The sequence below is a fragment of the Rhizobium sp. BK212 genome, from assembly GCF_014197475.1.
Classification (GTDB): domain Bacteria; phylum Pseudomonadota; class Alphaproteobacteria; order Rhizobiales; family Rhizobiaceae; genus Rhizobium; species Rhizobium anhuiense.
Genome location: NZ_JACIFS010000010.1, coordinates 57,444 through 113,250, shown reverse-complemented (window position 1 = coordinate 113,250; position 55,807 = coordinate 57,444). Strand labels below are relative to the sequence as shown.

General features: G+C 61.2%; 56 protein-coding genes (2 of these 56 only partly in view). 37 read left to right on the top strand and 19 right to left on the bottom strand.

Annotated elements, in window-relative coordinates:
* Both FHT79_RS26420 and FHT79_RS26415 read right to left on the bottom strand, forming a co-directional pair.
* Nucleotides 1–210: the beginning of a LysE family translocator gene (locus FHT79_RS26420; RefSeq protein WP_028756603.1), read on the bottom strand. The gene continues 432 nt to the left of window position 1, outside the view; only the first 210 of its 642 coding nucleotides appear in the window; the start codon lies at nt 208–210; its stop codon lies beyond the left edge, outside the window.
* Between the two features lie 85 nt (nt 211–295).
* Nucleotides 296–1,147: an SDR family NAD(P)-dependent oxidoreductase gene (locus tag FHT79_RS26415; protein WP_028758055.1), complete on the bottom strand. Its 852-nt coding sequence runs from the start codon at nt 1,145–1,147 to the stop codon at nt 296–298.
* 177 nt (nt 1,148–1,324) lie between these two features.
* On the opposite strand from FHT79_RS26415, the gene FHT79_RS26410 reads away from it, so the two are divergent.
* From FHT79_RS26410 to FHT79_RS26400, 3 genes are all read left to right on the top strand, one after another.
* Nucleotides 1,325–2,548, top strand: a complete 1,224-nt coding sequence (locus FHT79_RS26410) for an argininosuccinate synthase (protein ID WP_028758056.1) — start codon at nt 1,325–1,327, stop codon at nt 2,546–2,548.
* A 502-nt stretch (nt 2,549–3,050) separates the two neighbouring features.
* Nucleotides 3,051–5,519, top strand: coding sequence for a toll/interleukin-1 receptor domain-containing protein (locus tag FHT79_RS26405; RefSeq protein ID WP_183904482.1), 2,469 nt, complete (start codon nt 3,051–3,053; stop codon nt 5,517–5,519).
* 325 nt (nt 5,520–5,844) lie between these two features.
* Nucleotides 5,845–6,486, top strand: a complete 642-nt coding sequence (locus FHT79_RS26400) for a LysE family translocator (protein ID WP_028757797.1) — start codon at nt 5,845–5,847, stop codon at nt 6,484–6,486.
* A 126-nt stretch (nt 6,487–6,612) separates the two neighbouring features.
* On the opposite strand, the gene FHT79_RS26395 is transcribed toward FHT79_RS26400, so the two are convergent.
* The gene (locus tag FHT79_RS26395; protein WP_028757796.1) at nt 6,613–7,044 is read right to left on the bottom strand and encodes a hypothetical protein; all 432 of its coding nucleotides are present in this window, start codon (nt 7,042–7,044) and stop codon (nt 6,613–6,615) included.
* A gap of 229 nt (nt 7,045–7,273) precedes the next feature.
* Between FHT79_RS26395 and FHT79_RS26390 the strand changes: the two genes are divergently transcribed.
* The 4 genes from FHT79_RS26390 (at nt 7,274) to ppa (ending at nt 12,790) form a co-directional block, all read left to right on the top strand.
* Nucleotides 7,274–9,361 (top strand): M3 family metallopeptidase, encoded by a 2,088-nt coding sequence (locus tag FHT79_RS26390; RefSeq protein ID WP_028757795.1) that lies wholly within the window; start codon nt 7,274–7,276, stop codon nt 9,359–9,361.
* Between the two features lie 157 nt (nt 9,362–9,518).
* A complete protein-coding gene (gene typA, locus FHT79_RS26385) occupies nt 9,519–11,339 on the top strand; it encodes a translational GTPase TypA (RefSeq protein WP_018243938.1) in 1,821 nt (606 codons plus the stop codon).
* 205 nt (nt 11,340–11,544) lie between these two features.
* A complete protein-coding gene (locus FHT79_RS26380) occupies nt 11,545–12,051 on the top strand; it encodes a GNAT family N-acetyltransferase (protein ID WP_028757794.1) in 507 nt (168 codons plus the stop codon).
* 202 nt (nt 12,052–12,253) lie between these two features.
* Nucleotides 12,254–12,790 (top strand): inorganic diphosphatase, encoded by a 537-nt coding sequence (ppa, locus tag FHT79_RS26375; RefSeq protein WP_028757793.1) that lies wholly within the window; start codon nt 12,254–12,256, stop codon nt 12,788–12,790.
* A gap of 4 nt (nt 12,791–12,794) precedes the next feature.
* Here ppa and FHT79_RS26370 read toward each other — a convergent pair whose 3' ends face one another.
* Nucleotides 12,795–13,106 (bottom strand): DUF167 domain-containing protein, encoded by a 312-nt coding sequence (locus tag FHT79_RS26370; RefSeq protein WP_028757792.1) that lies wholly within the window; start codon nt 13,104–13,106, stop codon nt 12,795–12,797.
* Nucleotides 13,103–13,393: a YggT family protein gene (locus FHT79_RS26365; RefSeq protein ID WP_028757791.1), complete on the bottom strand. Its 291-nt coding sequence runs from the start codon at nt 13,391–13,393 to the stop codon at nt 13,103–13,105. The genes FHT79_RS26370 and FHT79_RS26365 overlap by 4 nt, the downstream gene beginning before the upstream one ends.
* Before the next feature lie 140 nt (nt 13,394–13,533).
* On the opposite strand from FHT79_RS26365, the gene FHT79_RS26360 reads away from it, so the two are divergent.
* Nucleotides 13,534–14,769: an MFS transporter gene (locus FHT79_RS26360; protein ID WP_132574325.1), complete on the top strand. Its 1,236-nt coding sequence runs from the start codon at nt 13,534–13,536 to the stop codon at nt 14,767–14,769.
* Nucleotides 14,770–14,791: 22 nt separating this feature from the next.
* Here the strand turns inward: FHT79_RS26360 and FHT79_RS26355 are convergent, their stop codons facing one another.
* The 6 genes from FHT79_RS26355 to hemC all read right to left on the bottom strand — a co-directional run bounded on the left by FHT79_RS26355 (nt 14,792) and on the right by hemC (nt 20,642).
* A complete protein-coding gene (locus FHT79_RS26355; RefSeq protein ID WP_049816496.1) occupies nt 14,792–15,565 on the bottom strand; it encodes a glutamine amidotransferase in 774 nt (257 codons plus the stop codon).
* The gene (locus tag FHT79_RS26350; RefSeq protein WP_028757788.1) at nt 15,534–16,019 is read right to left on the bottom strand and encodes a TerB family tellurite resistance protein; all 486 of its coding nucleotides are present in this window, start codon (nt 16,017–16,019) and stop codon (nt 15,534–15,536) included. Before FHT79_RS26350 ends, FHT79_RS26355 begins: the two co-directional genes overlap by 32 nt.
* Before the next feature lie 17 nt (nt 16,020–16,036).
* Nucleotides 16,037–17,653 carry a heme biosynthesis protein HemY gene (locus tag FHT79_RS26345; RefSeq protein WP_028757787.1) on the bottom strand — a complete coding sequence of 539 codons (1,617 nt, stop codon included), beginning with the start codon at nt 17,651–17,653 and terminating at the stop codon, nt 16,037–16,039.
* A gap of 4 nt (nt 17,654–17,657) precedes the next feature.
* Nucleotides 17,658–18,929 (bottom strand): membrane protein, encoded by a 1,272-nt coding sequence (locus FHT79_RS26340; RefSeq protein ID WP_028757786.1) that lies wholly within the window; start codon nt 18,927–18,929, stop codon nt 17,658–17,660.
* A gap of 67 nt (nt 18,930–18,996) precedes the next feature.
* Nucleotides 18,997–19,704 (bottom strand): uroporphyrinogen-III synthase, encoded by a 708-nt coding sequence (locus FHT79_RS26335; protein WP_183904481.1) that lies wholly within the window; start codon nt 19,702–19,704, stop codon nt 18,997–18,999.
* 8 nt (nt 19,705–19,712) lie between these two features.
* On the bottom strand, nt 19,713–20,642 hold the full coding sequence (hemC, locus tag FHT79_RS26330; RefSeq protein ID WP_047615613.1) for a hydroxymethylbilane synthase: 930 nt from the start codon (nt 20,640–20,642) through the stop codon (nt 19,713–19,715).
* A gap of 72 nt (nt 20,643–20,714) precedes the next feature.
* Here hemC and tsaD point away from each other — a divergent pair, with 72 nt between their 5' ends.
* Genes tsaD through FHT79_RS26305 form a run of 5 tightly spaced genes read left to right on the top strand, consistent with a single transcriptional unit; the run spans nt 20,715 to nt 24,209 of the window.
* Nucleotides 20,715–21,848 carry a tRNA (adenosine(37)-N6)-threonylcarbamoyltransferase complex transferase subunit TsaD gene (tsaD, locus tag FHT79_RS26325; protein WP_183904480.1) on the top strand — a complete coding sequence of 378 codons (1,134 nt, stop codon included), beginning with the start codon at nt 20,715–20,717 and terminating at the stop codon, nt 21,846–21,848.
* Complete coding sequence (locus tag FHT79_RS26320) at nt 21,845–22,828, top strand: NAD(P)H-dependent glycerol-3-phosphate dehydrogenase (RefSeq protein WP_183904479.1); 984 nt, start codon at nt 21,845–21,847, stop codon at nt 22,826–22,828. Before tsaD ends, FHT79_RS26320 begins: the two co-directional genes overlap by 4 nt.
* A 9-nt stretch (nt 22,829–22,837) precedes the next feature.
* Nucleotides 22,838–23,131 (top strand): YciI-like protein, encoded by a 294-nt coding sequence (locus FHT79_RS26315; protein WP_132574315.1) that lies wholly within the window; start codon nt 22,838–22,840, stop codon nt 23,129–23,131.
* Between the two features lie 2 nt (nt 23,132–23,133).
* Nucleotides 23,134–23,565 carry an EVE domain-containing protein gene (locus tag FHT79_RS26310; protein ID WP_047615609.1) on the top strand — a complete coding sequence of 144 codons (432 nt, stop codon included), beginning with the start codon at nt 23,134–23,136 and terminating at the stop codon, nt 23,563–23,565.
* Entirely contained in the window at nt 23,562–24,209 is a 648-nt protein-coding gene (locus tag FHT79_RS26305; protein ID WP_183904478.1) for a methyltransferase, read from the top strand. The genes FHT79_RS26310 and FHT79_RS26305 overlap by 4 nt, the downstream gene beginning before the upstream one ends.
* 84 nt (nt 24,210–24,293) lie before the next feature.
* Here the strand turns inward: FHT79_RS26305 and FHT79_RS26300 are convergent, their stop codons facing one another.
* The 6 genes from FHT79_RS26300 to speB form a co-directional block, all read right to left on the bottom strand.
* Nucleotides 24,294–26,096 carry an adenine deaminase C-terminal domain-containing protein gene (locus FHT79_RS26300; RefSeq protein WP_183904477.1) on the bottom strand — a complete coding sequence of 601 codons (1,803 nt, stop codon included), beginning with the start codon at nt 26,094–26,096 and terminating at the stop codon, nt 24,294–24,296.
* Between the two features lie 163 nt (nt 26,097–26,259).
* Nucleotides 26,260–27,231, bottom strand: coding sequence for an ornithine cyclodeaminase family protein (locus tag FHT79_RS26295; protein WP_183904476.1), 972 nt, complete (start codon nt 27,229–27,231; stop codon nt 26,260–26,262).
* A gap of 158 nt (nt 27,232–27,389) precedes the next feature.
* Entirely contained in the window at nt 27,390–28,037 is a 648-nt protein-coding gene (locus FHT79_RS26290; protein ID WP_047615604.1) for an amino acid ABC transporter permease, read from the bottom strand.
* Nucleotides 28,034–28,702, bottom strand: coding sequence for an amino acid ABC transporter permease (locus FHT79_RS26285; protein WP_047615602.1), 669 nt, complete (start codon nt 28,700–28,702; stop codon nt 28,034–28,036). The genes FHT79_RS26290 and FHT79_RS26285 overlap by 4 nt, the downstream gene beginning before the upstream one ends.
* A gap of 143 nt (nt 28,703–28,845) precedes the next feature.
* Complete coding sequence (locus tag FHT79_RS26280) at nt 28,846–29,643, bottom strand: transporter substrate-binding domain-containing protein (protein WP_047615601.1); 798 nt, start codon at nt 29,641–29,643, stop codon at nt 28,846–28,848.
* Nucleotides 29,644–29,728: 85 nt separating this feature from the next.
* Nucleotides 29,729–30,790, bottom strand: a complete 1,062-nt coding sequence (gene speB, locus FHT79_RS26275) for an agmatinase (RefSeq protein WP_183904475.1) — start codon at nt 30,788–30,790, stop codon at nt 29,729–29,731.
* 260 nt (nt 30,791–31,050) lie between these two features.
* Here speB and FHT79_RS26270 point away from each other — a divergent pair, with 260 nt between their 5' ends.
* The 6 genes from FHT79_RS26270 (at nt 31,051) to FHT79_RS26245 (ending at nt 36,547) form a co-directional block, all read left to right on the top strand.
* Nucleotides 31,051–32,127, top strand: coding sequence for an extracellular solute-binding protein (locus tag FHT79_RS26270; RefSeq protein WP_027682553.1), 1,077 nt, complete (start codon nt 31,051–31,053; stop codon nt 32,125–32,127).
* A 93-nt stretch (nt 32,128–32,220) separates the two neighbouring features.
* On the top strand, nt 32,221–33,105 hold the full coding sequence (locus FHT79_RS26265) for an ABC transporter permease (protein ID WP_063473784.1): 885 nt from the start codon (nt 32,221–32,223) through the stop codon (nt 33,103–33,105).
* Nucleotides 33,102–33,941, top strand: coding sequence for an ABC transporter permease (locus FHT79_RS26260; protein WP_047615593.1), 840 nt, complete (start codon nt 33,102–33,104; stop codon nt 33,939–33,941). The genes FHT79_RS26265 and FHT79_RS26260 overlap by 4 nt, the downstream gene beginning before the upstream one ends.
* A gap of 10 nt (nt 33,942–33,951) precedes the next feature.
* Complete coding sequence (locus tag FHT79_RS26255) at nt 33,952–35,016, top strand: ABC transporter ATP-binding protein (RefSeq protein WP_183904474.1); 1,065 nt, start codon at nt 33,952–33,954, stop codon at nt 35,014–35,016.
* Between the two features lie 132 nt (nt 35,017–35,148).
* Entirely contained in the window at nt 35,149–36,018 is an 870-nt protein-coding gene (locus FHT79_RS26250) for a LysR family transcriptional regulator (protein ID WP_174824500.1), read from the top strand.
* A gap of 175 nt (nt 36,019–36,193) precedes the next feature.
* The gene (locus tag FHT79_RS26245) at nt 36,194–36,547 is read left to right on the top strand and encodes a RidA family protein (RefSeq protein ID WP_047616157.1); all 354 of its coding nucleotides are present in this window, start codon (nt 36,194–36,196) and stop codon (nt 36,545–36,547) included.
* 166 nt (nt 36,548–36,713) lie between these two features.
* On the opposite strand, the gene FHT79_RS26240 is transcribed toward FHT79_RS26245, so the two are convergent.
* Nucleotides 36,714–37,208, bottom strand: coding sequence for a hypothetical protein (locus FHT79_RS26240; protein ID WP_183904473.1), 495 nt, complete (start codon nt 37,206–37,208; stop codon nt 36,714–36,716).
* 315 nt (nt 37,209–37,523) lie between these two features.
* On the opposite strand from FHT79_RS26240, the gene sdhC reads away from it, so the two are divergent.
* The 18 genes from sdhC (at nt 37,524) to FHT79_RS26150 (ending at nt 55,785) form a co-directional block, all read left to right on the top strand.
* Nucleotides 37,524–37,919, top strand: a complete 396-nt coding sequence (gene sdhC / locus FHT79_RS26235) for a succinate dehydrogenase, cytochrome b556 subunit (protein WP_047616030.1) — start codon at nt 37,524–37,526, stop codon at nt 37,917–37,919.
* Between the two features lie 10 nt (nt 37,920–37,929).
* Nucleotides 37,930–38,310 carry a succinate dehydrogenase, hydrophobic membrane anchor protein gene (sdhD, locus tag FHT79_RS26230; protein ID WP_047615588.1) on the top strand — a complete coding sequence of 127 codons (381 nt, stop codon included), beginning with the start codon at nt 37,930–37,932 and terminating at the stop codon, nt 38,308–38,310.
* A 7-nt stretch (nt 38,311–38,317) separates the two neighbouring features.
* Nucleotides 38,318–40,159, top strand: a complete 1,842-nt coding sequence (sdhA, locus tag FHT79_RS26225) for a succinate dehydrogenase flavoprotein subunit (protein WP_183904472.1) — start codon at nt 38,318–38,320, stop codon at nt 40,157–40,159.
* 18 nt (nt 40,160–40,177) lie between these two features.
* Nucleotides 40,178–40,957 (top strand): succinate dehydrogenase iron-sulfur subunit, encoded by a 780-nt coding sequence (locus tag FHT79_RS26220; RefSeq protein ID WP_003567268.1) that lies wholly within the window; start codon nt 40,178–40,180, stop codon nt 40,955–40,957.
* A gap of 382 nt (nt 40,958–41,339) precedes the next feature.
* A complete protein-coding gene (locus FHT79_RS26215; protein WP_132574297.1) occupies nt 41,340–41,861 on the top strand; it encodes a protease inhibitor Inh/omp19 family protein in 522 nt (173 codons plus the stop codon).
* 47 nt (nt 41,862–41,908) lie between these two features.
* The gene (gene zapE / locus FHT79_RS26210) at nt 41,909–43,072 is read left to right on the top strand and encodes a cell division protein ZapE (RefSeq protein ID WP_183904471.1); all 1,164 of its coding nucleotides are present in this window, start codon (nt 41,909–41,911) and stop codon (nt 43,070–43,072) included.
* Nucleotides 43,073–43,249: 177 nt separating this feature from the next.
* On the top strand, nt 43,250–44,212 hold the full coding sequence (gene mdh, locus FHT79_RS26205; RefSeq protein WP_007822364.1) for a malate dehydrogenase: 963 nt from the start codon (nt 43,250–43,252) through the stop codon (nt 44,210–44,212).
* 34 nt (nt 44,213–44,246) lie between these two features.
* Nucleotides 44,247–45,440 (top strand): ADP-forming succinate--CoA ligase subunit beta, encoded by a 1,194-nt coding sequence (gene sucC, locus FHT79_RS26200; protein ID WP_132574293.1) that lies wholly within the window; start codon nt 44,247–44,249, stop codon nt 45,438–45,440.
* An 8-nt stretch (nt 45,441–45,448) separates the two neighbouring features.
* Entirely contained in the window at nt 45,449–45,940 is a 492-nt protein-coding gene (locus FHT79_RS26195; protein WP_183904470.1) for a DUF1579 family protein, read from the top strand.
* A gap of 13 nt (nt 45,941–45,953) precedes the next feature.
* Nucleotides 45,954–46,856, top strand: coding sequence for a succinate--CoA ligase subunit alpha (sucD, locus tag FHT79_RS26190; protein ID WP_063473779.1), 903 nt, complete (start codon nt 45,954–45,956; stop codon nt 46,854–46,856).
* 172 nt (nt 46,857–47,028) lie between these two features.
* The gene (locus FHT79_RS26185; RefSeq protein ID WP_063473907.1) at nt 47,029–50,013 is read left to right on the top strand and encodes a 2-oxoglutarate dehydrogenase E1 component; all 2,985 of its coding nucleotides are present in this window, start codon (nt 47,029–47,031) and stop codon (nt 50,011–50,013) included.
* Nucleotides 50,014–50,028: 15 nt separating this feature from the next.
* Entirely contained in the window at nt 50,029–50,337 is a 309-nt protein-coding gene (locus tag FHT79_RS26180; RefSeq protein WP_047615578.1) for a YciI family protein, read from the top strand.
* A 39-nt stretch (nt 50,338–50,376) separates the two neighbouring features.
* Nucleotides 50,377–51,639: a 2-oxoglutarate dehydrogenase complex dihydrolipoyllysine-residue succinyltransferase gene (odhB, locus tag FHT79_RS26175; protein WP_047615577.1), complete on the top strand. Its 1,263-nt coding sequence runs from the start codon at nt 50,377–50,379 to the stop codon at nt 51,637–51,639.
* 13 nt (nt 51,640–51,652) lie between these two features.
* On the top strand, nt 51,653–52,402 hold the full coding sequence (locus FHT79_RS26170; protein ID WP_047615575.1) for a DUF4241 domain-containing protein: 750 nt from the start codon (nt 51,653–51,655) through the stop codon (nt 52,400–52,402).
* Complete coding sequence (locus tag FHT79_RS26165; RefSeq protein ID WP_047615574.1) at nt 52,399–52,926, top strand: hypothetical protein; 528 nt, start codon at nt 52,399–52,401, stop codon at nt 52,924–52,926. Before FHT79_RS26170 ends, FHT79_RS26165 begins: the two co-directional genes overlap by 4 nt.
* Nucleotides 52,923–53,675 carry an SDR family oxidoreductase gene (locus tag FHT79_RS26160; protein WP_047615573.1) on the top strand — a complete coding sequence of 251 codons (753 nt, stop codon included), beginning with the start codon at nt 52,923–52,925 and terminating at the stop codon, nt 53,673–53,675. Before FHT79_RS26165 ends, FHT79_RS26160 begins: the two co-directional genes overlap by 4 nt.
* A 97-nt stretch (nt 53,676–53,772) precedes the next feature.
* Nucleotides 53,773–55,179, top strand: a complete 1,407-nt coding sequence (gene lpdA / locus FHT79_RS26155) for a dihydrolipoyl dehydrogenase (protein ID WP_047615572.1) — start codon at nt 53,773–53,775, stop codon at nt 55,177–55,179.
* Between the two features lie 105 nt (nt 55,180–55,284).
* Nucleotides 55,285–55,785 carry a cytochrome b/b6 domain-containing protein gene (locus FHT79_RS26150; RefSeq protein ID WP_047615571.1) on the top strand — a complete coding sequence of 167 codons (501 nt, stop codon included), beginning with the start codon at nt 55,285–55,287 and terminating at the stop codon, nt 55,783–55,785.
* A gap of 12 nt (nt 55,786–55,797) precedes the next feature.
* On the opposite strand, the gene FHT79_RS26145 is transcribed toward FHT79_RS26150, so the two are convergent.
* Nucleotides 55,798–55,807 carry the end of a TraB/GumN family protein gene (locus tag FHT79_RS26145; protein WP_183904469.1) on the bottom strand. Its footprint extends 1,067 nt past the window's final position, so only the last 10 of its 1,077 coding nucleotides appear in the window; the start codon falls outside the window, past its right edge; the stop codon is at nt 55,798–55,800.

The following is a 55,807-nucleotide window of genomic DNA, read 5'->3' as shown; positions in this document are numbered from 1 at the left end:
GGTGATCAGCGCCGAAATGCCGAAAGCGACCAGCATGGTGTGGACGACGATGCCGAGGCTGGTGCCGACGACGACGAAGAGGGCTGCCTTCTTGCCCTGGGCGAGCGCACGGCTGATCGACAGCGTCATGTCGGGGCCCGGGGTCGCCGCGAGCAGCAGCGTCGCGGCGGCAAAGGCGAGAAGGGTCGGTAGGCTGGGCAGGAAATCCATGGCACTCTCTGAAAGCCGGGAAAGACCTGACGATCTCTTACCCGGCTTTCGGAAAATTACCAATCAAACCTGATGATGGCGCCGATCACTTCTGTTCGAGGAAGGCTTTGAATTTGTCGGCGTAGTCCTTGTGCCAGCGCGACAGCGGCGGACGGTTCTCGATGATGTCGCCGGCGGCCCAGGCCATCCGGCGTTCGTCGACCGGACGCGCCACGTCATTGTCGGGGCAGAGAATATAGAAATCACCGCGTTCGAGGCTTTCGACCATGAAATCGACCGTCTGCTCCGGTGTCCAGGCGGCGGCCGGTTTTTCCGCGCGGTCGCCCTTGGTGAGGCCGGTGAAGACGAAGCCGGGGATCAGAAGATGGGCGGAGATCTTTCCGCCTTCGGTATTGCGAAGCTCATGCTGCAAGGCTTCGGTGAAGACCTTCACACCCGCCTTGGAGATATTGTAGGCGGGGTTGCCGGGCGGCGTGGTGATGCCCTGCTTGGAGCCGGTGTTGATGATCAGGCCGGGCTCGCCATGCGACAGCATCTTCGGGCCGAAGGTGCGCGTACCGTTGATCACGCCCATCAGGTTGACGGCGAAGATATGGTCCCAGTTCGCCTGCGGGCTGAAGATCGAGGTTTCCGGGCCGATGCCGGCATTGTTCATCAGCACGTGCACACGGCCGAAACGCTGGAGCACGGCGCGTTCGAGCGCTTCCAGGGATTCCTTGACGGCGACGTCGGTCTCGACCGCCATCACATTTTCCTCGCCGGCAATGGCCTTGAGTTCGTCGGCGGCCGCGGCCAGCCGGTCGCCGCCGAGATCGGCGATGGCGACGCTCATGCGGCGTGCGGCGAAATATTTCGCCGCGGCAAGGCCGATGCCGGAAGCGCCGCCGGTGATGACGGCAACATTGGACTTCTTGAAAATGTCTTGAATATTCGTCACGGGGCAGCCTCTCCTCGAGCATTTGCGGACGCTGGCGAATATGGGCTCCACTTTCGCGCTGTCAAACGGTATCGGCACGGTCGCTGTCGCACTTGGCCTTGCGTCACGCGCCAATCTCGCTAAAAGTGCCGCGATACCGGGTTTTCGCCGGCCTATTATGCAACGGACCTCATCATCATGGCATCATACAAAGACGTGAAGAAAGTCGTGCTCGCCTATTCCGGCGGCCTCGACACCTCGATCATCCTGAAGTGGCTGCAGACGGAGCTCGGCGCCGAAGTCGTCACCTTCACCGCCGATCTCGGCCAGGGCGAAGAGCTGGAGCCGGCGCGCAAGAAGGCCGAGATGCTCGGCATCAAGGAGATCTACATCGAGGACGTGCGCGAGGAATTCGTGCGCGATTTCGTCTTCCCGATGTTCCGCGCCAATGCCGTCTACGAGGGCGTCTATCTGCTCGGCACCTCGATCGCCCGTCCTTTGATTTCCAAGCATCTGATCGACATCGCCCGCAAGACGGGCGCGGACGCGATTGCCCACGGCGCCACCGGCAAGGGCAACGACCAGGTTCGTTTCGAACTGTCCGCCTATGCCCTGAACCCCGATATCAAGATCATCGCGCCATGGCGCGACTGGGCCTTCAAGAGCCGCACCGACCTGCTCGCCTTCGCCGAACAGCATCAGATCCCGGTTGCCAAGGACAAGAAGGGCGAAGCGCCGTTCTCCGTCGACGCCAACCTTCTGCATTCCTCTTCCGAGGGCAAGGTTCTCGAGGACCCCGCCCAGGAGGCGCCGGAATATGTGCATATGCGCACGATCTCGCCTGAGGCTGCGCCCGACAAGGCGACCACCATCAAGGTCGGATTCCGCAAGGGCGATGCGGTCTCGATCAACGGTGTCGAGATGTCGCCGGCAACGCTGCTCGCGACGCTCAACAATTACGGCCGCGACAACGGCATCGGCCGTCTCGACCTCGTCGAGAACCGCTTCGTCGGCATGAAGTCGCGCGGCGTCTACGAAACGCCAGGTGGCACGATCCTGCTCGCGGCGCATCGCGCCGTCGAATCGATCACGCTCGACCGGGGTGCCGCCCATCTCAAGGACGAGATCATGCCGCGCTACGCCGAGCTGATCTATTACGGCTTCTGGTTCTCGCCGGAGCGCGAGATGCTGCAGGCGCTGATCGACAAGAGCCAGGAGCATGTCGAAGGCGAAGTGACGCTGAAGCTCTACAAGGGCAACGTCATGGTCACCGGCCGCGAGAGCGAAAAGTCGCTCTATTCCGACAAGCTTGTCACTTTCGAGGACGATCAGGGCGCCTACGACCAGAAGGATGCGGCCGGTTTCATCAAGCTCAACGCGCTGCGCCTGCGCACGCTCGCCAAGCGCAACCTCGTGAAGTAATCACGGTTCTGTTTTGAATTGGATAAGAGCCCGCCGGCCTTGCCGCGCGGGCTTTTTCGTGGAGTGAGGTGGCAAACGCCACCAAACTCTTAGAACGTTCTGGATGGCCGGATTGCACCAGCAACGGATATCGGCTCGGCTTGGATAGAAGACCGCTTCGGGGCCGGGAGGAGACCGATAGGTTTAGGTGACAGCGAGATCTCAACGGACATTCCTCAAGTGAAGCATACTGAAATGCCCCCCCGATCTCCATTGCCATATTGCTCAAGATGTCGCGCCAGGAGCTTTCTACCCTGCCCACCCGCGTGACATAAAGGATTCCGCTTCTGCCTAATTGTCTGGTGCCAGGATTGCCCCGCAATATGGCAGTCGTGGGACCACCCTTATACACATCTGAAACCCGCTTTATCGACAAGGCATAATGAGTTGCCCTGTTGAAGTATCTCGCTAGCAGGTGATACATCTTACGGTAGCCATTTTACAGGTTGGAGGGGCGTCGGTAATGCATTGTTTTCTTTCCCACAGCAGTGCTGACAAGGGGGGGTATGTATCGGTCCTCGCTGAGAAATTCGGAGACCGCGCGATCTATGACGCTTATACGTTCGAGACGGGAATGAAGACCGTTGATGAGATAATGAAAAATCTCAATCGGACCGATCTCTTCGTCCTCTTGATTTCCGATTCAGCGTTGAATTCCGATTGGGTTAAGACGGAGATCGTCAACAGCAAGCGTCTCCTCGACTCGGGAAAGCTGAAACAAATCCTGCCGCTGATAATAGATCGCAAGATTACATATCGAGACGACCGAATCCCAGATTGGATTCGCGAGAACTACAACTTGCGCGTGGTCCCACGTCCAAATGCCGCTTTTCGCATCATCAACGCGGCTTTTAGCAAGTTGTCAATCGACAGTAACCCAAAGTCCCTCAGGGCAAGACGTCTCTTTGTTGGGCGAAATGACCAGCTCAAAGCTTTCGAAGCGAGAATGGACGATTATGAAAAGCCCCTTCCTTGCGCTGTGGTGGCATCGGGCTTGCGGGAAATCGGCAGGAAGAAATTTCTTATCGAAGCACTCAGGAAAGCAAACAAGATCGACGACTACCATCAACCCATAGTTATTTCGATTCGTTACGAGGACGGTATAGACGGATTCTTGAGCAAAGTCCTAGATCTCGGATTTTCGGGAGAGTTTGATGCAAGCCTTGACCTTTCGGCACTGAACTTGGAGGAGAAGATTAACATTTTGGCCAAGTTGGCAACGGAACTTGGGCAGCAAAACGAAGTATTACTTATCGATGATTGGCGTTGCATTGTGCAATTCGGCGGAATTTACGCGGACTGGTTCGTAGCTTTGTGCGACAATCTCCCTCAAAATCGGACTTACTTCTGTATTGCGTCTGGGACAAGCCCTCAGGCAGCAACCTACAGAAAGAACGATCGACTCTATCATCTCAAGGTCCCCGAACTGAGTGATACGGAACGTTTGGGACTACTCGTTCGATACCTGAGAGACGTGGAAGGCGTCTCCGATGTAAATACATCTGAATTGCATTTCTTTCGGAACATCTTGAACGGATACCCTGAGCAAGCGATCTACGCTGGGGAGATTATCCGAGATGAGGGAATACATGGCGCAACGACCCGATCGAGCGAGATCGTCGATTTTGCACGATTGAAGGCCAGCTTATACGTAGAGGGATATCGCGACGACGACGCCAAATTCGAGCTATTGACGTTCCTGAGCTGGTTCGAATTCGTTTCATTGGACTTCATTTCAAAGTTGAGCGAGGAGATGTCGCTCGATCTACTTCCAGCTATAAACGAGTTTATCGAACACGGGATTTGCCAGGGCATCGGGACGCTCGGAGAGTACGTCCGGTTGAACGACGTCATACGCGATTACGTTGCGCGAGGAAGCGTAAGCATTCCGGAGAGCTATTCGAAGGCAATTGCGTCAGTGTCCAAAGCGCTGTTCAACTCTAGGGAGACTGCCGATAACTTCGACTACTCCGAGAAGGCAGTCGCCATTCGGATGGCCCTCCTCGAAGGACGGCCAGTGCCGGAACGACTGCTCATTCCTGCGCACTTTTTGAACGCAATTTCTCAGAACTACAAGAATAAAAAGTACAGCGACGTAATAGATCTAGCTGAAAGAGTTTTGAGTAAAAGCAACTATGAGGATTACATCAGGGGTCAAATTACCCACTATTACTGTATGGCTCTTGCCAGAAGGAGGGACGCAAGGTTTCTTTCGGAGGTGCAGAAAATACGGGGCAAAGAACATGATTATGTTCTTGGTTTTTATTATAGAAGGATGGGACGTTACGACGATGCTATTCCGCGGTTTGAGTCTGCCATGGGGGAGCAAAGGTGGGAAGAAAACTCCAAGCGTGAGCTTGTACTGATATATAATATTACCGAAAATTATGACCAGGCCTTTAATTTGGCGAAGGGTAGTTATCATGATTTTCCGTCCAACCCAATAAGTGTCCAAGCATACTTCGAGGTGTTGCTGAACAAGTATAAGATATCTTTGGGCGGTGAAGCCTTATTAATCTCCGAAATGAAGGATACACTACAATCTATTGCTCGAATTTCGAGCGAGAAGGGCCATGAGGTTGAGGCATGCATGAAGGCTAGATATGAGTACTACGTAAAGGGCGATGACGCTGCGGCTATGAGCATCATCAATGATGCCATCGAACTTTTCAAAGGTTCACCCTATCCCCTCTTGGCTAAGATGGAGCTTGGTGCATCGATGAGGTCGGCGGATATGATCAAAGAAGCTATTATTCTGTTCGATTCCCGGAAATTCGATGAACAAGCAAATGAACGAAAGAAGGCGGAGCTGTTCCAACTGGCCTTAGGTGGTCAGGTCGATAAAGCTGTCGGAATGGTCGAGAGGGAATTACGTTCTATTCACCCGGCGGCACGGGAGCGCTTCAGGCAACGCCTGGAATCACTCCGGTGACACGTTGCTTGTTGAATTAGAGCAACCGACGATTCCGCGACGCTATGGCGGCAGGCCGCACCGGACTTCCGACAAGACCAGGCTGTCCAGCATTGACAATCAAGCGCACCGAACGTCCGCTTAGTGCAACCCAAGTCAAACGTTCCGAACGACCGAAATGAAGACGCAAAGCAGCCGCATCCTTCAACGACCAGATGTCCGCCTCGGGCTGAAAGCCGCCTCCGATAGCGTTTGCTACCTGATCCCACTTGTCATGGCAGTGCACCACCCTTGACGGATGCCCGCGATCGCCTAGTCTGCTGTGATCATTCTCCGGAGCATTTCCATGACGCAGTCCTTGCTCTTCGGCGCCTTTCTGGCGGCGCTCTTTTATGTGCTCATTCCGGGACCGGCTTTCCTCCAACTGCTCGGCATCGGCGCCGGGCAGGGCCGCAAGGCCGGCGCCTTCTTCATGATGGGGCATCTGGTCGGGGATATCATCTGGTCGTCGCTGGCGCTGATCGCGATCGTCGGGGCCAAGACGATCGGAACCTTCGTCTTCGATCTGCTCGGCCTTGCCTGCGGTTTCTATCTCGCCTGGATCGGCTGGAGTGCCGTCAATGCCAAGCCGAAAGCCGAAGGGCAGGCGCTTGTTGTGGTCGAGCGGCCGTTTCGCCGCGGTCTGATCTTCGGCGTCACCAATCCGAAGGGTTATCCGGTGGCGCTCGCGACCTTCACGGCGCTGGTCGCAGGCTCGGCCGGCGCGCTTGATTTCGAGGCGTTGCCGGTGCTTCTCGGCGTATCGTTCGTCGGTTTCGTGACTGCCGATATCATCCTGATCGGCGTCATCGGCGCAGGCGCGGTCCGCCGCTTCTACCGCGCCCATGAGCGGCTGATCGTGCGCTGCTCCGGTGTACTCTTCATGGGATTTGCAGCCCAGGCGCTCTGGCATGCCACACCCGGCCTGCTCGGCTGGCGCAAGGCCTGACCTAGCGCGGTTCAGCTTTTAACGGAAACGCAGAACCGCTCTATCCTTTTGTTTTTACGCAATTCCGGACGGAAAACCGCTTCGCACTTTTCCTGGAATTGCTCTAGAACAGGCATCATGCTCTGATCAGCCGTCCAGGAAATTGACGATCGATTTCAGCGTCTGAACCTCGTTGGGATCACCGATCGACATGGCGACCTGGAGCTGGTTCTTGTAATAATCGAGGAAATTGAAGCTGGTGCCGTCGGTGACGCTGGAGAGATCGATGACGTTGCCGAGCGGATCGATCGCATGCATCGGCAGCGGCTCGGAGATCGCGGCATAGGTGTTCTGATCGATCAGGCCGCTGTCGAAACTCTGGCGCGCGTAGTTGCGCAACTCTCCAGGGCTGACCGCGGTAAAATCAGGCCCTTCGTCAACATTGTCTTCGATCTGGAACGAGGCCGGGGCCGGAGCTTTGGTCTCGATTTGAATATCAGAGGTCTTCGAACTTTTTGCGTTATTAGGATTGTTTTTAAATAGCAAACTCTGAGAAGACCGCACAGAAAAAATTTCCATGGCGCATGTCCCCTTACAAGAAGAACACCTGAAAACTAGCGCTTGCGCGTGATTCGCGTCAATCGTTAACGATTGGTTAATTGTCACGCGTCAACTTTTGTCCACCAGATTTGGCAGGCGTTCGCCAGATTTGGTGGACGAGGCAAAAGGTCCTCCCGGGCAACATACCAATTCCATGGTTGCTCTCCTATATTGACGATCCACCTGCATGCCAAAAAGGAATTTTCCAATGCCTTCTCCACATGATTTCAATCCGGCGCTGGTAAGCTGGGATGGTCTTCACGGCCTGCCGCGGTTCGATGCCGTTGATGACGGCGACTTTGCCGCCGCCTTTGAAGCGGCCCTTGCTGCGCATGAAAAGGAGATCGACGAGATCGCCGGAAACGGCGATGCGCCGACTTTCGACAATACGGTCGTGGCACTGGAGATCGCCGGCGACGCACTGTCGCGCGTTTCGGCGTTGTTCTGGAACAAGGCGGGCGCCCATACCAATGATGTGATCCAGGCGCTGGAGCGGGAGATCTCGCCGAAAATGTCGCGCCACTATTCGAAGATCGGGATGAATGCCGCGCTCTTTGCCCGCATCGATACGCTCTGGGAGAGACGCGAGAGCCTTGGCCTGACGCTCGAACAGACGCGCGTGCTGGAACGCCACTGGAAAGGCTTCGTCAAGTCGGGCGCCAAGCTTGACAAGGCCGAGCAGGAGAAGCTCGCCGCGATCAATGAAAAGCTTGCCGGTCTCGGGACGCAATTCGGCCAGAACGTGCTGGCCGACGAGAAGGCCTGGGCACTGCTGCTTTCCGACGGCGCCGAGCTCGCCGGGCTGCCGGAATTCCTTCGCGATGCGATGGCGGCGGCAGCGCGCGAACGCGGCGAAGAGGGCAAATATGCGGTGACGCTGTCACGCTCGATCATCGAGCCGTTCCTCACCTTTTCGGAGCGCCGCGATCTGCGCGAGCAGGCTTTCAAGGCGTGGGTGGCGCGCGGCGAAAATGACGGGGAGACGGACAACCGCGCCGTCATCAAGGAAACGCTGGCGCTGCGCCATCAGGTGGCGACGCTGCTCGGCTACGGCAATTTCGCCGAGCTGAAGCTCGACAACACGATGGCGAAGACAGCGGAGGCGGTGAACGGCCTGCTCAAAGCCGTCTGGGCGCGGGCGGTGAAACGCGCCGGCGAGGAGGAGGCCGATATTGCGGCGCTGATATCAGAAGAGGGCCGGAACCATGAGGTGATGCCGTGGGACTGGCGCCACTATGCCGAAAAGATCCGGACACAAAAGTTCGATTTCTCCGAGGCCGAACTCAAGCCCTATCTGCAGCTCGAGAAGATCATCGAGGCCTGCTTCGATGTGGCCGGGCGGCTGTTCGGCATCCGCGCCGTCGAGAAGAAGGGTGTGGCCGCCTATCATCCTGACGTCAGGGTGTTCGAAATCAGGGACCGCGAGGACCGGCTGGTCGCCCTGTTCCTCGGCGATTATTTCGCCCGCAGCTCGAAACGTTCCGGCGCCTGGATGAGCTCATTGCAATCGCAGCACCGGCTTGAGCTGAAGAACGGCCGCCACGGCGAATTGCCAATCATCTATAATGTCTGCAACTTCGCCAAGCCGGCGGAAGGCAAGCCGGCGCTGTTGTCGCTCGACGACGCGCGCACGCTGTTCCACGAATTCGGCCACGCGCTGCACGGCATGCTGTCGAATGTTACCTACCCTTCCGTTTCCGGCACCAGTGTTTCGCGCGATTTCGTCGAGCTGCCGTCGCAGCTTTATGAGCACTGGCTGACGGTGCCCGCTATCCTGAAGCGCTACGCCGTGCATTTCGAGACCGCCGAGCCGATGCCGCAGGCCTTGCTCGACAAGGTGCTGGCCGCGCGAACCTTCAATGCCGGTTTCAATACCGTGGAATTCACCTCGTCGGCGTTGGTCGATATGGCGTTTCACACGAGAACGACCGTCGAGGACCCGATGGCGGTGCAGGCGGAGGTGCTGGCCGAGATCGGCATGCCGAAGTCTATCGTCATGCGCCACGCGACGCCGCACTTCCAGCACATCTTCTCCGGCGGGTATTCGGCCGGCTATTACTCCTACATGTGGTCGGAGGTGCTCGACGCCGACGCCTTCGCCGCCTTCGAGGAGACGGGCGACGCCTTCAATGGCGAGATGGCGCGCAAGCTCAAGGAGAATATCTATTCCGTCGGCGGCTCGATCGATCCGGAGGGCGCCTATAAGGCCTTCCGCGGCAAGCTGCCGAGCCCGGATGCGATGCTCGTCAAAAAAGGACTTTCGACCTTCGAGGAATTGACAGGCAGCGACGCCTAAGACAATTTGATGACACGCTGTGATGCGGCGGGGCGAAAGCCTTGCCGCAGCTTTTGCGCGTTCCCCCCTTTCGCAAACGCAAAAAAAACTGTATGGACGCCCCAAACTAATAGGCGCGTCCTCTAGAGCGTGCGCCCCAGCCTCAGAGATTTCACATATGGCACTTCGCAATATCGCGATCATCGCGCACGTTGACCATGGCAAAACGACCCTGGTGGATGAGCTTCTCAAGCAGTCCGGCTCGTTCCGCGAAAATCAGCGTGTCGCTGAACGCGTGATGGACTCGAACGATCTCGAAAAAGAACGCGGCATCACCATTCTCGCCAAGGCGACCTCGGTGGAATGGAAGGGTGTCCGCATCAACATCGTCGACACCCCCGGCCACGCCGACTTCGGCGGTGAAGTCGAGCGCATTCTCTCGATGGTGGATGGCGCGATCGTTCTCGTTGATGCCTCGGAAGGCCCGATGCCGCAGACGAAATTCGTCGTCGGCAAGGCGCTGAAGGTTGGCCTTCGCCCGATCGTCGCGATCAACAAGATCGACCGTCCGGACGGTCGCCACGAAGAAGTCATCAACGAAGTCTTCGACCTCTTTGCAAACCTCGACGCGACCGACGAGCAGCTCGACTTTCCGATCCTCTACGGTTCGGGCCGCGACGGCTGGATGAACGTCAATCCAGAAGGTCCGAAGGATCAGGGTCTTACCCCGCTTCTCGACCTGGTGCTCAAGCATGTTCCGGAGCCGACCGTCCACGAAGGTCCGTTTACGATGATCGGCACGATCCTCGAAGCCAACCCCTTCCTCGGTCGCATCATCACCGGCCGCATCAATTCCGGTTCCATCAAGCCGAACCAGGCGGTGAAGGTTCTCCACGCCGACGGCAAGACGATTGAAACCGGCCGCATTTCCAAGATCCTCGCCTTCCGCGGCATCGAACGCCAGCCGATCGAAGAAGCGCATCAAGGTGACATCATTGCGATCGCCGGCCTTTCCAAGGGCACGGTCGCCGACACCTTCTGCGATCCTTCGATCACAGCACCGCTGCCGGCGCAGCCGATCGATCCGCCGACCGTCACCATGTCCTTCATCGTCAACGATAGCCCGCTGGCGGGCACCGAAGGCGACAAGGTCACGAGCCGCGTCATCCGCGACCGCCTCTTCAAGGAAGCAGAGGGCAACGTCGCCCTGAAGATCGAAGAAGCCGAAGGCAAGGATTCGTTCTACGTGTCCGGCCGCGGCGAACTTCAGCTCGCCGTCCTCATCGAAACCATGCGTCGCGAAGGCTTCGAGCTTGCCGTGTCGCGTCCGCGTGTCGTGATGCACAAGGATGAAAGCGGCCAGCTTCTGGAGCCGGTCGAAGAGGTCGTCATCGACGTCGACGAAGAACATTCCGGCGTCGTCGTGCAGAAGATGTCCGAGCGCAAGGCCGAAATGGTCGAGTTGCGTCCGTCGGGCGGCAACCGTCTCCGCCTGCGTTTCTACGCACCGACCCGCGGCCTGATCGGCTACCAGTCGGAGCTGCTGACGGATACGCGCGGCACGGCGATCATGAACCGCCTGTTCCACGACTACCAGCCCTACAAGGGTGTGATCGGTGGCCGCGTCAACGGCGTGCTGCTCGCCAACGCTCCCGGCGAAGCCGTCGCCTATGCCATGTTCAACCTGGAAGATCGCGGCCCGATGATCATCGAGCCGGGCGAAAAGGTCTATGCCGGCATGATCATCGGCATCCATTCGCGCGACAACGACCTTGAAGTCAACGTCCTGAAGGGCAAGCAGCTCACCAACATCCGCGCCGCCGGCAAGGACGAAGCGGTGAAGCTGACGCCGCCGATCCGCATGACGCTTGATCGCGCACTCTCCTGGATCCAGGACGACGAGCTGATGGAAGTGACGCCGAAGAATATTCGTCTGCGCAAGATGTATCTCGACGCAAACGATCGCAAGCGTTTCGAAAAGTCGAAGGCGGCCCTCTGAGAGCCTGGCGCAGTTTAGAGAAGTCCTTAAAACCCCGGCCCTCGCGCCGGGGTTTTTGTTGTGCGCCGCGTCGATTCCATCTTGTGACAATCGTTAAAAAAGCGTTAACTTTTGACCATCGTCCACATGTTAAGTCTGTGGGCAATGGACCGGAATGCGGTATCGCATATGGTTAATTGCCTCTGGCGGGACCAGAGTAAACGTTATGAAGACGTTGTCGATCGATGTCCGGCGGGCCGAGCCGCATGATGCCCGCGCCATATCGGAAACACACAGGCTCGCCTGGCAGCACACTTATGCGGGCATCATTCCGCATCGTGCGCTGACGCAGATGATCGAGCGGCGCGGCGAAAACTGGTGGCGCAAGGCGACGCGCGGACCGGCAACGCTGCTGGTTCTCGATGTTGCCGGCACCGTCGCCGGCTATGCGACGCTTGGCCTGAACCGCGCCCGCGCTCTGCCGCAGGAGGGTGAAATCTACGAGCTTTACCTTCGGCCCGAATATCAGGGCATCGGCCTCGGCAGGATGCTGTTCGGCGAGGCGCGCCGGCTGTTGAAGTCGCTGGGCTGCAACGGGCTGGTCGTCTGGTGCCTCGAGGAAAACGAGACCGCCGGCCGCTTCTACCGCCATCACGGCGGTGTCGATTTCTGCGAAGGCATGGAAAGTTTCGACCACAGGCAATTGAAGAAGATCGGCTTCATCTGGAGCTGAACGGTAATTCCATGCGCTGCGGCGTCCTTTGCGCGCCTAGAAAGACGCGAGGCGCTGTAGTCGGCCTTCGCCTGCCTCCTACCGGAAGTTTTTGATGTGAATGTGCGCCGCTGCAGTCAAGCATTGGCGCTGTGCGATGTTGCGTTGCCACATGAAACTGATTATCTGGCTGCGAACAAATTCAACCTCGCGGGAGTTTCCTATGCGCATCGACGCTATTTCCATCGGTAATAATCCACCTGAGGACGTCAACGTTATCGTCGAGGTTCCGGTCGGCGGTCATCCCATCAAGTATGAGATGGACAAGGAAGCCGGCACGCTGGTGGTCGATCGTTTCCTCTATACGCCGATGACCTATCCCGGCAATTATGGTTTCGTGCCGCACACGCTGTCGGAAGACGGCGACCCGATCGATGTGCTGATCGCCAGCACCCGCCCGCTGGTTCCCGGCTGCGTCATCAATGTCCGCCCGATCGGTGTCCTGAAGATGGAAGACAATTCCGGCAAGGACGAGAAGATCATCGCCGTGCCGTCGCCGAAGCTGACGCTGCGCTACGAGAAGGTGAAGGACTACACCGATCTTCCCGAGATCACGCTGAAGCAGATCGAGCACTTCTTCGAGCACTATAAGGATCTGGAGCCCGGCAAGTGGGTGAAAATCTTCGGCTGGGGCGACTCCAAGGAAGCCGGTGAACTGATCCTCGAAGCCGTCGAGCGCGCCAAGACGACGAAGGGCTGATCGTTCAGCGAAGAAACGCTTCGAGCTTTCTTGCCAAATCCTCCGGGTCGCCGTCGATCCGGAGGATTTTTTTGCGTGCGGTCTCGCCGGAGACAAAGCTGACGCTGGATTTGGGAATGCGCAGCGATTGCGCGATCAGCAGGATGAGGGCCTTGTTTGCCTTGCCCTTTTCCGGGACCGATGTGACGCGCGCCTTCAGGAGGGCCTCACCCTCGCCGTCGGCCTCGATGCCATCGATTGCGTCACGCCCGCCATTCGGCGTCAGCCGGACGGCGAGGCGCAGATGGTCATCGAAAAGGCGCCAGGGACGGCTCAAGCGACCAGCGGGTACAGCGTGGTCCAGAGCAAGGTGCGCAGGAAGAAGATGATCAGCAGCAGGATGATCGGCGAAATGTCGATGCCGCCAAGGTTCGGCAGAAAGCGGCGGATCGGCTTCAGCGCCGGTTCGGTGACGTTATAGAGAAAAGTGCCGACCGAATTGACGAACTGATTGCTGGAGTTGATGACGTTAAAGGCATAGAGCCAAGAAAAAATGGCACTGCCAATCAGGATCCAGGTGTAAATATTCAAAGCCAAATCAATGGTTTGAAACAGCGCAAACATCGTCATCTCCAAATTCGTTGTTGACAGACATGTAGACATTGGCGACTAAACGAGCAAGTGCCGTGTGGAGACGCGCGGTGAATCATGTTTAACGGGCGGCTCTGCAGCCATTGCGGCGCCCGTCTCCTCGGAAAACATCCATGTCGTTTGCGCCCACCGGAGACCGTTTTGCCGCGTTTCGGCATTCGTCCTACACGCGGTTCTTCTTCGCGCGCTTCCTGCTTTCCTTCTCGCAGCAGATCGTCAGCGTTGCCGTCGGCTGGCAGATGTACGACCAGACGGGCAAGGCGATTTATCTCGGCCTGATCGGTCTCGTGCAGTTCCTGCCGTCGCTGCTGCTCATGCTCGTCACCGGCTCGGTGGCCGACCGGTATAATCGCCGGGCGATCGCCGCGCTCTGCTCGCTGGTGAGCGCGCTCTGCACACTGGCGCTGCTGGTCATGACTATCATGGGCACCTTTACACCTCTGCCTGTTTTCGCCGTCCTTTTGATCTTCGGCATCGAACGTGCCTTCATGTCGCCGGCGGTGCAGTCGCTGGCGCCCAATCTCGTGCCGGAGCGGGCTCTTTCCAATGCGATCGCCTGGAATTCGTCGTCCTGGCAGCTTGCGGCGATCACCGGGCCGGTGCTCGGCGGCCTGCTCTACGGCGTCAGCGCGACGACCGCCTATAGTGTGGCGGTGATCTTTTCCGTGCTGGGTGCGGCCCTTCTCTACATGATCCCGAAGCCGGAGCAGAAGACGACGGGCGAAACCAAGAACTGGGCAATGATCCTCGGTGGCTTCAGCTTCATCCGCGCCGAAAGGGTGGTGCTCGGGGCGATCTCACTCGATCTCTTCGCCGTATTGCTCGGCGGCGCGACGGCGCTGATGCCGATTTTTGCGCGTGATATTCTGACACTCGGTCCCTGGGGGCTCGGGCTGTTGCGTGCCGCACCCGGCCTTGGCGCCATCGTCATGGCGATCTTCCTGGCCGCCTACCCGCTCAAACACCGCGCCGGCATCTACATGTTCATCGGCGTCGCCCTGTTCGGCCTTGGAACGATCATTTTCGGCGTGTCGACCAACACCGAGGTCTCGATCGCGGCGCTGGCGCTGATGGGGGCGGCCGACATGGTGTCGGTCTATGTGCGCGAGAGCCTGATTGCGCTCTGGACGCCGGATCATCTGCGCGGCCGGGTCAACGCCGTCAACATGGTCTTCGTCGGTGCTTCAAACGAACTCGGGGAATTCAGGGCAGGCACGATGGCATCGATCTTCGGTGCTGTGCCGGCGGTTGTTATCGGCGGGATCGGAACGCTTGCTGTGGCGGCGATCTGGGCTTCGAGTTTCCCGAAATTGCGGCAGATCGATACGCTCGACGCGCCCACCGCATAGTCGGGATCGATTTCGAAACCGATTATGCGCGAAGAGCGATAGAAGACGTCGCCTTCGCCGCCTTTCCCTCGAAGACGATGTCGAGGAATTCGGTCAGCCAGGCTCTCAGCGGCGCGTCGAACAGCATGCGGCCTTCGAGATGTTCGCGGCCCTGCTGGGCGTTCGGCAGGATGAAGCGATGGGCGCCATGCACGACCCAGCGATGCATCATCACCCGAGTGAGCTCGGCATGGAACTGCAGGCCCCAGGCGTTGCCGTCGTAGCGGAAGGCCTGGTTCGGATAGGCATCGCCTTCGGCCAGCAGGTCGGCGCCGCGCGGCAGTTCGAAACCCTCGCGATGGAAATGATAGACCATCCTCGGCCAGTGCATCAGCAGCCGGCCCTTCTCGGTCGGGTGCAGCGGATACCAGCCGATCTCCGTCGAGCCGTCGGCATTCGGCTGCACCTTGCCGCCGAGATGATGCACCAGCATCTGCGCGCCGAGGCAGATGCCGAGATAGGGGCGTTTTTCCCGCAGCGGAATATCGATCCAGTCGATCTCCTTCTTGATGAAGTCATCGGGATCATTGGCGCTCATCGGCCCGCCGAAGACCACGGCGCCGGCATGGTCTTCGAGCGTCGTCGGAAGCGGCTCGCCGAGAACCGGGCGACGAATATCGAGGCGGTAGCCCTTTTCGACGAGCAATTGGCCGACACGGCCGGGGCTCGATCGCTCCTGATGCAGGACGATAAGGATCGGGCGCCCGTCGCGGTTCGGGTTCTGCTCAGTCGGCATCATCTTGCGCAACCTGGACATCCGTCACCCTGGCGGCGGCCTCCTGCCGCTTCTGGATGCGCTCGCGCGAGGAGACGCCAAGCAGATCGGCGATACGCCAGATCACATGGTCTTCCATCTCGCTGCGTTCGCCATCGGCATAGACGATGTCCCAGAGGATGCCGATCAGCTCCAGCCGTTGCTCGGTATTGAGATGGCGTTTCAGGTCGGCGGTGAAGCGATAATAATCGACGGCGGTGCTTTCGGCCTCCAGACCGGCGGCCATCAGAGCATCGAGCTGTTTGCCGTCGAGGGCATACTGCTCCTTCAGGAGCTTGCGCAGCCGCTTCTTCTCGCTGGCTTTGATCTGACCGTCGGCCTCCATGACCTGCATGCAGAGCGCTGCCACTGCGATGCGCGGATCATCAGGGGCAAATCCTTTCTTCGGGTGGTCGGCGGTGAGCTTTTGGAAGAATGCCTGAAAGCGTTCGAACATGCGGTTTTCGTTCCATTTCAGAAAAGGCGGAGCCGTGTCTTGGGTTCCGGTTCCACCCTGGGATCGCGAACGCCGGGATCATCCGGCAACCCGCCAAAGAAAGGTTTTGCCTCATTCGGCGCCGGCGCTTTATCGCTCACGGCCGGTTCGACGGGTTTCGATTTTGCCGGCGCTGGTGCCGGCGTGGGGCGCACAGCCTCGGCAATCGTCGCAGCGCGTTCCAGCTCGATGATGCGATGGTCGTTGACGGGGCTTTCCGGCCTGACGTCACGCAGCGGCGGCAGCGTCTTCAGAGCCGTTTCGATCGAGGCCGGCGTCGAACCGTCTTCGAGCGGACCTTCGATCTGGCCGAAAGGCGCCTTCCATTCGAAGGCGTCGAGACGGCCGGTCACCGGCGATATCGGCAGCCATTTGTCGGAGACGAAACCATCCGCCACCCAGGCCGGATCGCGCGGCGCCTTGAGCGCCTGGGCCAGCCAGTGGCGCACGCGGCCCTGGTCGCCGGTCTCGGCCTCTTCGATGTCGGCCAAGAGCAGGAAGGCGGCTTCACGGGGCTGCATGCGCGCCGCCGCTTCCGCCTTGGCGCGCGCCTTGGCGAATTCCTGCGCGTCGAGTGCCGCCTGAGCGACGACGAGAAGGGATTCGACACTGTTCGGGCGCAGCCCTTCCAGCCGCTCGGCACGCTTCAGTCGGTCGAGCGTGGAATCGCCGCTGCGGGCCCTGACATAGGCCTGGCCGATCTCCGAATGCGGTGCCGATTTCCAGGCCTGTTCGAGGAGCGAGGCGGCTTTGCGCACGCCGCCTTCGCGGAACAGCGCCTTTGCAGCGACGAGAGCTGCCGGAATGAAATCGGGGGCGAGCTTCAGCGCCTGCTGGGCGTCGTCGCGAGCACCGGCCGGGTTGCTTTCCAGCTTCTCGCCGGCGCGCGCCGTCAGCAAGACGGCATGCAGACGGTTGGCTTCGGCCTTTTCGACGACGCGGGCAGCCTTCTGCTGTTCGAGCAGACGGATCGCATCGTCCCAGCGGCCGGCCTGGCTGCGATATTCGAGTGTCGCCTGGGCGGCCCAAGGCAGATAGGGCGCGTTGTCGGCCGCCTTTTCGGCATATTGGCGGGCCGCCTCGTTGGCCCCGAGACGGCGGGCTTCGAGATAAAGGCCGCGCAGGCCGAGTTCGCGCGTCTCGGGATCGTTGGCCATGGCCTCGAACTTGGCGCGCGCCTCGTCATGGCGGCCTTCGATCAGGGCCGCCTGAGCTTCGAGCAGGTTGATCAGAGGCTCCTGATCGGCGCGGATGAGGCCGCGCGAGCGGGCGGCCATCTTGCGGGCAAGCAGGGCATTGCCGGCGCCGGCGGCGATCAGGCCCGTGGACAGCGCCTGATAACCGCGGTCGCGCTTGCGGGCGCGGAAATATCGCGTCACCGAATGCGGCGAGGTCCAGACCAGGCGGACGAACCACCAGGCGATCATCACGGCGGCGATGAGAGCGATGATGGCGCTGGCGGCAACGATCAGCTTCGTCTGGTAGATCTGGCCCTCCCAGATCAGCGAGAGATCGCCGGGGCGATCGGCAAGCCAGGAGAAGCCATAGGCGAGAAGCAGCACGAAGAGGGCGAAGGCGACAAGGCGGATCAGCATGGTTTTATCCTTCCTTGCCGGTGCCGGAAACGGCTTTCGACAGCGCGCCCCCGACCAGTTCCTCGACGCGGATGCGCGCTTCGAGCGATTGCTTGAAGGCGGTCGACGCCTGCTTGCCGAGGGCGGGCAGATTGTTCCATTCGGCGGAAGCGCCGGGCAGGTCACCGCTCTTCACTTTGTCCTCCATGCGGGCAGCAATGGCTTCGACGCTTTCACCCTGGATATTGCCGACGGGGCGAACGCTCACCAGCGACTTGGCGCTCGACATCAGCCGGTCCGACCAGCTCTGGTTCGGATCCGGCTGGTTGACGGCTTCGACGATCGCGGTGGCGACATCGGGAACCGCTGCCACCAGTTCGGCGCGTGAGGGAATGCCGGTCTCGGCAAAGGCGCGGAGGTCGGCGACAGCAGGATCGTCGGGCGCGACGCCGGCGAAAGTGTCGAGTTCGGCCACAAACGGACCGCCGCGATCGATCGCCGCCTTAAGGGCGGCGGCCGCGATCGCCCGGGCGACGGCGACGTCCTCGCGCGGCTCGTTCAGCTTCTTTTCGGCCTCTTCGAGGCGCTTGGATATATCGGCGCCGTTCGTCGTCTGCTGTTCGGAAGACTGGGCAAGTGTGGCGCGCAGCTGATCGACCTGGCCGGTCAGTTCCGCAATCTTCTGGTTGAGCGCCTCGACATTTGCCGAATCGGCCGGTGCACCGGCTGCGGGAGCCTTCGCCGCCGATTCCAGCGCAGCGACGCGCTTCTCGAGCGCGCCGTCATCCGTGCTCGCCGGGTTGGCGGCAAGGTTGGCGACGGCCTGTTTCAGGCCGTCGATCTCGCCGGAAAGCTCGGCGGTCTCCGGCGAGGTCGCCTGTGGCGCAGACGAGCTCGGGAGGTAACCGGCATACTGGATGGCGCCGGCACCGAGCAGCGCCACGAGGCCGCCGAAGATGCCGGCGGCAATGAGACCGGAGGTGCCGCCGCTCTTCGGCGCGGGCTGTTCGGGAGGCGGGGTGTAGGACGGTTCCGAAGCTACCGGTTCCTCCTCCAGCGCCTCCGCCGCAGGCTTTTCTTCATGTTCGGCATGCGAGGCAGCTTCGGTTTCGGGCGTCAGGCCGTCGTCCGTGGCGGCGGTAGTGTCGGCATCACCGGCTGGGCTCTCTACCGGCTTTTCGGTATCGGCTGCGGAGGCGAATTCCTGTGCATCGAGGTCGATCGTGACCGGCTCGTCGGCGCTCTTCGAATGGCGTGGCGGGTTTCCCGATACCATGAGGTCCTCTTTATCCTGCATTGCAACGAAACTAGACAGTGATCCCAGTTAAGGGAAGAGGTTAGATCAAATTTGGGCAGTTAGAGCCTCAAAGCAGCGACAAAAGGCTTCTCTCATCCGGCATTGGCGCAATCGTCACGTTTTTTCGGAGTACTGCCGGAACGGCCCCCGCCACCGCCTCGCTCAGGCAAAGGAGGCGAATTGTGCTGCGCTTCGGTAGGGCGGACCGCGGCTCCGGCAGGCGAAAGAAATCCTCAGCCGTCTGGCGGGAATAGAAGAGGATGACGTCCGGGCCACCGTCAGCGAAGATCGCGTCGACCTCGGCAGAATCGGGGACGGCCGATTGCATGCGATAACATTCGGCGACGGAAAATTGGATGCCAAGCTCGCGCAATCTTCCTTCGAAAGTTTCGGCGCGCGGGGTGCCGGCAAGATAGAGCAACCCGTCGGCTCCCTGCGCCGCGATGAGATCGGCAAGATCGCGGCCGTTGCCCGCGGATGCGGCGACATATCGGAAGCCAAGGCTGCGCGCCTCTCCCGCCGTCGTCTCCCCGACCGCGAAAAACGGGCGGCTAAGATGCGGACGAAGCTGCTCACCGAGGGCGGAAACGACCCTGATCGCTTCGGCGCTGGTCACCGCGATTGCGCCGCTGGTGGTCGCCAGGGCCGCTGCGGCGGCGGCGCTGTCGTGCAGCGGCTGACGCAGCGGCAGCAGCAAGGGCTCGTGGCCCATATCGCGCAAACGTTGTGCGGTTCTCGTCGCCGAATGGGCGGGGCGGGTGACGAGCACGCGCATCAGCCGCCTCAGTGCCAATCGTCGAAAAAGGCGCTGCCTGCCCTTGCGCGCACGTCCTGGCCGGCGCGGGTGCCGAGTGCTGCCGCGTCGCGGCGGTGGCCGTCGGTCGTCACGGCATGCTGGCTGCGGCCGTCGGGGGTGATGATGAGGCCGGAGAAGCGGATCAGGTCGCCTTCGCAGACGGCATAACCGCCGATCGGCGTGCGGCAGGAGCCGTCGAGTGCGGCGAGGAAGGCGCGTTCGCAGGAGACAGTGTCGAAAGTCGTGATATCGTTGACCGGTGCCAGCAGATCGTCGACCCTGGCATCGCCGATGCGGCTTTCGATGCAGATCGCCCCCTGCGCCGGCGCCGGCGGGAAGGTGTCGGGATCGAGGATATCGGTCAGCACATCGACCTTGCCGAGACGCTTCAGGCCGGCCAGCGCCAGCAGGGTCGCGTCCACCTGGCCCTCCTCGAGCTTGCGCAGGCGCGTTTCCACCAGGCCGCGGAAGGTGATGACGTTAATGTCAGGCCGCATGCGGCGGATCAGCGCCTGGCGGCGCAGCGACGAGGAACCAACGGTGGCGCCATGCGGCAGGTCGATCAGTTTGCGCGCGGTGCGACCGATGACGGCGTCGCGGATATCCTCGCGCGGCAGATAGGCGGAAAGATGAAGGCCCTCGGGCAGGTGCGTCGGCATGTCCTTGGCGGAGTGCACGGCGAAATCCAGCTCGCCAGCGGCAAGCTTCTGTTCGAGCTCTTCGGTGAAGAGGCCCTTGCCGCCAATCTCGGAAAGCGACCGGTCGGTGATGCGGTCGCCCTTGGTCGTCAGCACGACGATCTCGAACATTTCTTCGGGCAGATGATGCGCCGCCATCAGCCTGTCGCGGGCCTCATGCGCTTGGGCAAGCGCCAGCGGGCTACCCCGCGTGCCGATCCGGAAAGGTTTTGTTTGCATCCGCTCAATTCCGTTGTTACCGGAGTTCTCGTAAACGGGTTTCCATCCCATCGCAATCAACGAACAGGCTTCATGGTTCCCTTTCTACGCATCCTTGGCATCGAAACAAGCTGCGACGAGACCGCCGCCGCCGTCGTCGAGCGCGATGCGGAGGGGCATTCCAACGTGCTGTCGGACGTGGTGCTGTCGCAGCTCGACGAGCACAGCGCCTATGGCGGCGTGGTGCCGGAGATCGCCGCGCGCGCCCATGTCGAGGCGCTGGACGAGCTGATCGAAGAGGCGCTGAAGCGTGCCAATGTGTCGCTGGGCGATGTCGACGCCATTGCCGCCACCTCGGGGCCGGGGTTGATCGGCGGGCTGCTCGTGGGGCTGATGACCGGCAAGGCGATCGCCAGAGCCGCCGGCAAGCCGCTCTATGCGGTCAACCATCTCGAAGGCCATGCGCTGACGGCGCGGCTGACGGACGGGCTGTCTTTTCCCTATCTGATGCTGCTCGTCTCCGGCGGCCATACCCAGCTCATCCTGGTGCGCGGCGTCGGGCAATACGAGCGCTGGGGCACGACGATCGACGATGCGCTCGGCGAAGCCTTCGACAAGACGGCAAAGCTGCTCGGCCTGCCCTATCCCGGCGGACCGGCGGTGGAGCGGATGGCGCGGGACGGCAATCCCGATCGTTTCAATTTTCCGCGGCCGCTGGTCGGCGAGGCAAGGCTCGATTTCTCCTTTTCCGGCCTGAAGACGGCCGTGCGGCAGGCGGCACAGGATATCGCGCCGCTCAGCGATCAGGACGTGGCGGATATTTGCGCCTCGTTCCAGAAGGCGATTTCGCGGACGCTGAAGGATCGCATCGGCCGCGGCCTGCAGCGCTTCAAGACGGAATTTCCGGCGACATTGCCTGCTCCTGGGCCTGCTACCGGCTCTGCTGCTGGCGAAAAGCCGGCACTCGTCGTTGCTGGCGGCGTCGCCGCCAATCTTGAACTGCGCGGCACGCTGCAGGCGCTGTGCGACAAGAATGGCTTCCGCTTCATTGCGCCGCCGCTGCACCTCTGCACCGACAATGCCGTGATGATCGCCTGGGCGGGACTGGAGCGGATGGCAGCGGGTGCCGCGCCGGATGCGCTCGACGTACAGCCGCGGTCGCGCTGGCCGCTCGATTCCAACGCGGAAAGGCTGGTCGGTTTCGGAAAAAGAGGAGCCAAGGCATGAGCGAAAACATCGCCGTCGTCGGATCGGGGGCTTTCGGCACGGCGCTTGCCGCCGTCATCGCCCTTGCCGGGCGCAGTGCGGTGACGCTTGTCGGGCGCAATCCGGCGCTGATGGAAGATCTGAAGAGCGAGCGGCTGCATGATGCGGTGCTGCCCGGCATTTCTCTGCCTGACACGCTGGAATTTTCCGCCGAGGCGGATGCAATCACCGGCGCCTCCATTGTGCTTTTTGCGATGCCGTCGCAGGCGCAGGCCGATGCGGCGCGGCAATACGGACCGTATCTTTCCAAGGATGCTGTCGTCGTCACCTGCGCCAAGGGCATCGAGCGGGCGACGGGCAATCTTCTGACGGATATGCTGGAACGTGAACTGCCGGACCATTCCGTCGCGGTGCTCTCAGGCCCGGGTTTTGCCGCCGATATCGCCAAAGGCCTGCCGACGGCGATGGCGATTGCGGCAGCCGACATGGAGACGGCGGAGCGGCTGGCGCAGGCCATATCAGGCCGGACCTTCCGGCTCTATGCCTCCAGCGACCGGATCGGCGTGCAGCTCGGCGGCGCGCTCAAGAATGTGCTGGCGATCGCCTGCGGCATCGTCGAAGGCCGTGGCATCGGCGATTCCGCGCGTGCGGCGCTGATTGCGCGCGGGCTTGCGGAAATGTCGCGTTTCGTCGTCGCCAAGGGCGGCCAGGCGGATACGGTGCGCGGGCTTTCCGGGCTCGGCGATCTGGTGCTGACGGCGACGAGCCATCAATCGCGAAACCTGCGCTTCGGCATCGCGCTCGGGCGCGGCGACAAGACCGATCCGCTGCATGGCGCGCTGGTGGAAGGCGCGTTTGCCGCCTCCGTCGCCTCGCGGCTGGCGGCGGAGTTGAAGGTCAGCATGCCGATCACCGATGCCGTTTCCGCCATCATCGACGGCAGGCTCGATATATCAGAGGCGATCGAGCAGCTGATGACGCGTCCGATCACCACCGAATAGGAGACAGACATGCTTTTCGCCCTTCTCTGCAAGGACAAACCGGGACATCTGAACGTGCGGATGGATACGCGTCCGACACATATCGAGCATCTGAACAAGCTGAATGCCGAGGGGACGCTGAAGATCGCCGGCCCATTTCTCGACGATGACGGCAAGCCCTGCGGCAGTCTGATCATCGTCGAAGCGGAATCGAAAGAGGCGGCGCGGGCGCTTGCCGATGCCGACCCTTACGCCAAGGCCGGGCTGTTCGAAAGCGTCGAGGTCCAGGCCTACAACTGGGTCTTCAACAAACCGGAGGCGTGAACATGGCGCACTGGCTCTATAAATCCGAACCCGCCTCCTGGTCCTGGGAGCAGCAGAAGGCTGCCGGCGAAAAGGGCACGGAATGGACCGGCGTCCGCAACTACCTGGCACGCAACAATATGCGGGCGATGCAGATCGGCGACAAAGGCTTCTTCTACCATTCCAATGACGGGCTGGAGATCGTCGGCATCGTCGAAGTCTGCGCCCTCTCCCATCCCGATTCCTCCGCCAAGGGCGATCCGAAGTGGGATTGCGTCGATATCCGCGCCGTCATGGACATGCCGAAGCCGGTGACGCTGAAGGATGTCAAGGCGAGCGAGAAGCTTGCCAAGATGGCGCTCGTCACCTCGATGCGGCTGTCGGTGCAGCCGGTGACGGAAGAAGAATATCTCGAAGTCTGCCGCATGGGCGGGCTGGACAATCCGCCGCGTTGAAGACCGATCCCGAAGCCTTCATCCGCGCCAATACCAGCCTGATGCCGCCGCCGCATGTGCCGGAGATTTCGCTCTATCTGGCGAGCGAGGCGCATGAACTCTGGCTGAAGACGGAGGAGGAGCTGGAGGCGATCGGTCTGCCGCCACCCTTCTGGGCTTTTGCCTGGGCGGGCGGTCAGGGACTGGCGCGCTACATCCTCGACCAACCGGAAACGGTGCGCGGCAAGCGCGTGTTCGATTTCGCCAGCGGTTCCGGCCTTGTCGGCATTGCGGCTGTGATGGCCGGTGCCCGCAAGGTCACCGCCTGCGATATCGATCCCTGGGCGCAAGCCGCAGTCCGGATGAATGCCGAGGCCAATCGCGTTTTGCTCGGATTTACCGGCGCCGATCTGATCGGCCAGGCCGTCGATGCGGATATCGTGCTTGCCGGCGACGTCTTCTACGACCGCGCTTTCGCCGATGCGCTCGTTCCCTGGTTCGCGATGCTGGCGGCCGAGGGCAAGGCGGTGCTTGTCGGCGATCCCGGACGCAGTTACCTGCCGCGGGGTCGGCTGGAATTCTGCGCGGTTTACGAGGTGCCGGTGACGCGGGCGCTAGAGGACAGCGAAATCAAGAGGACGACGGTGTGGCGCTTCGCTCCCTAGGTCGGGCCGACATTCAGGTTTCGATCGCGCGGGCTGTTCTATGTTGGCATCCCAGCAAGCACTCGCCGATTGTTTTTTTGCCAGTCAAGCCTTTTCGAAGAGCGGCGAAATTACCATTTCCGGCACCAGCACCAGGCCCTTGTCGGTTATCCGGATTTCCGGGATGACCGACAGCGGGATAAGGTTGAAGCCCATATAGGCAATGGTGCAGCCTGCCTTTTCCCACTCGAGCTTCAAGGCCTTTACCTCGTCCGCGACCCGGTGCACGCGCTGGTCGGACAAGAGCCCGGCGATCGGCAGCGGCACCATGGCCGTCACCTTGCCGTCCATGACGACACAGACGCCACCCTGCCTTTCTTCGATCGCGTCCAGCGCCACCTGCATGTCGGCGGCATTGGTGCCGGCGACGATGATGTTATGGCTGTCGTGGCCGACCGAGGATGCGACCGCGCCCTGTCTGAGCCCGAAGCCGTTGAGCAGTCCGTGGGCGACATTGCCGGCTGACTTGCCGTGGCGCTCCACCACCGTCACGAAGCAGAGGTCGTGCCTGTCGAAATGCGCCTGCCAGTCATTGGCCGGCTCCAGCGTGACGGTGACGTGGCCGAGGGTAATGCCGGGCAGCTCCGTCTTGATCGTATGAGCGACGACCGTCTCCGTCGGCAGGTCCGGTGTCAGCTTGAGATTTTTGGGCAGCTTGACCGTGTGGTAGGCGGCATCCGGATAGCGGTACGGTTTCGACAGAGCTTCGTCGAGGATCGGCGTGATCTTCTTGCTGTCGACGACGAGTTTGCCACCATACCAGGTGCTGACCGGCGTAAGGTCGTCGCTGAGAAGCACCAGATCGGCCCGGCGCCCGCCGCCCAGACCGCCGATTTCGCCTTCCATGCCGAACCGCGTCGCGCCGTGCAGCGAACCCATCGCCCAGGCCTCTTCCGGCCTCATGCCGTATTTCACGGCTTCGCGCGTTACCCAGTCCAGGCCGAAGGCGAGCAGATCTTCCGCATCACGGTCGTCGGTGCAGACGGCGACGCGCTTGTGGGAGGCGCCGAGCTCGGTGATCGTCTTGATCGCCTGCGGCAGCGAATGCCAGGGAGTCGTCGGCGGGCCGCCGCGCAGGAAGATCCACACGCCGGCTTCCAGCAGGTCGTCGGCAATATCGCGGTCGATGGCTTCATGCGTGTCGGTAACGCCGGATGCGGCATAGGCGGCAACGAACTCTCGTCCGTAGACATGGCCCGACACCGGCCTGCCGCGCTCGAGTGCTGCAGCCAGGACCGCATGGCTGCGCTCGTCGCCCATCGCAACGGGGACGAAATCCATCTTCTCACCGAGAGCCACGGCTTCCGGCCATTTGTCGAACAGGGCGGCGATCTTGTCCGGCGTCAGGTCGCCGCCGGCTGTTTCCAGGTCCGGCGTCGTCGCCGGCACGGTGCTCGGCACGGTCAGGAAGATCGACAGCGGCGCCTGCCGCGCATCCTCGAGCATGGCCTCGACGCCGGCGACGTCCATGACGTTGCCGATCTCGTGGCTGTCGCAGAAGATCGTCGTCGTGCCGTTGAGGAGTGCAGCTTCCGCATAGGCGCAGGCCGTCACCATCGAGGATTCGATATGGATATGCGGATCGACCAGACCCGGGGCGATGATGCCGCCTCTGGCGTCGTAGAGCTTGGCGCTCCCGCCTCTGTAGCTGCCGGCTGGCTTCACGGCTGCAATGCGGCCCCCCGAAATCCAGACTTCCCGTCCGTCGAGAAAGCGCTCCGAATAAGTGGACAGGACGCGCGCGCCCTGGATGACCAGGTCGGGTTCGCGACGAGCGGAGGCGACATCCGCAAGACGGCGGGTCATGGTCGAGAGCGGCTGAACGGAGAAGCGGGTAAGCGTGCTCATGAAAACCTCATTTCCAGGACTCGGGGAGGAAAGGCCAGAGTGTAGGGAACGCGGTCGAGGGAAGGAAGCACGAATAGCTCTTGTCTCTGGCGCAGATGCCTGACTGCTGGAACGCGGCAACAGGCGCGTTCCGATCATTCGCGATCGCCCGGGCCAGAAGGCGTCAGTCTGCGATCAAGGCAGCTTCATAGACCATCGTCGCGGCGGCAAGATCAGCCAACGCCGTTCCGACTGCCTTGTAAAGGGTGATTTCATCGTCGGACGTCCGCACCGGAATATCCCGGCGGCACAGCTCATCAAGTGTCGCACGCACTGCATCTGTAGACATGACGCCAGCCCTGATCGGCTGAACCAGATCGCCTGCTTCGTGAAGGGCTTCGTGCGTGTCGATATAGACCGAGGAGCGCCGAAGCGCTTCGTCATCGGCCTCGCGCATCGCCGGCGTGAAGCCGCCGATCAGATCGACATGGGTGCCCGGCTTCAGCCATTCGCCCCGGATAAGCGGTGCGGTCGCCAGCGTCGCTGCGCTGACGATATCGGCTTGCCGCGTCGCGGCTTCCAGATCCGTGACGGCAGTGGCCTGGAGGCCTCGTTGCCGAAGGCTCTGCGCCAGCCGTTCCGCGCTGGCGGGATCGATATCCCAGATATCGACATGCGCGATCGGCCGGACGGCGCGGTAGGCATCGGGTATGAGGCTCGCGACGCGGCCTGCGCCGATCACCAGCAGACGGTGCGCGTCCTTTCGAGCGAGATAGTCCGCGGCAAGGGCCGATGCCGCCACCGTACGGCGCGCCGTGATCGTGTTGCCGTCAAGGAGCGCAAGCTGCATCCCGGTCCGGCCATCATAGAGCATGTAGGTCGAGGTCAAACCGGGAATGCCGCGCGCCGTGTTTCCGGGAAAGACGGTAACGATCTTGATGCCAAGGTAGCGCTCCGACCGGTGCGTTTCATGCCAGGCCGGCATCAGAAGCAGCGTCGCATCCGGCTCGCCGCTATTGGCTATCGTGTGGTGATGCCGTACCGGCACAACACAGCCTTCGGCAAATGCTTGCCGCAAAGTCGCAACCAGCGCGTCGAAAGGCAGAAGCTCGCCCGTTGTCCGGGCATCGAGAATACGGATTTGTGTGTCGGTCATTGAAGCGATCTCTCAGTGAGTTCTGACTGCTGGATAAAGCGAGTTCTGTGTGATTGAACGAGGCCGCGTCGCCGCTGCGCGGCGCACCAGTTTTTCAACCGGCATCGGCCCTTTGGACATTCCGTTGCGATCGGAATGCGGGGGCAACGCGGCACCGCTCAGCCAAACGCCGCCTTCTTCTCCAGAATTCTGGCGTATTGCGTCAGCGGATAGCACAGGGCGAAGAAGATCACGGCGACGAGACCGTAGACCTTGAAAGGTTCGAAGGTCGCGTTGTTGATGGCGTTTGCGGTCTTCAGCAGTTCTTCGAAGCCGAGGATCGAGGCCAGTGCGGTGCTCTTGATCAACTGAACCAAGAACCCGACGGTCGGCGCGCGCGTGATCCGGAAAGCCTGCGGCAGGATGATAAGGCGAAGTTCGAGGAGACGGTGCAAACCCAGGCTGGCTGCGGCGTCCCATTGCCCGCGCGGCACCGCCTCGACGCCGCTCCGCCAGATTTCGGCCAGATAGGCACTGGCATAGAACGTCAGGCCGCAGACGGCGGCAGTCCATGACTCGATGCGGAAACCGAGCATCGGCAGGCCGAAGAACATCAAAAAGAGCTGCATGAGAAGCGGCGTTCCCTGAAACAGGGCAATGTAGCCGGACGCGAAGCTGCGCGGCCAGCGCGTTTTCGATATCCGTGCAGAGAGGATCGCCAGGCCAACGATGGCGCCGCCGGCAAAGGCTGCGAGCGAAAGCAGCAGCGTCCAGCGTGTTGCGAAGACAAGATTGCGCAGAATGTCCCAGAAGGTGAACTCAATCATGCCAGACCGGCTCCCAGAAAACGGCGTTTCCCGGCGAAAAGGAGCCGGCGAAGTGCGGCGGACATCAAAAGGTAGATCAACGTCGCCACCAGATAGGTCTCGAAGGAGCGGAAGGTCCGCGACTGAAGCAGATCGGCCTCCTGCGCCAGCTCGCGGACGGATATTTGCGATACCACCGCCGATTCCAGCATCATGATGATGATCTGGCTCGTCAGTGCCGGAAAAATGATGGCGAGCGCTTGCGGCAGAATGATCTTGAAGAACACCAGCCGAGGTCTGAGGCCGAGTGCCTGTGCCGCCTCCTTCTGGCCTCTCGGTATGGCATCGAGCCCGGCCCCGACCACCTCGATCGTGTAGGCCGCCATGTTGAGGGTCATGGCAAGAACTGCGGCAGAGATCGGATCAAGGCGAATGCCGAGGCTGGGCAAGCCAAAGAAGATGAAGAACAGCTGCACCAGGAATGGCGTATTGCGCATGACTTCCACATACAGGCCGACGGCCTTGCGCAACCATGGATAAGGTCCCCGGCGCGCGGCCGCGCCGAGAACGCTGAGAACGATCCCGAGGACCGATGTGGAGGCCGTCAGTGCAAGCGTCGTGCCCGCGCCATAAGCCAGAGCGCCCATTCCGTCCCATAGCCAATTGAAATCGAGGCTGTATCTCATCGCTTGTCCTTTGGAGCCGGATGACCTGGGTTGGGTCGGCCCGAAATCTGGATCCGCCTCTCAACCAAAGAATTGGAGCATGATGCCGCCGGAATCGCTTGCGGTTTTCGACATCATGCTCTGGTGGGTGGGAGACCGCCTCGTCAGTCCTTCAGGTTTTCAGGGTTGAGCGGTGCTTTCAGCCAGCTTTTCGAGCTTGCGTCGAGTGAACCATCGGCGATCATTGCGGCGACGCTGTCATTGACGGCCTTCTTCAGGCCCTCCTCGCCCTTGCGGAGCGCGATATGCGAGGGCGAGCTGAGGAGCTGGAATTTCTGCTCCGGCTTCAGTTCGTCCTGTCGTGCCAGAACCTGCGCACCGACATCGTTGCCGACGACCATCAACTGGGTCTGGCCGGATATGAAGGCCTGGATGACCGAATTGTAGTTCTCGAAACGCTGGATCGCGGCCGAACCGGGGGCGGCGGCGGTCAGCGAGGTGTCTTCGAGCGTCCCGCGATTGACGGCGACGGTCTTGTCGGCAAGGTCTTCCTTGCCGCTCACCTTCAGCGCAGCCGGACCGATGACGGCGATATAGTAGGGGGCGTACGGGGCGGCAAAATCGATAACCTCGGCACGCTCCTTCGAATAGCCGACGCTCATCAGCAGATCGACGCGGTCGTCGTTCAGGTAGGCGATCCTGTTCTGACCAGTCACGCTCACGAGATTGAGTTTCACGCCGAGCCCGTCGGCGATCTTCTGGGCGACGTCGACGTCATAGCCTTTGATGCTCATATCGGCGCTTGCCGAAGAGAAGGGCGGGAAATCGGAGAAGATGCCGATGTTGATCTCGCCTGCGGCTTTGATATCGGCAAGTTCGTCAGCCTGTGCGGCCCCTGCCAGGATGCCGAATACGGCAATTGCCGCGGTGGCGGCGTAGCGCAATTTCATAAGAGCAGTCATGTCGTTCCCCTTTTTTGAGACGTGTTGTGCGACAGGTGATGGATGGCAGCGGACACGAGGCACGCTGCCGGTGTGAAGCTGGTTCTCAGGTCATGTTTGTCCTGACCGCGGGACTGAACATCGCGAGGCACAGGAGTTCGAACAGGACCTGCGCGGCGATCTGCGCGGTGTTGGTGGTGTTGTCGTATTGCGGCGCGATTTCCACGACGTCGCCGCCGACGAGGTTGATGCCTTTGAAGCCGCGCAGCAGGGTCAAGGCCTCCCTCGGCTGAAGCCCGCCCACTTCCGGCGTGCCGGTTCCCGGAGCGAAGGCCGGATCGAGGCTGTCCACGTCGAAACTGAGATAGGTCGGACCGGCGCCGACAACCTCCAGAGCCTTTGCGATCACGGCCTTGAGGCCCATCTCCGCCACCTCTTCCGCGTGGATGACGGTCATGCCGGAGGCAAAGGAGAACTCCCAGAGATATTCGCCGCCGCCGCGGATGCCGATCTGGATCGTCCGCTTCGGATCGAGCACACCGGCCAGAACCGCCTCGCGGAACGGCGCGCCGTGATGGAACTTGGAGCCCTCATAGGGACCTGCGGTGTCGCAATGAGCGTCGATGTGGATCATGCCTACGGGCTCGCTGGCCGCCAGGCCCTTGAGAATGGCGCCGGAGATCGAATGGTCGCCGCCGACCGACAGCGGGATGACCCCGGTTGCCGCGATCATCCGGTAGCAGGCCTCGATGTCGGCATGGCATTCGGCCAGGTCGAACCGGCTGCGCATCGGCACGTCGCCGACATCGGCGACTTTCAACCCTCCCATCGGCGCGACACGCAGAACATGCTCGTAGGGGCCGACACGCTCGATCGCCCGGACGGCCCGCGGCCCCAGCCGCGCGCCGGCGCGATTGGTGACGCCGAGGTCCATCGGCACACCGATCAGAGCCACGTCAAGCGCCTCAAGCACCTCGGGCCGCAAGCCATTCTCGATGAAACGGGCGTCCAGAAAGGTCGCAGGATCGGCAAAGGGCCATTTGCGGCTGTCGCCGTCCTTGAATACGCTCGCCGCCACGGCGCGGAAGTGCGGATCTTCCATCTCCCCGCCTGCGGCGCTGCCGAAGCGCTTTCTCAAGTTTTCCAGAAAATCCCGATCAATGGTCAAGGCAGGCTCCCACGTATTGATGCTGCCATCATCATCAGCGCCGCACGCTTCTCTTGGAACCGCGAAAATTCGAGAGGGGATATAACGATTGCTGATAGCTCGGATCCGCCGAGGCGCCGCGATGCGGGTCGTGCGTTCATCGGTACGTTCAGAAAACTTTATAACCCGGCGAGAATTTTCCCACTACCGCGGTCGGCAACCTCCCAGCAGTCTCCGATACGAACGGTCCGGCAGAGGGCCGACAACAAAGGGAACCTACCATGTTGCACGATATGACACGCCGCCGCTTCCTCGGATCCGCCGCTGCCGCGGGGATTGCCGGCACGATGACCGGGTTTGCGCGATCCGCCGCTGCCGGCAGCGGCAATCTCACCGCCGTCGAATGGGGCGGCGATGTCGTCGAGGCCATGAAGCAGATTGCCGCCGACCAGAATGCGGCGACGTTCAACTGGGTTCTCCATCAGGGCGGCGCAGGCGCGATCCTGCCAAAGATCAAGGCCGTCTGGCCGAATGTCGACTACGACTATGTCGCCGGCTGGGAGGGCTCATTCAACAGCATGGTGAAGGAGGATTGGCTCGAGACCATCAATCCTGCCGATGTTCCCAACCTTGCGAATATTCCCGAGAAAATCATCATTCGGGACGGCAAGGGGAATATCAAAGCGGTCCCACGCGCCGTTGGCGGCATGTATTTCGGCGCCCGAACCGACACGGCTCCGATCGCTGTGAAGACCATCGATGATCTGCTGAGCCCCGATCTTAAGGGGGCGATCTGCTGGCCAGGCCCGACACAGAGCATGATGCTCCAGATCGTCGCGCTCGCCCTTCACGCCGGCGGCAGTGAAACGAATATGGAACCCGGGTGGAAGCTCATGACGGAACTGGCGAAATCCGGCAATATCGGCCGCGTCGCCATCACCGATATCGATTTCACCAATTCGTTGACGTCGGGCGAGACCTCCGTCGGCTTCTTCGCTGAGCCCGGCTGGGCGGCCGTGGCGAAGAACTTCCCGGTTACGCGTTTCACCAAGGACAGTAACTTCAAGGCCTTCCTCTACCAGAGCGGTTTCGGCGTGCTGAAGAATAGGCCGAACACCAAGGCGACACTCGATTTCGTCAACTTCGCGATCAGCCCGGACATGAACTCGCTCTACGCCAAAGTGGCGGGCGAAGCGCCGTTGAACAGCAAGGCGGTCACCCCCGACAATCTCAAGCATCTGTCCTTCACGTCGGACGAGTTTTCGAGCTTCGTCTATGTGCCGGACTACAATGTCGTTCTCGAACAGCAGGATGCCTGGTCCAAGCGCTGGGAACAGGACATCGCTCCGTTGCTCTAAGGCACCTCGCGGCAGGTTATCGAAGGCGCGAGGCGGGCTTCGATAACCTCCCTTTCTCATGCCCCGCAAGGGCGAGGAAAAGGCTGTTTCACCATGACCAAAGCAAGGCGGCAACCCGTTGCCATTTCTATTCCTGATCGCCGAGATGTCGCCCTGACGCTCGGACCAGCCCTGCTGGTGTTCGCCTTCGGTTTTCTGTCGCCATTAGTCAATCTGGCAATCGAAAGCTTGAAGGAGTTTACGCCGGGGCGCGTCGGTTCCGTTGAAAATGCCGCGGCGACAGTTCAAAACTACTATGAGCTGGCAAACCAGGCGTTTGCGAGCGTCCTGCTGACGACTTTCTGGATCGGTGGAGCTGCCGCGATCATCGGCCAGCTCGTGGCATTCCCGCTGGCCTACTTCATCGTACGGCGCATTTCCCCGCGGATGCGGGCGCTCACTCTCGGCTTTTTGATTACGCTTGTTCTCTCCAGCGTCCTGATCAAGACCTATGCGATCGAACTGACCTTCGGGTCGGTCGGCATCTTCCGCCCCTTCCTCTTGACACTTGGCCTTTCGCCCAACAGCCGCGAATATATCAATATCGTCGTGACTGCGGGTCTGGTTCACTCGATCATACCGGTCGCAACGCTGACGCTGATTGGCGCGATGCAATCGATCGATCCGCGTCTGCTCGATGCAGCCCAGTCGCTCGGCGCGCCGGGATGGAAAGCCCATCTGTCGATCACGCTTCCCCTGAGCTTCCCGGCTCTGATCTCAAGCACGCTTGTCTCGCTGACTTTCGCGATCAGCGCCTTCGTCATTCCCATGGTGCTCGGGAGGGGCCGGGTGCTTTTCATATCGAACGTCATCTACACCCGGTTCAGCGATATCGCCAACTATCCGAGCGGCGCGGCGATCTCGCTCGTCATGCTTGCGGCGGCGTTGGCGGTGGTCGCTGTCATAACGTTTGCGCAGGCCTGGAAGGTTTCCCGATGAGCAGACAGTCTCTTGCAGCGCGAACCGGAGACCGGATCGCCGTTTCCCTTGCCTACGGTGTCATCGGCCTTGGATTGGCGTTCCTCGCCATCCCGTTGGTGATAACATGCATCATGGCTTTCGACGCCAGGACCTACCTTGGTCCAATGCCGCCACCTGCCTTGTCGCTTCACTGGTTCGAACGGCTGGTTTCCCAGGCGGATATCCTTACCAGCCTACGCACCAGCCTCATCTTGGCGGTACTCACGACGGTTCTGTCCGTCACGATTGGAACTGCGGCGGCTGTTGGCCTTGCCCGTGGCAATTTTCCAGGAAAGGCGGCGCTGACTTCGGCCTTTCTCTCGCCACTCATCGTCCCGCCCGTCGTCATTGGATTCGGCCTGCTGCTTTTTCTTTCCAAGGCCGGCATCACGAATGGTATGGCGCGCCTGCTCCTCGGCCACGTGATCGTGACGTTGCCCTATTGCATAAGGACCAGTCTCGCCAGCCTTCTCGGCAGCGATCAACGATTGACGGAAGCCGCAATGGTTCTCGGCGCCACCGAGCGCCAGGCCTTCTGGACCATTACCCTGCCGCTCATGCGGACGGGTGTCGTCACCGGGGCGATCTTCGCCTTCGCCATTTCAATAGATGACGTATCGATCAGTCTCTTTCTGAGCGATCCGTCCGCAACGACCTTGCCTGTTACGCTGGTCAGCAACATGCGGGCGGCTTTCGACCTGACGATCGCTGCGGCGGCCGTGGTCCTGATTGCCGTCACCGCGTTGCTGATCGTCGTGCTGGACCGGGTCGTCGGCTTCGACACTGTCGTCGGCCAGGGTTTGTTTCGTTCTTGAGGACAATACGATGATTTCTGCCGTGGAATTTCAAGGGGTCAGCAAGCGCTTCGGCGAAACCGTCGCCCTCGGTAATATCTCCTTCTCGGTGAATCCAGGTGAAACAATCGCACTGCTCGGACCAAGCGGCTGCGGCAAGACCACCATTCTTCGGCTCATTGCCGGATTCGAGCGGCCCGACAAAGGCTCGATCTTGATCGACGGCGAGCCGATGGCCGGATTGAAACCCTATGAGCGCAATGTCGGGCTGCTGTTCCAGCATTACGCTCTTTTCCCGCATATGACCGTCGAACAGAACATCGGCTACGGACTTCGCCATCGCAACCATCCGCCGGAGCAAATACCTCGCCGCATTGCCGAGATGCTTGAGCTCGTCCGGCTCGTCGGTTTCGGACAGCGGCGGCCGCACCAGTTGAGCGGCGGCCAGCAGCAGCGTGTTGCGCTGGCGCGGGCGCTTGCCACCCATCCGAGCCTTGTTCTTCTGGATGAGCCCTTGTCGGCCCTCGACGCCAAGCTTCGGCATGAGTTGCGCACCGAATTGAAGGATGTGCTCGCCGCGGTCGGCTCGACCGCAATCGTGGTAACCCACGACCAGGAAGAGGCGATGAGCCTGGGAGAGCGCATATTCGTGATGAACCGTGGAGCAATCATGCAATCCGGCAGGCCGGATGATGTGTATTGGCGTCCAGACTCGCGTTTCGTCGCGGATTTCATGGGACGGACGAATTGGATTCACGGCTCGATTTTGGCCGCGGGCGGATCGGCGCGCAAATTTCGCTCCGAATCCGGCTGGGAGTTTCCGGTCGCGTCCACGGGAAGCCTTTCCGGTGCCGCCGAGATTTGCGTGAGGCCGGAAAGCGTCGAGATATCGTCCGGCGCTCCGGGAGCCGGGGCCATGCCCGGACGCGTTGCCGACGTTGTGACACTAGGTGCGTTCAGGCATATCGTTCTGGACCTCGTCAGCGGTGACCGCATAATCTCGGCTTGCCCTAACCGTCCAGACATAGCCTTCGCTCGCGGGCAGGAGATCAGCGTTTCCATTCCGCCGGAGGCATGCGTCCTCTTCGCGCGATAAGCTGGCATTGACGGGACGCAGCTTGCGCTGCGCCCCGGGCAAAGGATCGCCGGTTGCCGTAAGAACATGGTTCGTCCAATATCCGCTTATCGGCAGAGAGGCCCTCGGCTCTCGAGCGCCACAAAGTATGGAATGCGGCTCCTGATGCTTGATCTTGATTCCTATCTGCTTCGTGCATTTCTGACCGTCGCGGAGATCGGCACCGTCAATGGAGCAGCCGCCAAGCTGAACAGAACGCAGGCGGCCGTGAGCATGCAGATCCGCAAGCTGGAGGAGCTTGTCGGCGTTACGCTGTTTTCGCGTTCGTCAAAAGGCCTCGAGCTCACGAGCCATGGGCAGATCATGCTGGCTTATGCCCGCGAAATGGTCGCCCTCAGCGACGAGGTCGAGAAAAGGCTGACAGGCAAGATGATCGAGGACCGCATCCGCCTCGGCGTCGTTGAGGACTTCGCGGCCGGCCACCTGATCGACATTCTTAGCGACTTCAGAGCCCAGAACCCGAAGGTCGAGATCGATATCATTGTCGAGCCGAATCGCCGCCTCGCCAGCCTGTTTGAAGACAGGAAGCTGGATCTCGTGGTTTGCGACATCACCTGCCTCTCGCGAAAACCGACCCTGATCTGGACCGAATATTTGATGTGGACGGTCAGATCCGACTTTGTGGCGGATGCGGAAAAACCGCTTCCCATCATTATGTTCGAGGAGGAGTGTCCCTGGACGCTCCCGACGATTGCCGCTCTGTCCCAGCGGAACATCAAGTGGAAGACGGCGTGCGTCGCATCGACGCTGGTGGCCATGGCGACCGCGGTTCGCGTCGGTATCGGTATCGCACCGATGATGCTCAACACGAAACCGGAGGGCTGCCGGACACTTGACAAATCGGCGGATCTGCCCGGGCCGGTGCGCATCGAGATCGGTCTCTATGCTCAGTCCGAGACGGCCGAGGGCGCGCGCTACCTTGTGGACTTCATTTCGCGGCATACGGCCATTTTGTCCAGCTAAAGCCTTGAGCCAACAGAATGCTTCAATCTGACCAGGAAGGCTTTAGGAGCGTTCAGCTTCTATTATATCGGCTCAACTTAATTCCCTCTACCGAAATGGCACGCCAAGCCCCACAGTGATTCCAATGAAGGGTCGAACGGCCCAATCTCAAGCATTCATGGAAGTTGCGAATACGATGATGGGGCAAGCCAAAGTTGACGAAACTCTCCTCGCAGATGCCGCCTATCTGCCCGGTCAGGTCGCAAACCTGACGAGAGGAGCGAGCGTGACGGCGCAAACCAACGAAATACTGGAGCGCATCGATGACATGCTGCTGCGCGAAGGGACCGATAAGGCGGAGATCATTCTCGCCAACATTTGGCTCAGCGACCTTGCCTCATTCGAGGAAATGAACAGAGCCTGGGATGCCTGGATGCCGGAAAGCGGAACGCCACGGCGGGCGACGTTTGAGGACAAGAATCTCCCGCCGATGTGCGCCATCCGTATTGACGTAGCCGCGTCGCGAAAGAGTGGGGCCGGGCAAATTTGAGCCGCCGGCGTTCGTCATCTTCATATCCTTGTCAGCAAAGCTGACCAGGAAAGGCTCTAAAGCACGTCGCGTCAAATCGGAATCATGCGACGCGCTTTAAGTCTTTGTTTTATGCATGTCGTTGTCCCAAAACCGCTGCACACTTTTGTGCGACATGCATTACGGCCTAAGGCCGGATGATGCAGACATTGGCCTCGTAGGCACAGGGATCGTCCTGCACGGCGACGTCGATGACTTTCGCCTTCGGCGCCAACTGTTCAGGCCGCGGGGCCGGATAGAAACCATAGCCGTCGCCGCCGACATAGGTTCCGCCATCGACCTGATAGGCATAGGAAGAGCCGGCATAGGTGCCGCCGCTGTCGCCACCCTGCGCTTGGGGCAGGACGAAGATGAGATTGCCGCGGGCGATGCGATTTGTCGCCGGCGATGAAAACTGTTTCAGGAACGGCATTCGCTCTTTGCGGTTGCGATACCGATAGGCATTGTCGAAACGGATGCCGCGATCGCGCCAGCCGGCACGTTCGCCGAGGAACAATCCGCCGTGGACAGCGTGGCGATGGCCGGGAAAGCGATGATCGCTGCGGCGGTTGCCGGCTTCGGCGGGCAAGGCGGCAAGCGCGGACAGGGCAAGCAGGGTGACTGCGGACAGACTGCGAAACATGGGTGGCCGGCCTCCGGAATTCCGATCCTTAACAAATCGTTAACGCCAGATTGCGCCAAAAGCCGAAGCTTGTCCATTCAGGTCCGAGCATCAGCATCAAATTTGAGCGGAAAAGACCAGTTTCTTTAGCCTGCAAACTTCCCGGTAACGCGAATCGATTAAATTAAAAGCAGACAGCGATTGTGCTTGTCGTCGGCGTTTCCGGTGATTAAACGTCGCAATTGATGCAACGCACACAGAGAATTTTGTCATTCGTGTGGTTGACTGAGCATGCTCCGAAATCCGGGAGCGCAGAGAAGCCGCCGCGAGGTTCTGATGGCGAACGTGACAAATAACCGGCCCCTATCGCCGCATCTGCAGATTTACAAACCTATTCCCACCATGATCATGTCCATCGTCCACCGCATTACCGGTGGCGCGCTCTACGTCGGCACGCTGCTCGTCGCCTGGTGGCTGATCGCGGCGGCAAGCGGCCAGGGCTCCTATGACTGGGCCAACTGGGTGCTCGGCAGCCTTCTCGGCAAGCTCGTGCTTCTCGGTTACACCTGGGCGCTGCTGCACCACATGCTCGGCGGCTTTCGCCACTTCATGTGGGATCTCGGTTACGGTTTCGGGAAGGAATTCTCGACCAAGCTCGCCATCGCCAACATCATCGGGTCGCTCTGTCTGACCGTGTTGGTCTGGGTGATCGGCTTCCTCATTCGCTTCTGAAGGTCCTCTCATGGATATGCGCACCCCCCTCGGCAAGGTTCGCGGGCTCGGCTCCGCCAAGGACGGCACGGACCATTTCTGGCGCCAGCGGCTGACGGCCGTCGCCAATGTTCCGCTCATCCTCTTCTTTCTCATCTTTATGCTCGTCTATGCCGGCGCGCCTTATGCGGATGTGGTTCGCGCGCTGTCGAACCCCTTCGTCGCTGTTGTCATGGGGCTGATGGTGATCTCCGGCGTCATCCACATGAAACTCGGCATGCAGGTCATTATCGAGGATTACGTGCATGGCGAGTTCGGCAAGATCGCGCTGCTGATGCTGAACACGTTCTTTGCAATCCTGATCGCCGGCCTCTGTCTCTTCGCCATTCTGAAAATCGCATTCGTAGGATAAGCTTGATATGGCACCGACTTCACCCGCCCAGAATGGCAAGGCCTACAAGTATGTCGATCACTCCTACGACGTGATCGTCGTCGGCGCCGGCGGCGCCGGCTTGCGCGCCACGCTCGGCATGGCCGAGCAGGGTTTCCGCACCGCTTGCATCACCAAGGTATTCCCGACCCGCTCGCACACGGTCGCGGCCCAGGGCGGCATCGCCGCCTCGCTGCGCAACATGACGCCGGACAGCTGGCAATGGCACCTCTACGACACCGTCAAGGGTTCCGACTGGCTCGGCGACGTCGACGCCATGCAGTATCTCACCATGGAAGCGCCGAAGGCGGTCTATGAGCTCGAGCATTACGGCGTGCCGTTCTCGCGCAACGAGGAAGGCAAGATCTACCAGCGCCCGTTCGGCGGCCACATGCAGAATTACGGCGAAGGCCCGCCGGTCCAGCGCACCTGCGCCGTTGCCGACCGTACCGGCCACGCCATCCTGCATACGCTCTACGGCCAGTCGCTGCGCAACAATGCCGAATTCTTCATCGAGTATTTCGCGCTCGACCTGATCATGTCGGAAGACGGCAGCCGCTGCACCGGCGTCGTCGCCTGGTGCCTCGACGACGGCACGATCCATCGCTTCGCCGCCAAGATGGTGGTGCTGGCGACCGGCGGTTACGGTCGCGCCTATTTCTCGGCAACCTCGGCCCACACCTGCACCGGCGACGGCGGCGGCATGGTGGCGCGTGCCGGCCTGCCGCTGCAGGATATGGAATTCGTGCAGTTCCACCCGACCGGCATCTATGGTTCGGGCTGTCTGATCACCGAAGGCGCTCGCGGCGAAGGCGGTTACCTCGTCAACTCCGAGGGCGAGCGCTTCATGGAGCGTTACGCGCCTTCGGCCAAGGACCTTGCCTCGCGCGACGTCGTTTCGCGCTGCATGACGCTTGAGATCCGCGAGGGCCGGGGCGTCGGCAAGAACAAGGACCACATCTTCCTGCATCTCGACCATCTCGATCCGGCCGTTCTGCATGAACGCCTGCCGGGGATTTCCGAGAGCGCCAAGATCTTCGCTGGCGTCGACGTCACGCGCGAGCCGATCCCGGTTCTGCCGACCGTTCATTACAATATGGGCGGCATTCCCACGAATTATTGGGGCGAAGTGCTGAACGCCGACAGCGCCAATCCGGAACGGATCATTCCCGGCCTGATGGCCGTGGGTGAAGCCGGCTGCGCTTCGGTGCACGGCGCCAACCGCCTCGGCTCCAACTCACTGATCGACCTCGTGGTCTTCGGCCGCGCCGCTGCGATCCGCGCCGGCGAGGTGATCGACCGCGCAGCGCCGGTCCCGCATCTCAACGTCGCAGCCTGCGACAGGATCATGGACCGCTTCGACGGTCTGCGCCACGCCAGCGGCGGCACGCCGACGGCGGAACTGCGCGAGAAGATGCAGCGCGCCATGCAGGAAGACGCCGCCGTCTTCCGCACGCAGGAATCGTTGGAATCCGGTTGCCGGCGCATTTCGGCGATCTGGCAGGAAATGGGCGATCTGAAGGTCACCGACCGTTCGATGATCTGGAACTCCGATCTCGTGGAGACACTCGAGCTGCAGAACCTGATGGCCAACGCCATCACGACGATCTACGGCGCCGAGGCCCGCAAGGAGAGCCGTGGTTCGCATGCGCGCGAGGACTATACCGAGGGTGCATTCGCCGGCCGCGACGACGTCAACTGGCGCAAGCACACGCTCGCCTGGGTCAACGAGGCAGGCGACGTGAAACTCGACTACCGGCCGGTTCACACCGAGCTCATCGCCGAAGGCATCGATCCGCAGAAGATCGCGCCGAAGGCTCGCGTGTACTGATCTCAAGAGGAACCTGCTATGGTTGAACTCGCTCTCCCCAAGAATTCTCAGATGCGCGAAGGCAAGGTCTGGCCGAAGCCGGCGGGTGCCAAGAACACCCGCGAGTTTCGCGTCTATCGCTGGAGCCCGGATGACGGCCAGAACCCGTCGATCGATACGTTCTACATCGATGTCGACGATTGCGGGCCGATGGTGCTCGACGGTCTGCTGTACATCAAGAACAAGATCGACCCGACGCTGACGCTGCGCCGTTCCTGTCGCGAGGGCATCTGCGGATCCTGCGCGATGAATATCGACGGCACCAACACGCTCGCCTGCACCAAGGGCCTCGACGATATCAAGGGCGCGGTGAAGATTTATCCGCTGCCGCATCTGCCCGTCGTCAAGGATCTGGTTCCCGACCTCACCAACTTCTATGCCCAGCATCGTTCGATCGAGCCGTGGCTGAAGACGGTGTCGCCGGCGCCGGCCAAGGAATGGAAGCAGAGCCACGAGGACCGGCAGAAGCTCGACGGCCTGTATGAATGCATCCTCTGCGCCTGCTGCTCGACCTCCTGTCCGAGCTACTGGTGGAATGGCGACCGTTATCTCGGTCCGGCCGTTCTGCTGCAGGCCTATCGCTGGCTGATCGATTCCAGAGACGAGGCGACCGGCGAACGCCTCGACAATCTCGAGGATCCGTTCCGTCTCTATCGCTGCCACACGATCATGAACTGTGCGCAGACCTGCCCGAAGGGCCTCAACCCGGCCAAGGCGATCGCCGAAATCAAGAAGATGATGGTCGAGCGCCGGGTTTGATCAGCGTGCATGCCACGACGGATAGACGGCTTCGATCCCGAAGCTGTCACAGAGATCAGGTCGCGGCTTTGCATCTGTGCACGAACAGGGCATTCGCATCATGGTGATGGTGCAATTCTCTTGAGTTCGCTGGAGCGCTCTTCCCAGACATTGCGCGAGTTCGACAGGCATCCTGACAGAGATGAACGCGCGCAACACCTTGCTGACAAATTCTATGTGCAGGAAGTTTTGCAGCGGGACAGTTGAACTGTATCGTTTTTCGGTTAGTTGTTGTCACGGGCAATTTGTTCAGCCCGACTTGATTAACCAAAGCGAATTACGATAATCGGACTTGTCTCACGCCCGTTTCTCTACGGCGATAGCCGAATTCAGGAGTATGATGATGCAGTTGCGATATGCGATGACAGGTCTGGTGGTGGTTCTGTCGCTAGCCGGTTGTCAGCGTACGGCATATGATTACAGCTCCAACAACGCCAGTGCCGCGCCGGCGCCGCTGACGGCGCAGCCGGTGCCCTCGGTACAGGGCGGGCAGCTTCCGCCGCCGACCGGCAGTTCGCAGTTTCCGGCGGCGCCGACGGCGACGACGGCATCGATGCCGGGCGCTCAGCCTGGCGCAATGGCCGCGAATGCGCTTGACGTCACCAAGGAATCGATGGTCGGAAGCTGGCGCGTCAACGGCGGCTGCGACATGTTCCTGACGCTGACCAATCTCGGCAGCGGTTCGCGCGGCGGTACCCGCGGCTGCGTCGGCGAGCTGACGGCAATGGGGTCCTGGGAAGTTTCCGGCAAGCAGGTGCTGCTCAAGGACCGTTCGGGCAACCAGATCGGCAGCGTCTACAAGACGGCCGACAACCGCTTTGACGGACAGACGAACACGGGTCAGCCGATCAGCCTCAGCCGGTAAATGTTCCGGCAGCTCTGCTGCGACGACTGACAGGCGGATATGCCCTCATGCAACCAATGCCGGATTATGCGCTCAGCGTCTGCGAACAGCTTAAAGCGCTGACCGCATCGGGGGCACTTCAGGTCGATTCCGCACAGATGGACGTGGCAAAGAGCCTCGACCGGGTGCTTGCCGGGCTCAAGCAACGGCGGCCGGCGGCAAAATCGAGCGCGCTTGGCTGGCTGTTTGCCGCCAAGAAGAAATCCGCCGACGGCCTCACGGGGCTTTACATCCACGGCAGCGTCGGGCGCGGCAAGACCATGCTGATGGACATGTTCTTCTCGATGGCGCCGTGCAGGAAGAAGCGCCGGGCGCATTTCCACGAATTCATGGCGGATGTGCATAACCGCATCGCCGCGCACCGGCTGAAGCTCAAGAACGGCGAGACGAAGCAGGCCGATCCGATGCCGCCCGTCGCCGCCGCGCTTTACGAGGAAGCCGAGCTTCTCTGCTTCGACGAGTTCACGGTCACCGATATCGCCGATGCGATGATCCTGTCGCGGCTGTTCTCCGAGCTTTTCGCACGCGGATGCGTGCTGGTCGCGACCTCGAACGTCGAGCCCGACAATCTCTATAAGGATGGCCTCAATCGCGGCCTCTTCCTGCCTTTCGTCACCTTACTCAAGCAGCATGTCGATGTCGTAACGCTGGATTCGCCCACCGATTACCGGATGGAGAAGCTGAACAGCCAGCCGGTCTATCTGGTGCCGATCAACGAGCATAATGACATGGCGATGGATGCGTCCTGGACGCAGGCGCTGCATGGGCGCAAGGCGCAGCCGCTGGATATCCCGATGAAGGGGCGCCACATCCATGTGCCGCTCGCCGTCGACCGGATGGCGCGGTTTTCCTTCACCGATCTTTGTGACAAGCCGCTCGGAGCAGCCGACTTTCTGGCGATCGCCGAACGCTTCGATATGGTCTTCGTCGATCACATTCCGTTGCTCGGGCCGGAAAAGCGGAACCAGATCAAACGGTTCATCATTCTGGTCGATACGCTCTACGATCATGCCGTGCGGCTTTACATCTCCGCGGCGGCGATGCCGGAGGAACTGTTGGTGCACCGCAAGGGTACCGAAGGTTTCGAATTCGACCGCACGACGTCGCGGCTTTTCGAGATGCGCAGTGCAGAATATCTTGCGCTGCACCATGAGAAACGCGCCGCCGAGTAACAATCCGGTGACAGAATATTTTACGTTTACGTAAGAATTTTTGTATCTAAACGATTGAAAACGCTGCATCAAAATTAATGGATTGCCATTTTTTGGCTTTGGGTCTATGCGATTGCGTCATTGGGCGGTGCCTTGTTGCGTCCGTCCGACGAATTTGATCGCAAAGGAAACAGCGAAATGGCGCGTAACAAGATCGCACTCATTGGTTCTGGCATGATTGGTGGCACGCTGGCGCACCTCGCCGGCCTGAAGGAACTGGGCGACATCGTCCTCTTCGACATCGCGGACGGTATTCCCCAGGGCAAGGGTCTCGACATCGCACAGTCCTCTCCGGTCGAAGGCTTCGATGCCAATCTGACCGGCGCCAGCGACTATTCGGCGATTGAGGGCGCTGACGTCTGCATCGTCACTGCCGGTGTTCCGCGCAAGCCTGGCATGAGCCGCGACGACCTTCTCGGCATCAACCTCAAGGTCATGGAGCAGGTCGGTGCCGGCATCAAGAAGTATGCGCCGAACGCCTTTGTGATCTGCATCACCAACCCGCTCGACGCCATGGTCTGGGCGCTGCAGAAATTCTCCGGCCTTCCGGCCAACAAGGTCGTCGGCATGGCCGGCGTTCTCGACTCCTCGCGCTTCCGTCTTTTCCTCGCCAAGGAATTCAACGTCTCCGTCCAGGATGTCACGGCCTTCGTGCTCGGTGGTCATGGCGACACGATGGTGCCGCTCGCCCGCTACTCGACGGTCGGCGGCATTCCGCTCACCGATCTCGTCACCATGGGCTGGGTCACCAAGGAACGCCTCGAAGAAATCATCCAGCGCACCCGTGACGGCGGCGCCGAAATTGTCGGCCTGCTGAAGACCGGTTCGGCCTATTATGCGCCGGCCGCCTCGGCGATCGAGATGGCCGAATCCTACCTCAAGGACAAGAAGCGCGTTCTGCCCTGCGCGGCCCATCTCACCGGCCAGTACGGCGTCAAGGACATGTATGTCGGCGTTCCCACCGTCATCGGCGCCGGCGGCGTCGAGCGCATCATCGAGATCGATCTCAACAAGACCGAGAAGGAAGCCTTCGACAAGTCCGTCGGCGCCGTCGCCGGTCTCTGCGAGGCCTGCATCAACATCGCGCCTGCCCTCAAGTAATCGGCGCTGAAGTAATCGAAACAGGGATAGACCCATGAACATTCATGAATATCAGGCCAAGGCTCTGCTGAAGGGCTATGGCGCGCCGGTTGCCGAGGGTGTGGCCATTCTCAAGGTTGAAGAAGCCGAGGCTGCCGCCAAGTCGCTTCCCGGTCCGCTTTACGTGGTCAAGAGCCAGATCCATGCCGGCGGCCGCGGCAAGGGCAAGTTCAAGGAACTCGGTCCGGATGCCAAGGGCGGCGTTCGCCTCGCCAAGTCGATCGAGGAAGTCATTTCCCACGCCAAGGAAATGCTCGGAAACACGCTGGTGACCGCGCAGACCGGCGAAGCCGGCAAGCAGGTCAACCGCCTTTACATCGAAGACGGCGCCGACATCGCCCGCGAGCTCTATTGCTCGCTGCTGGTCGACCGCTCGGTTGGCCGGGTTGCCTTCGTCGTATCGACCGAAGGCGGCATGGACATCGAGGCTGTCGCCCACGACACACCCGAAAAGATCCAGACGATCGCCATCGATCCGGAAGCCGGCGTGACGGCTGCCGACGTTGCCGCGATCTCCAAGGCGCTTCAGCTTGACGGCGCTGCCGCCGAAGATGCGAAGTCGCTCTTCCCGGCGCTCTACAAGGCCTTCGGTGAAAAGGACATGGCTCTCCTGGAAGTCAATCCGCTGATCGTCATGAAGGATGGCCATCTGCGCGTCCTCGATGCCAAGATGTCTTTCGATGGCAACGCGCTTTTCCGTCACGACGACGTCAAGACGCTGCGCGACGAGACCGAAGAAGATGCCAAGGAAATCGAGGCCTCGAAGTGGGACCTCGCCTATGTCGCGCTCGACGGCAATATCGGCTGCATGGTCAACGGCGCCGGCCTTGCCATGGCGACCATGGATATCATCAAGCTTTACGGCAAGGAGCCGGCCAACTTCTGCGACGTCGGCGGCGGCGCCGGCAAGGAGAAGGTGGCAGCGGCTTTCAAGATCATCACCGCCGACCCCAAGGTTGAAGGTATTCTCGTCAACATCTTCGGCGGCATCATGAAGTGCGATGTCATCGCCGAGGGCGTGATTGCCGCGGTCAAGGAAGTCGGTCTCAAGGTTCCGCTCGTCGTGCGCCTTGAGGGCACCAATGTCGAGCTCGGCAAGAAGATCCTGAACGAGTCGGGTCTCGCGATCACGGCGGCTGACGACTTGGACGATGCGGCCAAGAAGATCGTCGCGGCGATCAACGGCTGAGATCGATCATGGCCTTCCAGTCCACGCCCTCCGCTGCTCATTTCCGCCTCAACGCCTTCGCCGGCGTGTGGGAAGGGGACGAGCGCGTCGCGGCGTCGGCGTGGACGAGCGAAGGCAAGGCCAGTGCTGAGTTTTCCGGCGAGACGTTGTTCGGCGGATTCTTCCTCGAGCAGCGCTATCGCCAGACGCGGGATGGTGCTGTTTCGTTCGAGGCGCGAAATATTTTCGGCTTCGATGCTTCGGACCAGACCTACAAACTCTACCAGTTCGACACCGCAGGTTTTGCGCCGCCCGTACCGGCGTCCGGCGAGTGGAACGGCAGTGAGCTTGTGCTGATGAAGACTTCGCCGCGCGGCAGCCAGCGCACCGTATTCACGTTTGAAAATGAAGACTGCTACCGGATGGGCGTCAGCTTTTCGCCTGCAGGCAGCGATACTTGGCAGGAGGTCGTCAGCGGCGTCTATCGTCGCGCGTCCTCCACGTCTTCCAACCTCTCCTAAACAAAGGCCTCGCATGTCCATTCTCGTCAACAAAGACACCAAGGTTCTCGTTCAGGGCCTAACCGGCAAGACCGGCACGTTCCACACCGAACAGGCGCTCGCTTACTACGGCACCCAGATGGTCGGCGGCATCCATCCGAAGAAGGGCGGCGAAACCTGGACCGGCGCAAAGGGCGAAAGCCTGCCGATCTTCGCAACCGTTGCCGAAGGCAAGGAAAAGACCGGCGCCGACGCGACCGTCATCTATGTTCCGCCGGCTGGTGCTGCCGATGCGATCATCGAGGCGATCGATGCCGAGATCCCGTTCATCACCTGCATCACCGAAGGCATCCCGGTCATGGACATGGTGCGCGTCAAGGCGCGCCTCGACCGCTCCAAGTCGCGCCTGCTCGGCCCGAACTGCCCGGGTATCCTGACGCCGGAAGAGTGCAAGATCGGCATCATGCCGGGCTCGATCTTCCGCAAGGGTTCGGTCGGTATCGTTTCCCGCTCGGGCACGCTGACCTATGAAGCCGTGTTCCAGACGTCGAACGAAGGCCTTGGCCAGACGACGGCCGTCGGCATCGGCGGCGACCCGGTCAAGGGCACCGAGTTCATCGACGTCCTGGAAATGTTCCTGGCCGACGCAGCCACCCAGTCGATCATCATGATCGGCGAAATCGGCGGCTCGGCTGAAGAGGATGCTGCACAGTTCCTCAAGGACGAAGCCAAGAAGGGCCGCAAAAAGCCGATGGCTGGCTTCATTGCCGGCCGTACGGCGCCGAAGGGCCGCACCATGGGCCATGCCGGTGCTGTGGTTTCCGGCGGCAAGGGCGATGCGGAATCGAAGATCGCGGCGATGGAATCGGCAGGCATCAAAGTGTCGCCGTCTCCGGCCCGCCTCGGCAAGACGCTGGTTGAAGTCCTCAAGGGCTAAAACCACTTAAAGACCCGGGCGGAGGAACGGCATCTGCGCCTTCCGCCCGGCCTTGACGGTACGAGACCAGCAGATGCGCCGCGGACAGGCGGCAATCGGAATGCGGCAGCCGGCGATCGAGCCGGCAAATTCATCAAAGTCAGGAGGCGGACGGAAGCGTCCGCATATCACCATGGCACGGCAAGAAGCCAACGAGCAATTTCAGATCACCTCGTTTCTGGATGGCGCCAATGCTGCCTATATCGAGCAGCTCTACGCCCGTTATGAAGACGATCCCAACTCGGTCGACGATCAGTGGCGGTCCTTCTTCAAGGCGCTGGAAGACGATCCGAACGATGTGAAGAAGGCGGCCAAGGGCGCTTCCTGGCGCAAGAAGAACTGGCCGCTGCAGGCAAGCGGCGATCTCGTCTCGGCGCTCGATGGCGACTGGGGCATCGTCGAGAAGGTGATCGAGACCAAGGTCAAGGCCAAGGCCGAAGCTGCGGGCAAGCCTGCCGACAGCACCGAGGTGCTGCAGGCGACGCGCGATTCCGTGCGCGCCATCATGATGATCCGTGCCTACCGCATGCGTGGCCACCTGCATGCCAAGCTCGACCCGCTCGGCATCGCCGCTCCGGTTGACGATTATCGCGAGCTGTCGGCGGAGAATTACGGCTTCACGGCCGCCGATTACGACCGCAAGATCTTCATCGACAACGTGCTCGGCCTGGAATATGCGACCATCCGCGAGATGATCGAAATCCTCGAGCGCACCTATTGCTCGACGCTCGGCGTCGAATTCATGCATATCTCCAATCCTGAAGAAAAGGCCTGGATCCAGGAGCGCATCGAAGGACCGGACAAGGGCGTGGCTTTCACGCCGGAAGGCAAGAAGGCGATCCTTGCCAAGCTTGTCGAAGCCGAAGGCTACGAGCAGTTCCTCGACGTCAAGTTCAAGGGCACGAAGCGTTTCGGCCTCGATGGCGGCGAATCGCTGATCCCGGCGCTGGAACAGATCCTCAAGCGCGGCGGCCATCTCGGCCTCAAGGAAGCCGTGTTCGGCATGGCCCATCGCGGCCGCCTGAACGTGCTCTCCCAGGTCATGGGCAAGCCGCACCGGGCGATCTTCCACGAATTCAAGGGCGGTTCGGCCGCTCCCGACGAGGTCGAGGGCTCGGGCGACGTCAAGTACCATCTCGGTGCCTCCTCCGACCGCGAATTCGACGGCAACAAGATCCACGTTTCGCTGACGGCGAACCCGTCGCATCTCGAAATCGTCGATCCCGTCGTCATGGGCAAAGCCCGCGCCAAGCAGGACATGAATGCCGCGGTCTGGGACGGTGACATCATCCCGCTTTCCGAACGCGCCAAGGTTCTGCCGCTGCTGATCCACGGCGACGCGGCTTTTGCCGGTCAGGGTGTCATTGCCGAAATCCTCGGCCTTTCCGGTCTGCGCGGCCACCGCGTCGCCGGCACCATGCATGTGATCATCAACAACCAGATCGGCTTCACCACGAACCCGGCCTTCTCGCGCTCGTCGCCCTATCCGTCCGATGTCGCCAAGATGATCGAGGCGCCGATCCTGCACGTCAACGGCGACGATCCGGAAGCGGTGGTCTATGCCGCGAAGATCGCCACCGAATTCCGCATGAAGTTCCACAAGCCTGTGGTGCTCGACATGTTCTGCTATCGCCGCTACGGCCACAATGAAGGCGACGAACCGTCCTTCACGCAGCCGAAGATGTACAAGGTGATCCGCGCCCACAAGACCGTGCTGCAGCTCTATGCAGCCCGCCTCGTCGCCGAGGGCCTGCTCACTGAAGGCGAAGTCGAGAAGATGAAGGCCGATTGGCGCCTCCATCTCGAGCAGGAATTCGAGGCTGGCCAGCAGTATAAGCCTAACAAGGCCGACTGGCTGGACGGCGAGTGGTCGGGCCTGCGCACGGCCGACAATGCCGACGAGCAGCGCCGCGGCAAGACCGCCGTGCCGATGAAGACTCTGAAGGAGATCGGCCGCAAGCTGTCCGAGATCCCGGCCGGCTTCAATGTGCACCGGACGATCCAGCGCTTCATGGAAAACCGCGCCAACATGATCGCCACCGGCGAGGGCATCGACTGGGCGATGGCCGAAGCGCTGTCTTTCGGCGCGCTCTGCGTCGAAGGCAGCAAGATCCGTCTGTCCGGCCAGGATTGCGAACGCGGCACCTTCTCGCAGCGCCACTCGGTTCTCTACGATCAGGAAACCGAAGAGCGCTACATCCCGCTCGCCAATCTTTCGCCGACGCAGGGGCGCTACGAAGTCATCAATTCGATGCTTTCGGAAGAGGCCGTGCTCGGTTTCGAATACGGCTATTCGCTCGCCCGCCCGAATGCACTGACGCTCTGGGAAGCGCAGTTCGGCGATTTCGCCAACGGCGCGCAGGTGGTCTTCGACCAGTTCATCTCGTCGGGCGAACGCAAGTGGCTGCGCATGTCGGGCCTCGTCTGCCTGCTGCCGCACGGCTATGAGGGCCAGGGTCCGGAACACTCCTCGGCCCGCCTCGAGCGTTTCCTGCAGCTTTGCGCCGAAGACAACATGCAGGTCGCCAACGTCACGACGCCGGCGAACTACTTCCACATCCTGCGCCGGCAGCTGAAGCGCGACTTCCGCAAGCCGCTGATCCTGATGACGCCGAAGTCGCTGCTGCGCCACAAGCGGGCAGTCTCCACCCTTGCCGAAATGGCCGGCGAATCCGCCTTCCATCGTCTGCTCTGGGATGATGCCGAGGTGATCAAGGACGGCCCGATCAAGCTGCAGAAGGACAACAAGATCCGTCGTGTCGTCATGTGCTCCGGCAAGGTCTATTACGATCTTCTGGAAGAGCGTGAGAAGCGTGGCATCGACGACATCTATCTCCTGCGTGTCGAGCAGCTCTATCCGTTCCCGGCAAAGGCGCTGATCAACGAGCTGTCGCGCTTCCGCAATGCCGAGATGGTCTGGTGCCAGGAAGAGCCGAAAAACATGGGCGCATGGTCGTTCATCGACCCCTTCCTCGAATGGGTGCTCGCCCATATCGACGCGAAGTATCAGCGCGTTCGTTATACCGGCCGTCCGGCCGCCGCCTCGCCGGCGACGGGCCTGATGTCCAAGCATCTGTCGCAGCTCGCCGCATTCCTCGAGGATGCATTGGGCGGCTAAAATTAGGGGGGCGCAATGGCTTATTTCTTTCTGAGACTGCTGCCGCCGCGCCCCACTTTCCCGCATGACGGGACCGGGGAGGAAATGGCGGCGATGAAACGCCATGTCGAATACTGGCATCGGCACGCCCTTGCGGGATCGGCTGTTATAGTCGGCCCCGTCTTCGAGGGTGAAGGCGCCTGGGGCATGGCAATCGTCGAAGTCGAGGATCAGGCGGCGGCACAGGCCCTCGCCGACGGCGATCCGATCATCGCTTCCGGTTTCGGTTTCCGTTTCGATATCCTGCCGATGCCCTCGATCATCTCGCGGCCACCCGCCGTCTGAAACGCATAAACGAAAACACACGAAATCAGGATCTGAACAATGGCCACAGAAATCCGCGTTCCAACTCTCGGTGAATCCGTCAGCGAGGCAACCGTCGGCACCTGGTTCAAGAAGGTCGGCGACGCCATCAAGGCCGACGAGCCGATTCTCGAGCTTGAAACCGACAAGGTGACCATCGAAGTTCCGGCACCCGCCTCCGGCACGCTTTCGGAAATCGTCGCCGCCGCCGGCGAAACCGTCGGTCTCGGCGCACTGCTCGGCCAGATCGCCGAAGGCGCTGCCGCTGCTGCCGCGCCGGCTGCTGCTGCACCGGCCGCCGCGCCCGCTCAGCCGGCCCCGGCTGCTCCCGCTCAGCCGGCACCGGTTGCCGCTGCGGCGGCATCGTCGGCAAGCGCCTCCGTCTCCACCATGCCGCCGGCCCCGGCGGCTTCGAAGATGCTGGCTGAAAACAATCTTTCCGCCGACCAGGTCGACGGCAGCGGCAAGCGCGGCCAGGTGCTGAAGGGCGATGTCATCGCCGCCGTCGCCAAGGGCATTTCCGCTCCGGCGGCCGCACCCGCCGCCCCTGCTGCGGCACGCGGCCCGTCGACGGTCGAGGATGCCTCGCGCGAAGAACGCGTGAAGATGACGCGCCTGCGCCAGACGATCGCCAAGCGCCTCAAGGACGCGCAGAACACCGCCGCCATGCTCACCACCTACAATGAGGTGGACATGAAGGCGGTCATGGATCTGCGCAACAAGTACAAGGACATTTTCGAGAAGAAGCACGGCGTCAAGCTCGGCTTCATGGGCTTCTTCACCAAAGCGGTGACGCATGCGCTGAAGGAACTGCCGGCTGTTAACGCCGAGATCGACGGCACCGACGTCATCTACAAGAACTATTGCCATGTCGGCATGGCCGTCGGCACGGACAAGGGCCTCGTCGTTCCTGTCATCCGCGACGCCGACCAGATGTCGATCGCCGAAATCGAGAAGGAACTCGGCCGTCTTGCCAAGGCAGCCCGTGATGGCTCGCTCTCCATGGCCGACATGCAGGGCGGCACCTTCACCATCACCAATGGCGGCGTCTACGGTTCGCTCATGTCTTCGCCGATCCTCAACGCGCCGCAGTCCGGCATTCTCGGCATGCACAAGATCCAGGAGCGGCCGGTGGCGATCGGCGGCCAGGTGGTCATCCGTCCGATGATGTATCTGGCGCTGTCCTACGATCACCGCATCGTCGACGGCAAGGAAGCGGTCACCTTCCTCGTGCGCGTCAAGGAAAGCCTGGAAGATCCGGAACGTCTGGTTCTCGATCTCTAAGGGAGCGCTTTCGATGCGGAACCGGATCATGCGAGCGGCGCGCCTTCTTCTTTGCGCTGCCGCCGCGCATGTCCCGGTCTCCGCATCGGCCGCCGGCTGGGACATCAGCAAGGCAAGCAGCAATTTCGACCTGGTGGCGCTCAGCGATGCCGAACTCTCCGGCCGATCGATCGGCGTGATCCATATGGGCAATGTCGAATTGACGTCGGGGCGCATCGTCGCGGCCGATCCGCTCGCCCAGCCCGATCGTCCGGCGCTCGCCAGAACGGTTGCACCGGGCGAATATCCGGTGACGCTCTATCAGGCGTTCGGGCGCATCGCCGCCGCCAGCATGCGGTTTGCCGAGGGCAAGCCGGATCATTGGGAGCTTGCGGTCCTGCCCGGGCAGGATCCGGCGACGCTGAAGGACGGAGAGATTTTCGGCTATCCCGTCGATGCCGGCCTCGGCTGCTACATGGATGCCGATACGCTTGATCTGATCGGAGAGCGCGAAGCGCAGGCGCAGGCGCAAAAAACCGATGCCGACGTCAATTATTACGACGACGTGCTGGCCTCGGACCTCGATGCCAACAAGGGCGCCTATGCGCTGCATCGGCCGGTTGCCGGCAAGAAGGGCAATGTCGCGGTGTTCTGGAGCGGCTGGGGCGACGGTTTTTATCCTGTCTTTTGGGGCCTCGACAAGGACGGCCGCGCGCTGGTGCTGCTGACGGATTTCAGCGTTGTCGAGAATGCCGACGGGCGGAAGGAGCCGAAGCTGCAATGAGCGGAAAGATCGGGATCACGGCGGGGAAAGGCGTGGCTGCAATCGCAGCCGCAGCGTTTTTCGCCGCTCCGGTGTCCGCCTTTGCTGCCGCCTGCAAGCAGGAACAGGCCGTCTACGTCGATCGTGACGGCGCCTATGAATTGCGCTTTGCGCCGCTGAATTCTCCGTCGGCTGCCGCCAGCAACCAATTCAAGATCAGCGCGCTCAAGACGTCGGTCGTGATGGAAGGTTATGTCATGCCATCGGAGGATCCGGTGCGGGCCATCGGCATCCTGATGTTCAACTGCCCAGAGGGTGATGCGACCGGCGCCGATCTTGATGCCTGCACGGTCTGGCAGGGCGCCGTCTATGGCATGGATGCCGAGGGCGAGATGGACAATCTGCAGCCCGAGGGCGCCGCGGCGGCCGAAAAGGTCGTTCTCCCCGGCCTTGGTCCCGCCATTCGCGAATCCAGCGCCTGGGGCGAGGGCAAGGCTATGGTAGCCCCCTGGGACGTGCTGATTTTCAAGGAGTGTGCGACATGAGCGATGCCCCCGTTGTTCTCATTACCGGCGGAAGCCGGGGTATCGGTGCCGCCGCCGCACGGCTCGCCGCGCGCCAGGGCTGGCGTGTCGCGGTGAATTACGCCGCCAACCGTCAAGCCGCGGATGCCGTCGTGGCTTCGATCACGGGGGCCGGCGGCGAGGCCGTGGCGATCCAGGGTGACGTCGGCAAGGCAGCGGATATCGTCTCGATATTTGCGGCGGTCGACCGGCATTTCGGCCGCCTCGACGGGCTCGTCAACAATGCCGGCATCGTCGACTATCCCCAGCGGGTCGACGAGATGTCGGTGGAGCGGATCGAGCGCATGCTGCGCGTCAATGTGACCGGCTCCATCCTCTGCGCCGCAGAAGCGATACGCCGCATGTCGAGCCGGCATGGCGGCCAGGGCGGCGCGATCGTCAATATCTCGTCGATGGCGGCGGTGCTCGGTTCGGCGACGCAGTATGTCGATTATGCCGCCTCGAAAGCGGCGATCGACACGTTCACCGTCGGGCTGGCGCGCGAGGTTGCCGCCGAGGGCGTCCGCGTGAATGCCATAAGGCCGGGTGTCATCGAAACCGACCTCCATGCTTCCGGCGGTTTGCCGGATCGCCCGCGCGAGCTGGCGCCGTCGATCCCGATGCAGCGGGCGGGCACGCCCGAGGAGGTGGCCGATGCGATCCTCTATCTTCTGTCACCTTCGGCTTCCTATATCACCGGCGCGATCCTCAATGTGAGCGGCGGCCGTTAGAGCGACAGGGTGAAAACAGCATGCAGCATATTCTCGAATTCCTCGGCCTGACGTCGCGCGCGGCCGATTAAACGAAAAATCCAAAGGGAAAGAAACAATGTCCTACGATGTGATCATTATCGGAACCGGCCCGGGCGGCTATGTCTGCGCTGTGAAGGCAGCCCAGCTCGGCCTCAAGGTCGCCGTCGTCGAAAAGCGGGCGACCTATGGCGGCACCTGCCTGAACGTCGGCTGCATTCCGTCGAAGGCGCTGCTGCATGCCTCCGAAATGTTCCATCAAGCCGGCCACGGGATGGGCGCTCTCGGCATCGACGTCTCGGCGCCGACGCTCAACCTCGGCAATATGATGGCCCACAAGGATGCGACGGTGAAGGCGAATGTCGACGGCGTCGCCTTCCTCTTCAAGAAGAACAAGATCGATGCCTTCCAGGGCACCGGCAAGGTCGTTTCGGCCGGCAAGGTTTCCGTCACCGCCGACGACGGCAAGGTGCAGGAGATCGAGGGTAAGAACATCGTCATCGCCACTGGCTCGGACGTCGCCGGCATTCCCGGTGTGCAGGTCGAGATCGATGAAAAGACCATCATCTCGTCCACCGGCGGCATCGCGCTGGAGAAGGTGCCGGAAACGCTGATCGTCGTCGGCGGCGGCGTCATCGGCCTCGAGCTCGGTTCGGTCTGGTCGCGCCTCGGCGCCAAGGTGACGGTGGTCGAATATCTCGACACCATCCTCGGCGGCATGGACGGCGAAGTCTCCAAGCAGTTCCAGCGCATGCTCGCCAAGCAGGGCATCGATTTCAATCTCAGCGCCAAGGTCACCGGCGTCGAAAAGGGCGACAAGGGCGCCAAGGTCACGTTCGAGCCGGTCAAGGGCGGCGACAAGGTGACACTCGACGCCGAAGTCGTGCTGATCGCCACCGGCCGCAAGCCCTATACGGCGGGTCTCGGGCTGGAAGAGGCCGGTGTCGTGCTCGACAATCGCGGCCGCGTGGAGATCGACGGTCACTTCAAGACCAATATCGACGGCATCTATGCGATCGGCGATGTGGTCAAGGGTCCGATGCTCGCGCACAAGGCGGAAGACGAGGGCGTGGCGCTTGCCGAAATCCTCGCCGGGCAACATGGCCATGTGAACTACGAGGTCATTCCGAGCGTCGTCTACACCCAGCCGGAAATCGCTTCCGTCGGCAAGACCGAGGAAGAGCTGAAAGCGGCAGGCGTCGCCTATAAGGTCGGCAAGTTCCCCTTCACTGCGAACGGGCGCGCCCGCGCGATGCTGGCAACCGACGGCTTCGTCAAGATCCTTGCCGACAAGGAAACCGACCGGGTGCTCGGCGGCCATATCGTCGGCTTCGGCGCCGGCGAGATGATCCACGAGATTGCCGTGCTGATGGAGTTCGGCGGTTCGTCGGAAGATCTCGGCCGGACCTGCCACGCGCATCCCACAATGTCGGAAGCGGTCAAGGAGGCTGCGCTCGCGACCTTCTTCAAGCCGATCCATATGTAATCTTACATATTCGTAACAAAGCATGCAGCCGCTTGCCGTGAGGCAGGCGGCTGTTTTAATTGTTGCGCATTGCAGAATTCAAATATCGGACGAAGGTGAGGAAAAATGGAGCAGCCGTCCATTGCGGGTTACAGCCTGAGCCAGCGTTTTCTTCACTGGGCGATCGCGCTGCTGATTTTCTTCAACCTGCTGTTTCCCGATGGCATGAATACCTGGCGTCGGCTGATACGCAGAGGCGAGGTGCCGACGCCGGAACAGATTTCGTCGGCGAATATCCACGCCTATGTCGGCATCGCCATCCTGCTGCTTGCCGTTCTCAGGCTGGGACTGCGTTTTAGCAAGGGCGTGCCGGCCGAGGTCGCGCAGGAGCCGGCGATCTTCCGTCTTGCCGCCAGGCTTGCCCATGCCGGCCTCTACATCCTGATCTTCGCGATGCCGCTTTCTGGCATCGCCGCCTACTACTTCGGCATCGTTCCCGCCGGTTCGTTCCACGCGGATATCATGAAGGTTATTCTCTGGGCGCTGATCGTGGCGCATGTCGCCGGCGCCCTCGTCCATCAGTTCTATTGGAAAAGCAACGTGCTGCGCCGCATGACGCTCGGCTGACCGTCGGCGGGTTCAGTTTATC

What these genes read in the sequence shown, in the direction of transcription:
- FHT79_RS26350 (WP_028757788.1), bottom strand. Translation starts at nt 16,019, where the DNA reads ATGTTCGAACGCTTTCAGGCATTCTTCCAAAAGCTCACCGCCGACCAC.
- FHT79_RS26280 (WP_047615601.1), bottom strand. Translation starts at nt 29,643, where the DNA reads ATGACTGCTCTTATGAAATTGCGCTACGCCGCCACCGCGGCAATTGCC.
- FHT79_RS26170 (WP_047615575.1), top strand. Translation starts at nt 51,653, where the DNA reads ATGCGGAACCGGATCATGCGAGCGGCGCGCCTTCTTCTTTGCGCTGCC.
- FHT79_RS26335 (WP_183904481.1), bottom strand. Translation starts at nt 19,704, where the DNA reads ATGCGCGTGCTCGTCACCCGCCCCGCCCATTCGGCGACGAGAACCGCA.
- FHT79_RS26320 (WP_183904479.1), top strand. Translation starts at nt 21,845, where the DNA reads ATGAGCGAAAACATCGCCGTCGTCGGATCGGGGGCTTTCGGCACGGCG.
- typA (WP_018243938.1), top strand. Translation starts at nt 9,519, where the DNA reads ATGGCACTTCGCAATATCGCGATCATCGCGCACGTTGACCATGGCAAA.
- FHT79_RS26250 (WP_174824500.1), top strand. Translation starts at nt 35,149, where the DNA reads ATGCGGCTCCTGATGCTTGATCTTGATTCCTATCTGCTTCGTGCATTT.
- odhB (WP_047615577.1), top strand. Translation starts at nt 50,377, where the DNA reads ATGGCCACAGAAATCCGCGTTCCAACTCTCGGTGAATCCGTCAGCGAG.
- FHT79_RS26400 (WP_028757797.1), top strand. Translation starts at nt 5,845, where the DNA reads ATGACGCAGTCCTTGCTCTTCGGCGCCTTTCTGGCGGCGCTCTTTTAT.
- FHT79_RS26150 (WP_047615571.1), top strand. Translation starts at nt 55,285, where the DNA reads ATGGAGCAGCCGTCCATTGCGGGTTACAGCCTGAGCCAGCGTTTTCTT.
- FHT79_RS26290 (WP_047615604.1), bottom strand. Translation starts at nt 28,037, where the DNA reads ATGATTGAGTTCACCTTCTGGGACATTCTGCGCAATCTTGTCTTCGCA.
- FHT79_RS26180 (WP_047615578.1), top strand. Translation starts at nt 50,029, where the DNA reads ATGGCTTATTTCTTTCTGAGACTGCTGCCGCCGCGCCCCACTTTCCCG.
- FHT79_RS26410 (WP_028758056.1), top strand. Translation starts at nt 1,325, where the DNA reads ATGGCATCATACAAAGACGTGAAGAAAGTCGTGCTCGCCTATTCCGGC.
- FHT79_RS26260 (WP_047615593.1), top strand. Translation starts at nt 33,102, where the DNA reads ATGAGCAGACAGTCTCTTGCAGCGCGAACCGGAGACCGGATCGCCGTT.
- FHT79_RS26380 (WP_028757794.1), top strand. Translation starts at nt 11,545, where the DNA reads ATGAAGACGTTGTCGATCGATGTCCGGCGGGCCGAGCCGCATGATGCC.
- sdhA (WP_183904472.1), top strand. Translation starts at nt 38,318, where the DNA reads ATGGCACCGACTTCACCCGCCCAGAATGGCAAGGCCTACAAGTATGTC.
- FHT79_RS26185 (WP_063473907.1), top strand. Translation starts at nt 47,029, where the DNA reads ATGGCACGGCAAGAAGCCAACGAGCAATTTCAGATCACCTCGTTTCTG.
- FHT79_RS26240 (WP_183904473.1), bottom strand. Translation starts at nt 37,208, where the DNA reads ATGTTTCGCAGTCTGTCCGCAGTCACCCTGCTTGCCCTGTCCGCGCTT.
- FHT79_RS26345 (WP_028757787.1), bottom strand. Translation starts at nt 17,653, where the DNA reads ATGCTGATCCGCCTTGTCGCCTTCGCCCTCTTCGTGCTGCTTCTCGCC.
- FHT79_RS26365 (WP_028757791.1), bottom strand. Translation starts at nt 13,393, where the DNA reads ATGTTTGCGCTGTTTCAAACCATTGATTTGGCTTTGAATATTTACACC.
- FHT79_RS26295 (WP_183904476.1), bottom strand. Translation starts at nt 27,231, where the DNA reads ATGACCGACACACAAATCCGTATTCTCGATGCCCGGACAACGGGCGAG.
- lpdA (WP_047615572.1), top strand. Translation starts at nt 53,773, where the DNA reads ATGTCCTACGATGTGATCATTATCGGAACCGGCCCGGGCGGCTATGTC.
- sdhC (WP_047616030.1), top strand. Translation starts at nt 37,524, where the DNA reads ATGGCGAACGTGACAAATAACCGGCCCCTATCGCCGCATCTGCAGATT.
- sucD (WP_063473779.1), top strand. Translation starts at nt 45,954, where the DNA reads ATGTCCATTCTCGTCAACAAAGACACCAAGGTTCTCGTTCAGGGCCTA.
- FHT79_RS26160 (WP_047615573.1), top strand. Translation starts at nt 52,923, where the DNA reads ATGAGCGATGCCCCCGTTGTTCTCATTACCGGCGGAAGCCGGGGTATC.
- sdhD (WP_047615588.1), top strand. Translation starts at nt 37,930, where the DNA reads ATGGATATGCGCACCCCCCTCGGCAAGGTTCGCGGGCTCGGCTCCGCC.
- FHT79_RS26215 (WP_132574297.1), top strand. Translation starts at nt 41,340, where the DNA reads ATGCAGTTGCGATATGCGATGACAGGTCTGGTGGTGGTTCTGTCGCTA.
- FHT79_RS26300 (WP_183904477.1), bottom strand. Translation starts at nt 26,096, where the DNA reads ATGAGCACGCTTACCCGCTTCTCCGTTCAGCCGCTCTCGACCATGACC.
- FHT79_RS26360 (WP_132574325.1), top strand. Translation starts at nt 13,534, where the DNA reads ATGTCGTTTGCGCCCACCGGAGACCGTTTTGCCGCGTTTCGGCATTCG.
- zapE (WP_183904471.1), top strand. Translation starts at nt 41,909, where the DNA reads ATGCAACCAATGCCGGATTATGCGCTCAGCGTCTGCGAACAGCTTAAA.
- FHT79_RS26245 (WP_047616157.1), top strand. Translation starts at nt 36,194, where the DNA reads ATGATGGGGCAAGCCAAAGTTGACGAAACTCTCCTCGCAGATGCCGCC.
- FHT79_RS26355 (WP_049816496.1), bottom strand. Translation starts at nt 15,565, where the DNA reads ATGTCCAGGTTGCGCAAGATGATGCCGACTGAGCAGAACCCGAACCGC.
- mdh (WP_007822364.1), top strand. Translation starts at nt 43,250, where the DNA reads ATGGCGCGTAACAAGATCGCACTCATTGGTTCTGGCATGATTGGTGGC.
- FHT79_RS26405 (WP_183904482.1), top strand. Translation starts at nt 3,051, where the DNA reads ATGCATTGTTTTCTTTCCCACAGCAGTGCTGACAAGGGGGGGTATGTA.
- FHT79_RS26390 (WP_028757795.1), top strand. Translation starts at nt 7,274, where the DNA reads ATGCCTTCTCCACATGATTTCAATCCGGCGCTGGTAAGCTGGGATGGT.
- hemC (WP_047615613.1), bottom strand. Translation starts at nt 20,642, where the DNA reads ATGCAAACAAAACCTTTCCGGATCGGCACGCGGGGTAGCCCGCTGGCG.
- tsaD (WP_183904480.1), top strand. Translation starts at nt 20,715, where the DNA reads ATGGTTCCCTTTCTACGCATCCTTGGCATCGAAACAAGCTGCGACGAG.
- FHT79_RS26220 (WP_003567268.1), top strand. Translation starts at nt 40,178, where the DNA reads ATGGTTGAACTCGCTCTCCCCAAGAATTCTCAGATGCGCGAAGGCAAG.
- FHT79_RS26255 (WP_183904474.1), top strand. Translation starts at nt 33,952, where the DNA reads ATGATTTCTGCCGTGGAATTTCAAGGGGTCAGCAAGCGCTTCGGCGAA.
- FHT79_RS26195 (WP_183904470.1), top strand. Translation starts at nt 45,449, where the DNA reads ATGGCCTTCCAGTCCACGCCCTCCGCTGCTCATTTCCGCCTCAACGCC.
- FHT79_RS26310 (WP_047615609.1), top strand. Translation starts at nt 23,134, where the DNA reads ATGGCGCACTGGCTCTATAAATCCGAACCCGCCTCCTGGTCCTGGGAG.
- FHT79_RS26340 (WP_028757786.1), bottom strand. Translation starts at nt 18,929, where the DNA reads ATGCAGGATAAAGAGGACCTCATGGTATCGGGAAACCCGCCACGCCAT.
- ppa (WP_028757793.1), top strand. Translation starts at nt 12,254, where the DNA reads ATGCGCATCGACGCTATTTCCATCGGTAATAATCCACCTGAGGACGTC.
- FHT79_RS26395 (WP_028757796.1), bottom strand. Translation starts at nt 7,044, where the DNA reads ATGGAAATTTTTTCTGTGCGGTCTTCTCAGAGTTTGCTATTTAAAAAC.
- sucC (WP_132574293.1), top strand. Translation starts at nt 44,247, where the DNA reads ATGAACATTCATGAATATCAGGCCAAGGCTCTGCTGAAGGGCTATGGC.
- FHT79_RS26315 (WP_132574315.1), top strand. Translation starts at nt 22,838, where the DNA reads ATGCTTTTCGCCCTTCTCTGCAAGGACAAACCGGGACATCTGAACGTG.
- FHT79_RS26165 (WP_047615574.1), top strand. Translation starts at nt 52,399, where the DNA reads ATGAGCGGAAAGATCGGGATCACGGCGGGGAAAGGCGTGGCTGCAATC.
- FHT79_RS26265 (WP_063473784.1), top strand. Translation starts at nt 32,221, where the DNA reads ATGACCAAAGCAAGGCGGCAACCCGTTGCCATTTCTATTCCTGATCGC.
- FHT79_RS26285 (WP_047615602.1), bottom strand. Translation starts at nt 28,702, where the DNA reads ATGAGATACAGCCTCGATTTCAATTGGCTATGGGACGGAATGGGCGCT.
- FHT79_RS26270 (WP_027682553.1), top strand. Translation starts at nt 31,051, where the DNA reads ATGTTGCACGATATGACACGCCGCCGCTTCCTCGGATCCGCCGCTGCC.